The following is a 51,320-nucleotide window of genomic DNA, read 5'->3' as shown; positions in this document are numbered from 1 at the left end:
CCCGGCGGTACGGCTCCCGGCCCGTACCGCCGCATCATCGGCGCGGGACCAGCGGAACCCGGCCTCTTCCCCCTTGTCGGACGCCTCACCGTCGCGGGAACGCGGCGCCGGGTGGCGCACGCGGCCGCGACGCCGATAAGCTTCCGGGCATGAACACGCGCTCGAACATGTGGTGGCCCGCCTGACGGCGGCCACACATCGCGCGTAACCACTCCGCGGCCGCCTCGTCGAGGCGGCCGATTCGTTCCGGCCGGACCCGGCGGGCGGTCGCCCGGCCCGGAACGAGGAAACCGTGCCTGACAAGAACACCGCACCGTTCGCTCTGCTGCACCGCGACGGCGCCGATCACGTCGAGGTGCTCGACGGTGAGGTGATCACCGTCGAGAGACTCACCGACATCCCGCTGGAGCCCGGCCGGCCGGTGCTGGCCGTCGTGCCGTACCGGCAGATCGCGGAACGCGGCTTCGACTGCGTGGACGACGGAGCACCGCTGGAATGCCTGGTGATCTCGGACCGGCGGACCCTGCCGCTGAGCGACTTCCCCGCCGGTGAGCTGCGCGTCTCCGGCGGGCGGTTCGACCTGAGCGACGAGGAGTACGGCGCCGTCGTCGAGGACGTGCTGCGCGACGAGATCGGACACGGCGAGGGCGCCAACTTCGTCATCCACCGGGTGTTCGAGGCCTCCGTGGACGGGGACCCGGTGGCCGCCGCGCGGGCCGCGTTCGGCCGGCTGCTGGCCCAGGAACAGGGGACGTACTGGACGTTCCTGGTGCACACCGGCACCCGGACGCTGGTCGGCGCCACACCGGAGCGGCACGTCAGCGTCAACGACGGCATCGTGATGATGAACCCGATCAGCGGGACGTTCCGGCACGGATCCGGTGAGCTGCTCGACTTCCTCCGGGACCCGAAGGAGGTCGAGGAGCTGTACATGGTCCTCGACGAGGAACTGAAGATGATGGCCACCGTCGCGGAGCATGGCGGGCAGGTGGCCGGGCCGTACCTGAAGCAGATGGCGCACCTGACGCACACCGAGTACCTGCTCGCCGGGCGCGGCACGCTGGACGTGCGGGAGGTGCTGCGGGAGACGATGTTCGCGCCCACCGTGACCGGCAGCCCGATCGAGAACGCGTGCCGGGTGATCGCACGGCACGAGCGGCGCGGGCGGGGCTACTACGCGGGCGTGCTGGCACTGATGTCGGCCGGTCCGGACGGCTCGCAGACGCTGGACGCGCCGATTCTGATCAGGACCGCGGAGATCACGCCGCAGGGCACGCTGCGGGTCCCGGTGGGTGCGACGCTGGTCCGGCACTCGACGGCGGCGGGCGAGGTGGCGGAGACCCACACCAAGGCCGCCGGCGTCCTGGCCGCCTTGGGTGCCGCGACCATTGCGGTACGTACGGAGCCGGCGCCCCCGGCCGGTCCGGAGGAGTTGCGGGTGCTCGCCGCGCGCAACGTCGACCTCGCGCGGTTCTGGCTGGACTCGCGGGAGCCGGGCGCGCTGGCGGTGCCGGCCCTCGCCGGGCGCAGCGCGGTGATCGTGGACGGGGAGGACACGTTCACGGCGATGCTGGCGCACCAGCTGAAGGCGCTCGGACTCGCCGTCTCCGTCGTGCCGTGGTCGGCGCCGGTGCCCGAAACTGATCTGCTCGTGGTGGGGCCTGGGCCCGGGGATCCGTCGGACGCCGGCTCGCCGAAGATGACAGCCATGCGGGAACTCGTGGCGGCACGGCTCGCGGCCGGACGCCCGCTGTTCACGGTCTGCCTGGGGCAGCAGATCCTGGCCCTGCGCCTCGGGTTGTCGCTGTTGCGGCGGGACGCTCCGTATCAGGGGCTGGCCCGGGAGGTCGATCTGTTCGGGACGGTCCGGCGGGTCGGATTCTACTCCAGCTTCGCGGCGGTCTCCGAGATCTCCTCGATCGACTCCGGGTACGGCCGGGTGGAGATCGCCCGGGATCCGGTGGACGGGGCGGTGCACGCGTTGCGGGGGGCGTCGTTCGCCGGGGTGCAGTTCCATCCCGAGTCGGTGCTCAGCCGGGACGGCATCGATGTCCTTCGGGAACTTCTGCCGCCGTTGTTCGCCGATGTGGTTAGTCCGCTCGCGAACGGGTAGCGATTAGTGTCGTCGGTGGTCCAAGGGGATCGAGAGCCTCACCTTGGACCACCGACCCCTGTCTGCCCGCGGCGTGCCGCCGCCTTCGCGCACCGCCCTTCACCCGTCGCGCCGTGCCGTCCACGCGCGGCCCTCCCTGTCGCGCTGTCGCCGTCGTGTGCCGCCTTCCCCGTCGCGCCGTGCCGTCCTGCGCGGCCTTCGTCCGTCGCGCTGATGCCGGTCCGCATTGCCCTCGCCCGTCGTGTGCTGCTGTCGGTCCGCATTGCCCTGGCTCGTCGTGTGCTGCTGTCGGTCCGCATTGCCTGGCTCGTCGTGTGCTGCGGTCGGTCCGCATTGCCCTGGCTCGTCGTGTGCTGCTGTCGCCCCTCGCCGGGCGCTGCCTGCTGGTGGTCGCCGCGAGCCCTCGCCGGGTTGTCCACAGGGGCTGGAAACCGCAGGTCAGAGCGGGAACCATGGACGCATGACCGGCATCGACCCGCGCAGCGCCCACCTCCTCGACGCGATCCTGACCCGCCAGGCCGGCGTGATCACCTGGCACCAGGCCCGGCGGGTCCTCAGCGACAAGGCGGTCCGCCATCGCGTGCGGACCGGCCGGTGGAGACGGATGCACCGCGGGGTCTATCTGACGCGCCACGGCAGCGTCACCGACCGGCAGTTCCTCTGGATCGCCAGCCTGGCCGCGGGCAACGGCCGGCCGGCGCTGCTGGCCGGGGTCACCGCGCTGCGCTCGCTGGGCCTGAGCCGGGCCGGTCCGGGCTTCCCGGTCCACGTGCTGGTGCCCACCAGCCGCCCCGACCGCGACCCGCCGCTCGGCGTGCTGGTGCACCGCACCCGCCGGCTGAGCAGCACCGATGTCTGCCCGACAGTCGCTCCACCGTGCACCACGGCGGCCCGCGCCCTGGTCGACGCCGTGGAGTGGGCGCCGGACGATGCGGCCGCGACGATCGTGCTGGCCGAGGTCCGCCGGCAGCGCCTGGTGAGTTCGGCGCAGGTGCGGCCGGTGCTGGCCCGTCTCCCCCGCCTGTCCCGGCGCCAGTTGCTGACCGGCACGGTGCTCGCTCCGGGCTGGGATCCGCCCAGCGCGTCGGCGGCGCCGCGAAAAGCCGCGTGACGGGCGCGGGCCGCAACGCCGGCCGCTCGACCGGCACGAGCCACGACCCCCGCGTGACGGGCGCGGGCCGCAACCGCCGGCCGCTCGACCGGCACGGGCCACGACCCCCGCTCGAGCGGCGCGAGCCGCAACCACAGAGCGCCGGGGCATGGGCGCTCATAGGATCGGGGAATGGAGGCGATCTACTACTTCGATCCGGCATGCCCGTTCACCTGGAGCACCTCGCGGTGGCTGATCTCGGTCGCCGCGGAGCGCGGGGTGGAGTTGCGCTGGCGGGCGTTCAGCCTGTCGATCCTGAACGGGGGCAACGTCCCGGAGCAGTACCGGCCGATGATGGCCGCGTCGAGCCGGGCGCTGCGGCTGGTCGAGGCGCTGCGTGCGGACGGGCGGGACGAGCAGGTGGGGAAGTTCTACACGGAGCTGGGGAAACGGACGCACGAGGCGGGCACTCCGATCACCGACGCCATCGTGGCCGAGGCGGCGGAGGCGGCCGGGGTGGAGAAGGCCGCCGGGATCCTCGACGACCCGGCCTGGGACGAGGCCGTCCGCGAGTCGCACGAGACCGCGCTGGCCCTGGCCGGTCCGGGCATCGGCTCCCCGGTCCTGCACCTGGCCGGCGCGAAACGCGGCCTGCACGGCCCGATCATCGGCGAAGTGCCGCCCCACGACGAGGCCCTGGCCATCTGGGACGCCACCGCGGCGCTCATGAGGATCGACACCTTCTTCGAGGTCAAGCGCGGCCGCGGCTGACCTGCCCCGCTGGCGCCCGCGCCGTGCTCCCGGGGCTGTCCGGACGCAGGGTGCCCCGGCGGCCGGACGGCGCTTGGCGCGGCGCGGCGAAGCTGGCACGGTACGTGTTGTTGCTGGTGAGGGGTGTTGAGGTGGCGGTGACGAAGAAGATTCCATCGTGGAGGTGAAAGCTGGGCGCTGGCACGTGCCGGCGGGTTTACCGGGAGTTGGTCGACGGGTATCCGCACGGCGTCGTTGACCTTCGGAGGACACCTTGGCCGAACCGCACGTCACTCTCGATCCGCAGTCGCTCAACCCGGTGGAGGAGAAGCTCCGCGGTCCGCTGGAGGATCAGCTCAGCTCGGCTCTCCAGGCCGCGACGGGCAAGATCCGCCAACGGTATGCCGGGGAGAGCGTCGACCAGGTCACCGTGATGCTCCTGGACCAGGCGAGGGCCGGGCTGCACCCGGACATCGCCGCCGGGTTCGACCCCGACCCCGCGCAACTGCGCCACGTCGCCGAGGCGATCGTGACCGAGCCGCACTGAGAGGCCGCGTCCGCCGAGGCCTTTGTAAGCGCCGAGAAGAGGCGTCGCCGAGGCGGACGCGGGGAAGCCGCGTCGCCGAGGCGGACGCGGATGCCGGAGAGCCGCGCGTCGAGGGGACGCGAGCGCTGAGGGGAACGCAACGGGCGGCCCGGTCGGGCCGCCCCTCACCGTGGGTGCTTGTCGTGCAGGGTCAGGATCAGGTCGACGACCAGGGCGCTCCAGCCGGTCTGGTGCCAGGCGCCCAACCCGGCCCCGTTGTCCCCGTGAAAATACTCAGGGAAGACGACGAGGTCCTTCCAGTCCGGGTGGACCTGGAACAGCTCCGTCGCGCCGTAGATCGGGCGACGGCCGGAGCCGTCCGGGACGAACAGGGCGATCAGCCGCCGCGCCAGGTCGTCGGCCACCTCGGTCAGGGAGACCTTCGTCTGCGAGCCCGTCGGGTACTCCACCCGCAGATCCTCGCCGTAGAACTGGGCGAACTCGCGCAGAGCCTCCACCAGCAGATAGTTCACCGGCATCCAGACCGGGCCGCGCCAGTTCGAGTTTCCGCCGAACAGGCCGCTGGTGCTCTCCGCCGGCTCGTAACCGACAGTGAAGTCGGATCCGCCCAGCGACACCGTGAAGGGTTTCTCCAGGTGCGCCCGCGACAGCGTGCGCAGGCCGTACGGCGAAAGGAACTCCTCGGGGTCCAGCAGCCGCGCCAGAATCCGCAGCAGCTGGTCCTGGCCCACCATGCTGAGCAGGCGCTGGCGGCGCCGGTCGGCGCCGCCGAGACGCCGGGCGCTGATCACGTCACCGTAGTCGGTCTGGTTGTGCAGCATCCACCGGACGCGCGCGTTCACCTCGGGCAACCGGTTCAGTGTGTCCGAGGTGAGCCGGGTGGTCGCGGCGAGCGGCAGCAGGCCGACGATGGAGCGCGCCTTGAGGGGCACCTTGTGGCCGTCGGGCAGGCGCAGCACGTCGTAGAAGAAGCTGTCCTCCTCGTCCCAGAGCCCCTGCCGGTACGCCGCCTCCGCGATGTACGTGAAGTGCTCGAAGAACTTGGTCGCCATGTCCTCGTACGCCCGGTCGTGCAGCGCCAGGTTGATCGCCATGTCCAGCAGGTTGAGGGCGTACATCGCCATCCACCCGGTGCCGTCGGACTGCTCCAGCACGCCGGCGACCGGCAGCGCGGCGGACCTGTCGAACGGGCCGACGTTGTCCAGGCCGAGGAAACCACCCTCGAAGACGTTGTTGCCGCCGACGTCCTTGCGGTTCACCCACCAGGTGAAGTTGAGCAGCAGCTTGTGCATCACCCGGGAGAGGAAGTCGTAGTCACGGCCGCCGTCGATCTCGAAGACCCGCAGCGCCGCCCACGCGTGCACGGGCGGGTTCACGTCGCCGAACGACCACTCGTACGCCGGGATCTGGCCGTTGGGGTGCATGTACCACTCGCGGAGCAGCAGGAGCAGCTGGGACTTGGCGAAGCCCGGATCGACGCGGCTGATGCTCACGCAGTGGAAGGCCAGGTCCCACGCCGCGTACCAGGGGTATTCCCACGGGTCCGGCATGCTGATCACGTCGAAGCTGTTCATGTGCCACCAGCCGTTGTTGCGCCCGTAGCGCCGGCCCGGTGGCGGCGGCGAGTTGGCCGGGTCGCCGTGCAGCCACTGCTTGACGTCGAAGTGGTAGAACTGCTTGCCCCACATCAGCCCGGCGATGCCCTGCCGGGCCACCGCGGCCTCCTCCGGCGACGCGGCCGCCGGGATGATGCCGGCGAAGAACTCGTCCGCCTCGGCGAGCCGGTCCCGCATCACCGCGGTCCACTCGGCGCCGAGGTCGAGCGGCGGGGCCGGCGTGTCGGTCTGGGCCAGGCGCAGCCGGATCGTGCGGGTCTCCCCCGGTTTCAGGGTGAGCTCGTAGTGCAGCGCCCCCTTCGTACCCACCCCGTTCGGGTTCACCGTCGGCAGGTCGGAGATCAGGAAGTCGTTGATCCCGTCCTTCGGGTACGGGCTGCGGCCCGGCAGCCCCCACAGGCGCTGCGCGTTCGTCTCGTTGTCGCAGACCAGCGCCGGCGGCGCGCCCTCGGCGTCGAGGGTGATGTGGCCAAGCGACCGGTGCCGGCCGGCGATCCGGCCCGGCGTGCCGGTGAGCGAGGGCACCGGCCGGTTCGGCAGGCCCCACGACCAGGTGTTGCGGAACCAGAGCGTGGGCAGCACGTGCAGGGTGGCCTGGTCCGGGCCGCGGTTGGCGACGGTGATCGCGATGCACATGTCGCGCGGGCCGGCCTTGGCGTAGTCGACGGTGACGGCCCAGAACCGGTCGTGGTCGAAGATGCCGGTGTCGACGAGCTCGTACTCGCTCTCCGTCCGGGACCGCTGGCCGTTGACCCGCACCAGCTGGTCGTACGGGAACTCGGCTTGCGGGTAGTGATAGCGCCACCGCATCCACGAGTGCGTCGGCGTGGAGTCCTGGTACCACCAGTAGTCCTTGGCGTCCTCGCCGTGGTTGCCGCCGTCACCGCCGAGACCGAACATCCGCTCCTTGAGGATCGGGTCCTTGCCGTTCCAGAGCGCGAGCGCGAAGCAGAACGTCTGCCGGTCGTCGCAGACCCCGGCCATGCCGTCCTCGTTCCAGCGGTACGCCCGGGAGCGCGCGTGGTCGTGCGGAAAGTAATCCCACGCCGTACCGTGCTCGCTGTAGTCCTCCCGTACCGTGCCCCATGCCCGTTCGGAGAGGTAGGGACCCCAGGCGCGCCACGGCTGCTCGCCGGAGTCGGCCTGTTCCAGCCGATCCCGCTCCGACACGTCCGTTCTCACCATCCCCACGCTGTTACGACCAGGAGTCGATCACACTGAGACTGTCACGGTCTGGTGTCAAGTGTGTCGGCCTCGTCGATTCTTCCCCATGGCCGGAGGTTCCCTTCGATGTCCACCGTGCGACCGATCGCGTTCGGACCGTCGGTATGTACTGATCCGGCCGGCGGATCGACCCGGGAATGGGTCCTACCCGACGGTGTCGGCGGCTATGCCATGGGCACCGTCACAGGATTGCGTACCCGCAGGTATCACGGCCTGCTGGTGGTCTCCGGGGCGACGCCGGCGGCGCGGATGCTGGGCCTCGCGTCGCTGGACGCGGTGGTGACGCTGCCGTCCGGTGCGCGGGTGCGGCTGGCCTGCCACGAATGGGCCGGCGGCGCGATCGAGCCGCGCGGGCACGAACTGCTGACCTCGTTCGAGCTGATCGACGGGGTGCCGCGGTGGCGGTGGCGGATCGGCGACGTGGTGATCGAGCGGGAGATCGCGACGACGCACGGCCGGCCGGCGGTCACTGTCGTCCACCGGCTGATCGCCGGGGGACCGGTCCGGATCGCCCTGGAGGCGCTCTGCGCCTGGCGGGACGCGCACGGCGAGCAGGGCCCGTCGCTGGATGTGGCGCCGGTCGCGGACGGTTGCGTGGTGGCGAACGCCTATCGGATCGCCGGGCCGGGCTTCGCCTCGGCCGGCGAGTGGTTCCACGGGGTCCGTTACCGTGAGGAAGCGGCGCGCGGGCTCCGGGATCAAGAGAATTTGTGGTACGCGGGCAGCTTCCACGGTTCTCTGCGTGCCCCGGGGCAGACCGCCGAGGTCACCGCCTGGGCCGGTGCCCTCGACGACCCGCCACCGCCCGGCACCGTCGAGTCCGCCCGGGCACGCAACCGCGCGGTGGTCGCCGCCGCCGCGCCGGCCGACCCGGTCCAGGCCGCCCTCGTCCTCGCCGCGGACGCGTTCGTCGTCGGGGGACCCGACGTGGTCGCCGGCTACCCCTGGTTCGGCGCGTGGTCCCGGGACACGATGATCAGCTACGAGGGTCTGTTCCTCTCCACCCGGCGCTTCGACGAGGGCCGGGATCTGCTGCTCTCCTACGCCGCCACGCTCTCCGAGGGGATGCTGGCGAACACCGCTGACACCGGCGCCGTCGAGTACAACACCGCCGACGGCACGCTCTGGTTCCTGCACGCCGTCGACAGGCACGTGACAGTCACCGGCGACACCGATCTGGCCGCCTCGCTGCGCCCCGCCCTGTCCGGGGTGATCGAGCACCACCTGGCCGGCACCCGCTACGGCATCAAGGCCGACGCGGCCGACGGGCTGCTCTCCCAAGGCGCCCCCGGCGAGGCGCTGACCTGGATGGACGCCCGGGTGCACGGGGTTCCGGTGACCCCGCGGGCGGGCAAGGCGGTAGACGTCAACGCCCTGTGGATCAACGGGCTGGCCACGCTCGGCGACTTGTACGCCCCGGTGCTGGCCAAGGCCCGGGCCGGCTTCGCCCGCACCTTCCCCACCCTGTCCGGCCTGCTCCAGGACGTGGCCGGCGACCACACCCTGCGGCCCAACCAGCTGCTCGCCTGGTCGCTCCCGCACGCCCCGCTGCGCCCGGACCCGGCCGTGCTCACCCGGATCGGGGCGGCCCTGCTCACCCCGCTCGGGTTGCGCAGCCAGGCGCCGGGCACGCCGGGCTATCACGGGCGGCACCGCGGCGGGCCGGCGGACCGGGACACGGCCTACCACACCGGCACGGTCTGGCCCTGGCTCACCGGCCCGTACGCGGAAGCCTGGCACCGGCTCGGCGCCGGAGTGCCGGACGTGCTCGCCGACGCCGAACAGCACCTGAGCGAGTACGGGCTGGGCTCGATCTCGGAGACCGCCGACGGCGACCCGCCGCACGCCGCCACCGGATGCCCGTTCCAGGCCTGGTCGGTCGCCGAGCACCTGCGGGTGCGCAGGCTCCCGGCGCCCGGAGCTCCGCCCGGTCGTTGACGCGCGATGCGCCCTCCCGGAGCCGTCCGGCAGCCCGGCATCCCCGCGCGCGGAAGCCCTCCAGCCGCCGGCAGGCGCGCACGGAAACTCCCGGTCCCCAGCAGGCGCGCGACCGGCCGCCACGCAGGCGCGCGAAACGTCCACGCCGCCACCGGAGGAGCTGCTGAAGGCCGCCGACGAGGTGCTGGACGCCGCCAAGTTCGCCGGCCGCAACCGAGCGATGATCACCCGGCCGTCCACGCCGGCGGCCGACGCCGGGACGTTCACGGTGAGGCAACCGCTCACCGGTAGGGTCCGGTCATGCCTGCCTCCGAATACGTCCAGAAGCTGCGGGCCCGGGTCGGGCACGATCTGCTGATGTTTCCCACGGTGTCCGCGATCGTGCTGAACGACCGCGGGGAGCTGCTGCTGCACCAGCGCAGCGACACGGCCCGGTGGGCGCTGATCGCCGGCCTGATGGACCCGGGCGAGCAGCCGGCCGACGCGGTGGTCCGCGAGGTCGAGGAGGAGACGGCGGTCCAGATCAAGATCGATCGCCTGGCCGGGGTGGTCGCCCACAACGTGACCTATCAGAACGGCGACCGCTGCCAGATGGTCAACACCTTCTTCCGCTGCCGGGCGGTCGGCGGCGACGCCCGCGTCAACGACAGCGAGTCCCTGCGGGTCGGTTGGTTCGCTCTGGACGCCCTCCCCGCTCTCGACCCGTTCAACCTGCGCATCCTGTCGATCGCCCTCGACGACGACGCCCCGCCCTACTTCGCCGCCCCGGGCGAGGGCGTTTTCTGAACCACCCCGAGCCCACCGCCGAGCCACCAGTGACACGCCCGCAGGTCGGAGCGGGCCGGCCAAGACGACGAGAGTGCAAGCCGGACCGGCCGGATCGAACCGGCGAACCCGAGCGGGCAGACCAGACGGGCGACCTCGAACGGGCAGGCACGGCCGAGCAACCCGAACGGGCAGGCTCGGCCAAGCAACCCGAACGGGCAGGCTCGGCCAAGCAACCCGAACGGGCAGGCACGGGTCAGGCGACCCCGAACGGGCAGATCGAGCGAATCCTCACCGGCCCGTCGGCCCTCATGGCTGGCCGAGCCAGCCGGGCCGGATGAGGCCGGCCTCATAGGCGTAGACGACGAGCTGGGCACGATCCCGCGCACCCAGCTTGATCATCGTGCGGCTGACGTGGGTCTTGGCCGTGGCGGGGCTGATCACCAGGCGAGCGGCGATCTCGTCGTTGGAGAGGCCTTCCGCGACCAGGGCCATCACCTCCCGTTCGCGATCGGTGAGCTGGCCGAGCTCCCGGGGCGGCTCCGGACGTCGCCCCGCGGCCGCCCCGGCGAACTCGCCGATCACCCGGCGGGTGACGCTCGGCGACAGCAGCGCGTCGCCGTTGGCCACCGCGCGCACCCCGCGCAGCAACTCGACCGGCTCGGTGTCCTTGACGAGGAAGCCCGAGGCCCCGGTACGCAGCGCCTCGAACACGTATTCGTCGAGCTCGAACGTCGTCAGGATGACCACCCTGGTGTCGGCGCAGGCCGGGTCGGCGGCGATGCGCCTGGTCGCCTCGAGCCCGTCGACGCCGGGCATGCGGATGTCCATCAGCACCACGTCGGGCCGGGTGGCGCGGACCAGCGTCACCGCCTGCACCCCGTCCGCCGCCTCACCGACCACCCGGATGTCCGGCTCCGCGTCGAGCAACGCCCGGAACCCGGCCCGCACCAGGGCCTGATCGTCCGCCAGCACCACCGAGATCATCGTTCCCCCTCAGAAGTCACCTGATCGCCGTCGCCGGGCACCGCCCGCCCGCGCTCCCCCGGGTCGACGGCACCGCCGGCCCGAGCACGACCCGGCGGACCGGGATCGGCCACGACGCCGGCAGCGGACCCGGCGGCAGTCCGCCCGGCGGCGGGGCCGGCGGGCACGGATCCGGTCGGCAGGATGACGGTGACCAGAAAACCACCCGCCGGCGGACGTCCCGCCTCCAGGCGCCCGCCGAGACTTTCCGCGCGGGCGCGCATCCCGGCGATCCCGCTGCCCTCCTCACCGTCCGAGGACGAAGGCGCCGGCTCGGCCTCCGCCAGGCCCGCGTCGTCGGCCCCCGCCGGGCCGCCGTTGTCGGCTCTCGCCGGGCCCGCGTCGTCGGCCCCCGCCGGGCCGCCGTTGCGGATCGAGAGATACAGCGCGGCGGGCAGGTAGCCCACCGCGACGTCCGCCTCGGGCTGGGGGCCGGCGGCGTGGCGGCGGACGTTGGTGAGGGCCTCCTGGACGATCCGATACGCCGCGCGGTCGACCTCCGCCGGCAGCTCGCGCGGCTCGCCGGTGACCGTGGTGCGGACCGGGATGCCGGCCGAGGCGGTGAGCTCGCCCAGCCGGTTGAGCCCGAGGGCGGGCTGGCGCGGGGCGGCCTCCCCCTCGGTGCGCAGCACCCCGAGGACGGCCCGCACCTCGCGCAGCGCCTCCGCGCTCGCGCTCCTGATCGCGGTCAGCGCCTCGCGCGCCTGCTCCGGGCGCTGGTCCATCAGGTGCAGGCCGACGCCGGCCTGCACGTTGATCAGCGACAGGTGGTGGCCGAGCACGTCGTGCAACTCCCGGGCGATCCGCAGGCGCTCCTCGGAGGCCTGCCGGCGCCGCTGCTCCTCCCGCGCGCGGGCCTGCTCGGCACGCGTCCGGGCCTGCTCGGCGTCGTTCTGCGCGCGGATCCGGGCCGCGCCGCCCAGCAGGATCATCAGGCCCAGCCCGGCGGCGGCCAGGCACGCCTGCCCCACCGACGGGCGCACCCCGGGGTCGAGGGCGAGCGGCCCGGCCAGGCCCGCCACCACGCCCAGCCAGACCGCCCAGGCCGTCGAGGCGCAGATCAGCGCGGCCTGGCGGCGCCCCTGCCGGGCCACCGAGTAGAGCGCGATGGCCGGGGCCACCCCGTACCGCGCGTCGGGCGCGGCGGTGGTGGCGAACAGGACCGACGCGGCGGAGGCGATCACGAAGACCGGGATCGGGGCGCGGCGCCGCCAGAACAGCGCGACCGGCCCGATCAGCAGGAGCACGGTGGTGAGCGGGTCCCAGGGCCGGAACAGCCCGCCGCCCTCGGCCAGATGGTTGGCGCCGACCAGGTGCGCGACCGTGGCGATCACCGCGGACCCGGGCGGCCAGCCGGTGTGCGCGCCCCGCGCCCGGCGCCGCGAGGGCTGCTCCCCGGGGACCTTGGACGGGGGTGCGGGGGCGTCGGAGCACCAGGCGTTCCGGCGACCCTCCGGCCACCGCCGCCCGTCCCGGCCACGCTCCCTCATGCCGCTGAAACTACGTCACCGGAGCGCCCCCGGCATCGGCCCGAGGGCTGGCTCCCGGCGTACGCCCACGGGCGTACCTGCGCGCCACTGATGGGCCCACGGTCGTACCAAATCGGGGTCGGAAACCCCGGGCGAATGCTTCGCCGGGCCGACGCGCGGAGGTCTCCCCGAGCGGACCCTGGAGTCCGGACATCACCGAGGAGGAGAACCGTGCATCCCGAACAAGCGACCGGCCCCGCCCGCCTGCGCACCTCCGACACCGAGCGCGAGGAGACCGCCGAGATCCTGCGCGCCGCCATGACCGAGGGCCGGCTCGGCCTGGACGAGGGCGAGGAGCGGATGGCCGGCGCGTACGCCGCGAAGTACCGCGACGAGCTGGACGTGCTCACCCGGGACCTGCCGTCCGGCGGCCGGCAGACGCTGGCCCGCCTGCCGCACCGCCGCGCCGCGACACGCCGGTCCCTGCGCCGGCACGCCGGGTTCATCATGATCGTCGCCGGGGTGCTGACCGCCCTCTGGCTGCTCTCCGGAGCCCGGTTCTTCTGGCCGGTCTTCCCGTTGTCCTTCCTGGTGATGGGCTTGATCCGGCACGCCCGGCGGGGCCGTTACGAGTTCCGCCACAGCATCGGGACGTACGCCCGGCCCTGACCCCGATCTGTCGGGTGGCCGACTCCACTCCGGTGTGGACCCGGCGGTCGTTGATCTTCCCCGTTCGCTCTGCGAGAGTGCAGCAGTTTGTTCGGGGAGGGACGACGCACATGATGGGTCCGTCGCACGCGCTGTCGGGGGCGGCCGCCTGGCTGGCCGGCAGCTGGGCGCTCGACCAGTTCGCTGGTTACCACCAGACGCCGCTGATGATCGGCGTGGGCACCGCGATGGCCGCCGGCGGCGCGCTGCTGCCCGACTTCGACCTGTCCGGCAAGGTGACCACCAACCAGGGCGGCGCCACGGTCGCCCGCACGTTCGGCGTGCTCTCGCTGTTCGTGGCCGAGGTGATCGAGAAGATCTCGCTGGGGATCTACACGGCCACCCGGCAGAGCCGGGACCCCAGGCGGGACCACGGTCACCGGACGTTCACGCACACGCTGCCGTTCGCCGCGCTGGTCGGCTGGGGCACCACCGCGCTGGCCGCGCGCTACGGCAAGTGGGCGGTGGTCGGCATCATCTTCTTCATGGCCGGCCTGGCGCTGCGCGGCCTGTTCGAGAAGTGGGCGGAGAAGGCCGGCTGGGTGATCGTCACGCTGGCCTCGGCCGCGATCGCCTGGTTCACCGCGGCCAACCTGCCGGGGGACCGCGGTTATCCGCTGCTCGGTTTCGCGGTCGGCGCGGGATGCGTGGTGCACCTGCTCGGCGACATGATCACCAAGAACGGCGTGCCGATCTTCTGGCCGGTCCCGACCGGCCGCGGCCGGATGTGGCGGATGGTCGGCATCCCGAACCGGTTCGCGGTGAAGGTCGGCGGCAAGACCGAGACGGTCGTCCTGACCACCGCCTTCACCGTGATCTCGATCGTCTCGCTGCTCGGCCTGTTCGCCCCGGTCCTGCTGGAGCGCCTCAACCTCGATGTGTGGGCATCCTCGAAATAACCTTGGCGACGATCTCGTCGACACCGAGGGTGGCGTCGATCCCGACGCCGTTCTCCTCCGGTCGCAGCGGCTCCAGGATCGCGAACTGCGAGGCCACCAGCGTGCTCGGCATGAAGTGACCGGCCCGCCCGCTCACGCGGGCGGTCGCGGTCTCCGGGCTCAGCACCAGATGGACGAAGAACGCCTGCGGGTTCCCGCCGCGGAGCACGTCCCGGTACGCCCGTTTGAGCGCCGAGCAGGACACCACCAGCCCACCGTCCGTCATGGACGCCGCGATCGCCGCCAGCCACGGCGCCCGGTCCTCGTCGGTGAGCGGCACGCCGCTGTGCATCTTGGCCACATTGGCCGGCGGGTGGAAGTCGTCCGCCTCGGCGTAGGGCACGCCGAGGCGGTCCGCGAGCGCCCTGCCGACCGTGCTCTTGCCGCAGCCCGCGACACCCATCACCACGATCGGCACCATCCGCGCTCCCCCGTCAGTCGATCGAGTAGGCCAGGTTCGGCCGCAGCCAGCGTTCCACCTCGGCGACCGGGACGCCACGCCGGGCAGCGTAGTCCTCGATCTGATCCTTACCCAGCCGGCCGACGGTGAAGTACTTCGCCTCCGGGTGGGCGAAGATCAGTCCGCTGACCGCGGCGGCCGGCGTCATCGCGAACGACTCGGTCAGGCTGACCCCGATCCGGCCGGTGTCGAGAAGCTGGAACAGGTCCTTCTTCTCGCTGTGGTCGGGGCAGGCCGGGTAACCCAGGGCCGGGCGGATGCCGCGGTACCGCTCCGCGTGCAGATCCGAAAGCTCGGGTTGCGCGTCCGGCTCGAACCACTCGCGGCGGGCCTTGAGGTGCAGATATTCCGCGAAGGCCTCGGCCAGCCGGTCGGCCAGGGCCTTCACCATGATCGCCCGGTAGTCGTCGTGCTCGGCCTCGTACTTCTTGGCCAGCTTCTCCGCGCCGTGGATGGCCACCGCGAAGCCGCCGAGATGGTCGCCTGCGGGGGCGATGTAGTCGGCGAGGCAGCGGTTGGCGCGGCCGGCCGGCTTCTCGGTCTGCTGGCGCAGCATCGGGAAGCCGTGCCCGTCCGCCAGCCGGATGTCGTCGCCGTCGGCGTGCGCCGGCCAGAAGCCGTAGAGGCCGCGGGCCTGGAACGAGCCGTCCGCGATGATCTGGTCGAGCATCGCGTTGGCGTCGTCGAACAGCTCCCGGGCGACCGGCTGGTCGAGGATCGCCGGGAACTTGCCCTTGAGCTCCCAGGCCAGGAACAGGAACTGCCAGTCGATCATCTCGCGCAGCTCGGCGATGGTCGGCTGCACCTCACGGACGCCGGTGAAGGCCGGAGTGGGCAGATCGGCGAAGTCCACCAGCTCTCGGTTGGCGCGGGCCCGGGCGAGCGTGAGCAGCGGCTGGGCGTGCCGCTTCTCGTGCTGCTCGCGCAGGCGCTCCTGCTCGGCCCGGTTGGCCTCGTCGAGCTTCGCCGAGCGGTCGGTGTCGAGCAGGTGGGAGACCACGCCGACGACCCGGGACGCGTCCAGGACGTGCACGGTGGAGCCTTCGTACACCGGGGCGATGCGCACCGCGGTGTGTTGCTTGGACGTGGTCGCGCCGCCGATCAGCAGCGGCAGCCTCATCCCGCGGCGCTGCATCTCCGCGCCGACCGCGACCATCTCGTCCAGCGACGGGGTGATCAGGCCGGACAGTCCGATCACGTCGGCGCCCTCGGCGATCGCGGTGTCCAGGATCTTCGCGGTGGGAACCATCACGCCGAGGTCGATCACCTCGTAGTTGTTGCAGCCGAGCACCACGCCGACGATGTTCTTGCCGATGTCGTGGACGTCGCCCTTGACCGTGGCCAGCACCACCTTGCCCTGGCCGCGGGAACCCTTGGCCTTCTCCTTCTCCATGTACGGCAGGAGGTAGGCCACCGAGCGCTTCATCACCCGGGCGCTCTTGACCACCTGGGGCAGGAACATCTTGCCGGAGCCGAACAGGTCGCCGACGATGCCCATGCCGTCCATCAGCGGGCCCTCGATGACGTCGAGCGGCCGGGGCAGCTTGACCCGGGCCTCCTCGGTGTCCGCCTCGATGAAGTCGACGATGCCGTGCACCAGCGCGTGGCTGAGCCGCTCCTCGACGCTCGCCTCGCGCCAGGACAGGTCGACCTCGCGCCTGGCGGCGCTGCCGGTGACCGTGGAGGCGAACGTGACGAGCCGGTCGGTGGCGTCCGGCCGGCGGTCGAAGATCACGTCCTCGACCAGCTCCAGCAGGTCGGCCGGGATGTCCTGGTAGACGGCGAGCTGGCCGGCGTTGACGATGCCCATGTCCAGGCCGGCCTTGACCGCGTGGAACAGGAACGCCGAGTGCATCGCCTCGCGGACCACGTCGTTGCCGCGGAACGCGAACGACAGGTTGGAGATGCCGCCGCTGGTGCGGGCGCCCGGGCAGCGCTGCTTGATCAGCGGGAGGGCGTCGATGAAGTTCTTCGCGTACCCGTTGTGCTCGGCGATGCCGGTGGCCACGGCCAGCACGTTCGGGTCGAAGATGATGTCGGTCGGGTCGAAGCCGTCCCCGACCAGCAGGTCGTAGGCGCGGGCGCAGATCTCCACCTTGCGCTCCACCGTGTCGGCCTGGCCCTGCTCGTCGAAGGCCATCACGACGACGCCGGCGCCGAACTCCCGGATCCGGCGGGCGTGCTCCAGGAACGGCTCGGGGCCCTCCTTCAGGCTGATCGAGTTGACCACGCCCTTGCCCTGCACGCACTTGAGGCCGGCCTCCAGCACGTTCCACTTGGAACTGTCGATCATGATCGGGATCCGGGCCACCTCCGGCTCGGTCGCGATCAGGTTCAGGAAGGTGACCATCGCCTGCTCGCTGTCCAGCAGGTCGGCGTCCATGTTCACGTCGAGCAGGTTGGCGCCGCCGCGGACCTGGTCCAGGGCGACGTCGACGGCGGCCTGGTGGTCGTCGGCCTCGATCAGGCGGCGGAACCTGGCCGAGCCGGTCACGTTGGTGCGCTCGCCGATCATCACGAACCCGGTGTCCGGGCCGATCTCGAACGGCTCCAGGCCGCTGAACCGGGTGGTCGGCGCGGGCGGGTCGATCACCCGGGGCGCGGCGTCCCGGACGGCCCGGGCGACCGCCTCGATGTGCGGCGGCGTGGTGCCGCAGCAGCCGCCGACGATGTTGACCAGGCCGGAGTCGGCGAACTCGCGGATCAGCTCGGCGGTCTGATCGGGCGTCTGGTCATAGCCGCCGAACGCGTTGGGCAGGCCGGCGTTCGGATGTGAGGCGACGAAGGTCTGGGAGAGGCGGGCGAGCTCCGCCACGTGCGGGCGCATCTCGGCCGCGCCGAGCGAGCAGTTCACGCCGACCACCAGCGGCTCGGCGCGCTCGATGGAGCGCCAGAACGCCTCCACGGTCTGGCCGGAGAGGGTACGCCCGGAGAGGTCGACGATGGTGACCGAGATCCAGAGCGGGAGCTGCGGGGCGACCTCCTTGGCCGCCGCGATCGCCGCCTTGGCGTTCAGGGTGTCGAAGATCGTCTCGACCAGCAGCAGGTCGACGCCACCCTCCGCGAGCGCGCTGATCTGCTCCGCGTACGCCGCCTTCACCTGGTCGAAGGTGACCGCGCGGTACGCCGGGTCGTCGACCTTCGGCGAGAGCGAGAGCGTCACGTTCAACGGGCCGATCGAGCCGGCCACGAAGCGGGGCCGGCCGTCCCGGGCCTGCGCCTCGTCGGCGGCCTGCCGGGCCAGGCGGGCGCCCCGCACGTTCATCTCCCGGACCAGGTGCTCCAGACCGTAGTCGGCCTGGGCGATGCTGGTCGCGGTGAACGTGTTGGTGGTGGTGATGTCGGCGCCGGCCGCCAGGTACTGCCGGTGGACGTCGAGGATGACGTCCGGCCGGGTCAGGATCAGCAGGTCCGGGTCACCGGTGACGTCCTGCGGGTGGCCGGCCGGGATCAGGTCGGCACGGTAGTCGGCCGGCGTCAGTTTCGCGCCCTGCAGCATGGTGCCCCAGGCGCCGTCGAGGACCAGGATCCGCTCGGCGAGCAACTGGCGCAGGGTGGTGACGGACTGAGTCACGGGAAACACCTCCGAGAGAGTCGGAGGCGCCCTTGCTCGGGTGGGTCACCGGTCGAGCGTGACGGGTGATCCCGCTGCAGCGCCTCTCGGCCGGACCCATAACGATACCCACTTCTTCACTTCGCGTCGGCGTAGGAACCAACCACTGAGACATCCAGGGGGAACCGCACCTCGGTGTCGCCGAACAGCATCCGGCCGGCCCGCGCCGCGCACTCCCGGACCGTCGCGGCGACCTGTTCGGCCTGCTCGGCGGGACAGTGTACGACCACCTCGTCGTGCACGAACAGGACCAGCTCGGCCCGCGTGCCGGCCAGCGCGGTCCGCAGCGTGGCGAGCAGGATCAGCGCCCACTCGGCGGCCGTGGCCTGGATCACGAAGTTCCGGGTGAACCGGCCCCTCGCCCGTCCGGGTGGCGGGGCCACCTCGTCGGGCGGGTCGAGGCCGGCGTCGCGCGGCGCGGAGGCCGGCGGGCAGGTACGCCCCAGCCAAGACCGGACCAGGCCACCGTTCTCGCCGATCCGGGCCGCCTGCTCGACGTAGTCGAAGGCGGTCGGGTAGTCGCGCCGGAGCACGGCCAGGGCCGGCAGCGCGTCGCCGCCGGTCTGCCCGTACATGGCGCCGATCAGGGCGAGCTTCGCCTTGGCCCGGTCGCCGCCGAACGAGTTCGCGGCGAGCGCGGCGTAGAGGTCGCCCGCGGCGGCGGCGCGGGCCAGCCGCTGGTCGCCGGAGACCGCGGCGAGCACCCGGGGTTCCAGCTGGCCGGCGTCGGCCACCACGAACCGCCAGCCCGGGTCGGCGATCACCGCGCGGCGGACCACCTTGGGAACCTGCAGGGCGCCACCACCCCGGGCGCCCCAGCGGCCGGAGACGACGCCGCCGGGCACGTACTCCGGGTGGAAGCGGCCGTCGCGTACCCAGGAGTCCAGCCAGGCCCAGCCGTTCGCGGTCCAGATCCGGTAGAGCTCCTTGAACTCCAGCAGCGGGGCGACCGCCGGGTGGTCGACCCGGCGCAGCACCCAGCGGCGGGTGTTCGGGATCTGGATGCCGGCCCGGGCGAACGCGCGGAGCACCTCGGCGGGCAGATCCGGGTGCAGGCCGTGGGTGCCGAACGCCTCGTTGATCCGGGCGGTGAGCTCGGCGAGGCGGCGCGGCGGGCCCATCGGCTGGGGCGGTCCGAGCAGCTCGCGCAGCAGCTCGTCGTGCACGTCGGCGCGCCAGGGCAGGCCGGTGTGGCCCATCTCGGCCGCCACCAGCGCGCCGGCCGACTCGGCGGCGACCAGCATCCGGAACCGGCCGGGGTGCTCGGTGGCGGCGAGGCGGCGCTGCTGGTCCGCGTACACCTCGATCAGGTCCTCGAGCGCGACCGGCAGCGGCGCGGAAGCCTCGAAGAGCGCGCCCTGGCTGAAGCCGGGCGGCTCGGCCTCCGGCCGGGCCCGGTCCGGCGGGACCGGCAGCCCGCGCAGCCGCGCGGTGGCCGCGGCGAGCCCCCGTGGCTCACCCCAGCGACCGGCGTGCCCCAGCAGCAGCGCCTCGGTCAGTTCCAGGTCGTGGCAGCGGGCCACCCGGACCCCGGCGCGCAGCAGCACCGGGTAGATGCCGGCGGTGGCCGGCCACACCCAGCGCGGCTGCTCGGCGGCCTCGCGCACGGCGATCGCCGCCGGCAGGTCGGGCGCCTGGTGAGGCGCTCCGGCCGGCCGCCCGTCGGCATGCAGATCCTGGAGCCGACCGTCAGGGAGAACCGCTACCAGCACATGGTCATTTCTACTTGACGGCGCCAGCGGTGAGGCCGGCCTGGATCTGCCGCTGGAAGATCGCGTAGACGACGATCATCGGGATGATCGAGAGGGTCAGCGCCGCGAACAGCGTGGACCACTCGGCGTGGTAGCCGGCCTGGACGCTGATGTTCGCGATGCCCTGGGTGAGCACCCAGTTCGTGTCCGAGCCGGAGCCCTGCATGATCACCACGGGGAGCAGGTACTGGTTCCACTGGCCGACGATGTTGAAGATGGTGATGCTGATCAGGCCGGACTTCGCCATCGGCATCATGATCTGGAAGAACCGCCGCAGGTGGCCGGCGCCGTCCACGAGCGCCGCCTCGTCGATCTCGTGCGGCAGCGTGCGGAAGAAGGCGGTCAGGAAGAACACCGTGAACGACAGGGAGTACGCGATGTACACCAGGATCAGGCCGGTGAACGTGTTCAGCAGGCCCAGGCTCTTGACGATGCCGAAGATCGGGGCGAGCGCCATGAACGTGGGGAACGCCAGTCCGGAGACGAACAGGTAGTAGATCGCCCGGTTGCCCGGGAAGCGGTAGCGGGCCAGCACGTACGCGGCCATCGAGCCGAGCAGCATGGTGCCGGCGGTGCTGATCGCGACCACGATGATGCTGTTGACGAAGTACTGCCCGATGTGCGCCTCGGACCAGGCGTCGGTGTACGTCTTGAGCGAGAAGTGCTCGGGCAGCGAGAACGGCTTGCCCAGGAAGATCTCGGTGTTGCTCTTGAACGAGGCGAGCAGCACCCAGATCAGCGGGCCGGCGGTGACCAGCGCCCAGAGGAAGAGGGCGAGGTGCGCGACCCCGTTGAGCGGGTTGACCCGGCCTTTCCCGGCTTCGGCGGGGGCGGGCCGGGCGGCGACCGCGGGCGGCGTGGTAACCAGGTTCGTCATCGATGTCTCCGCGGATCAGGCGACGGCGTCGCGCCGGGTGACCCGCAGGGTCAGGGCGGCGAACGTCAGGGTCAGGAAGAACAGCACCACGCCGATCGCGGAGGCGTAACCGGCCTGCGAGTTCTGGAAGGCGTTCAGGTAGATCTGGTAGCTCAGCACCTGAGTCGCGTTGTTCGGCCCGCCCTTGTTCACCGACATGATGTTGACCAGGGCGAACAGGTCGAACGCGGCGATGCCCAGGTAGACCCAGGCGACCTGCAGGGTGTCCCAGAGCAGCGGCAGCGTGATCCGGAAGAACAGCGTCACCTTGGTGGCCCCGTCCAGGGCCGCCGCCTCGTAGATCTCCTGCCCGATCGAGCCCATGCCGGCCGAGAAGAGCACCACGTAGAAGCCGATCTGCTGCCAGATCAGCACGACCGCGATGCAGAGCAGCGCCCAGCGCTCGTCGGCCAGGAACAGCCAGGGCGACCAGGAATCCGGGAACAGTCCGTTGAGCATGCCGCTGCGGTCCGGGCCGAACACCCGGCCGAAGATCACCGCGACGATGGCCAGGGCCAGCAGTTGCGGGAAGAAGAAGATGATCCGGTAGGCCTTGGACCCCCGGACACCCTGGGTCGTGCCGCCCCGGCTCTTGCCGCCGACGTTCAGCAGGAACGCGAAGAACAGGGCGATCGCGATGGTCACGATCGGCATCGCGATCAGGATGTAGAGGTTGTGCCGCAGGGCGATCCAGAAGACCGGATCCTCCATGAGCTTCACGAAATTGTCGAAGCCGACGTAGTGGAACCCGCCGAAGCCCGACCAGTCCGTGAAGGACAGCTGGAACATCTGTAGATAGGCGCCGACCACGAAGACCAGGTAGAGCGCCAGCGGCACGACAAGGAAACCGATGATGAAGGGGTACTTGCCGTGCCGCATGACACCTGCCTAGGGGGTTGAGACGAGCCGGATCAGGAACGGGGGAACTTGGCGATCGAGGAGTCCTTCGCGACCGCCTGGGAGGCGGCCTCCATCGTGTCGCAGAACTTCTGCGCGTCGCCGCCCTTGAACATCAGCTGGTTGGCGGCCTCGCGGGAGGCGTCGTCCAGCTTCTTGTACCAGGTGTCGAACAGGTAACCCACGAAGACGTCCGGACCGGCCTTGCTGAGGGCGTCGTTGGCGCTGGTCAGGCCGGGGCTGATGGTGACGCCGTCAGCCGCGCCCGCCACCACCGTCAGCGACTTGGTGAGCTTGGTGAACTCCAGCGCCGCCTCCTTGGAGAGCATCGTGCGCAGGTACTCCTTGCCACCCTGCGGGTTCTTGCCCTTGGCCGCGGCGAAGTAGATCTCGCCGGCCGCGGCGTTGATCGCGGTCGCCGGGAGCTTGTCCGCGGCGGTGACGCTCGGGACCGGCATCATCGCGTACTCGAAGCCGGCCGGGGTGCTGGCCGCCTGCTCGTTCTCCAGCCAGGAGCCGCACGGGTAGAACGCGACCTTGTCCTGGTTATGCTGCAGCTGGACCTCGGTGTGCTTGAGGCCGAGGAACGACTTGTCGACGTACTTGGTGCCGACCTCGCCCCAGGCCTTCGCCGCCTGCAGCACGGCGTCGTTGGTCCAGGCGCCCGGCTTCAGGTTGTCGATGTCCTTGAGCACCTGCTCGGTGCCGATCTTCGCGGCGCTGGTCATGATCGCGCGGACCATGTAGTACGGCGCGTTGGCACCCGCGTAGCCGAACGGCGTGATGCCGGCCGCCTTGATCTTGTCGAGCAGCGCGGTGAAGTCGGCCCAGGTGGTCGGGACGGTCCAGTTGTTCTTCTCGAACAGCTTCTTGTTGTACCAGAGGCCGAAGACGGTGAAGTTGTAGTTCACCGCGTACGGCTTGCCGCCGTAGGTTCCCTGCTGCACGGCCCCCGGGACCAGCGTCTCGGCGACCGTCTTGCCGGCGACGTCCAGCGACGGGGCGGCGAACAGGTCGGTCAGGTCGGCCGCCTGGCCGGCCTTGACGATCGCGCCGAAGTCCATGATGTCCGAGCCGGAGTTGTTGATCATGTCGGGCGGGGACCCGGCGTTGAGCCGCGGCTTGATCGTGGTGGACACCTGCTGGGTGGCCGAGTAGGTGATCTTCGCGTCCGGCCACTTCTTGTTGAACAGCGGGGTGTCGACGTCCGTGGCGTACTTGGTGCCCAGACCACCGTCGAAGATCACGATCTCCACGCCGGCCTTCGGGTCGATGCCCAGCGGGTTGTCGGCCGACTTGGTGCCGGTCGCCTGCTTGGTGTCGCCACTGTCGTCGGAGCCGGCACAGGCGCTCAGGAGGCTCACACCGGGCGCCGCGACCAGGCCCACCGCGGCGGCGCGGCGGAGCAGGGTACGACGATCCAGCGAAGAGTTGGTCATCTCAGACATCGATGTCCTTTCGGATGTGACAGAGTTCGGTTCAGCCCTTGACGGCGCCGGCGGTCAGCCCGGTGGCGATGTTCCGCTGGATCAACAGGAAGAAGATCACCACGGGCAGGGACGTGATGATCGCACCGGCCATGAGGGGGCCCCAGGCGGTACCGCGTTCGGTCTGGTTCTGCAGCAGCCACGCCATCAGGTTCTGCTTGGCCGGGCTGTTGAGCGTGTTGACGATGATGAACTCGTTCCAGGCCTGGATGAAGCCGTAGACAGCGGTGGCGACCAGACCGGGCCCGGTGAGCGGCAGGATGATCTTCCAGAACACCTGGGCTCGCGTGCACCCGTCGATCATCGCGGCCTCGTCGAGCTCCTTCGGGATGCCGGCGATGAAACCACGCAGCGTCCAGACCGTGTACGGCAGCAGCAGCATCAGATAGACCAACGAGACGCCGATCAGGCTGTTGGTCAGGTTCGCCTTCTGCAGCATCAGGAAGAGCGGGATGATCAGGGCGAGCAGCGGCACCAACTGGACGCAGAGGATGACCAGGATGATCGCCTTGCGGCCGTAGAAGGCGAACCGGGCGATCGCGAGCGCCGCGAGGAAGCCCACAACCAGCGCCGCGGCCACCGCCAACAGCGTGATCACCAGGCCGTTGATCAAGCCCTCGACGAAGTTCTCGGCCTTGATGGCGGAGCTGAAGTTGTCCAGGGTCGGGTGTGCCGGGACGAAGTACGGCCGGAAGCTCATCACCTCGTCGCGGGGCTTCAGCGCGGTGTTCAGCACCCAGTACACCGGGAAGATCATGACGAGGGCGAACAGCACTCCGCCGGTGTTCGCGAAGATCGTGCCGAGCCGGCTGCGGCCGACGGTCAGCACCTGGTCGTCCTGGCGCGCGGCGGCCATCAGTCCACCTCCCCGATCTTGAACATCTGGCGGATGTAGAAGACCATCACGCCGAGCATCAGCAGCACGGTGATCACCGCGATCGCCGAACCGTAGCTGTACTTGGACTGCCCGAACGCCTGGGTGTACGAGTACGTCGCGAGGGTCTGGTAATACGGCTCCGGGTGCCCGTCGCGCAGCACCCAGGTCTGGGTGAACAACCCGAAGTTCCAGATCACCGAGAGCGTGGTGACGATCGTCAGCAGCGGCTTCAGGATCGGCAGGGTGATGTTGCGCAGCGCCTGCCGGGACGTCGCGCCGTCCACGGTGGCCGCCTCCAGGAGCTCCTTGGGCACCTGGGTGAGGCCGGCGCTCAGCGAGATCGCCAGGAACGGGATGCCGGCCCAGACCACCAGGACGGTGACCAGCGACCAGCCCTGCCACGGGTTCACGAACCAGCTGTGGTTCGCGTAGTCCACCCCTGGCAACTTGTCGATCAGGTAGTTCAGGACACCGAAGTCGGAGTCGGTCAGCCAGCGGAAGGTCTGCGCCGCGACCAGCTGCGGCAGCGCCCAGACGAACATCATCGCGATCATCATGGCCAGCCGGACCTTGGGGTGCACGCGGCGCATCAGCAGGGCGACGCCCAGCCCGGCCAGCACCGAGAGGATCACCGAGACCACGGTGAATCCGGCGGTACGGCCCACCACGCCCCAGAACGTCGAGTCGGTGAGCGCCTTCTCGTACTGGTCGAACCCGACCCACGACGGCGTGAGCCCGGTCAGCAGCTCCCGCAGCCGCATGTTCTGGAAGGACAGCACGATCATCCGGTACAGCGGGTAGGCCAGCAGCGCCACCAGCACCACCAGGGTGGGCAGCGCGAGCAGCCAGGGCACCCGGGCGTCGGCGCGACGGCGCCGCGACGGCCGCGGGACGGCCGCTCGCTGCTCGGTGCCCCCGCCGGGCGGCGCCGGCCGGGTCGTCGGGGAGTCGACGGCTTGCATCAGCTAGTCCTCTTCCACGAGGGGTGTGCCGCCCGCCCCGCGCGGCGCGGGCGGCACCTGGTCGTCAGGACTCGTTGAGAGTGGTGTTGATCTGGTCGTCGGCCCACTTGGTGGCGTCGGCGACGGTCTTCTTGCCGGTCAGCACGTCGGTCAGCATGGTCTGCAGGACGTTGCCCTTCTCGACGTCCGCCCACTTCTCGGCGTTCGGCGGGAACCAGCTCTGCTTGGCGGCCAGAGCGGCCGGCGCGATCGTCGGGTTGTCCGCGGCGGCCTTGTCCAGCAGGGCCGTCGCGTTCGGCAGCGCGTTGGCCTTGACCAGGCCGGACATCGAGGTGCTGTCAGTGAAGTACTTGATCCACTGAGCGGCCAGCTCCTTGTTGCCGCTCTTCTGGGTCACGCCCAGGTTCGAGCCGCCGAGGAAGGACGGGATCTCCGGCATCGGCGCGGCGGCCAGCTTGCCCTTCACCTTGGTCGGGACCATCGGCGAGGTCGGGTCGTTCGGGTCCTTGTGGACCTCCTCGGCCACGCCCTGTTCCCAGGCGTTGCCGTAGAACATGCCGGCCTGGCCCTGCGAGAAGATGTTGGCCTGGTCGTTCTCGTTCTTGGTGACGTCGGCCTTGGAGTACTTCTTGACCGCGTCCACCCAGCGCTGCAGGCCCTGCTGCGAGGCCGGCTGGGAGAGCTGGCCGGTCCACTTGTCGCCGTCCTTCTTGGCGATGTCGCCGCCTGTCGACTTCACGAAGGACATCGCGGCGTACCAGTACTGGCCCGGCATGTAGAACGCGCCGAACTTGCTGTCCTTGTTGCCGGACTGCAGCTTGTCCGCGTCGGCCAGGAACTCGTCGTAGGTCTTCGGGGCGTCGGCGATGCCCGCCGCCTTGAACAGGTCGGTGCGGTAGACCAGCACCCGGGCGCCCGCGTAGTAGGGCACGCAGTAGGTCTTGCCGTCCAGCTCACAGGCGCCGGACAGGCCGGAGAGCCAGGTGCCGGAGTTCTCGAAGTCGGCCTTGTTCACCTCGGCGAAGCCGCCGTTGAAGACGTACTTGGAGAACTCGGTGTTCCCGAGCTCGACCACGTCCGGCACGTCCGTGCCGGCCAGCGTCGCGTCCAGCTTGGTGAGGTGGTTGGCCCACTGCTGGTATTCCACGTTCACCTGGGCGCCGGTGGCCGCGGTGAACCGCTTGCTCGCGTCCTCGACGACGTTCTTCCAGGAGGTCTGTGCGTCCACCATCAGCCAGACCTTGATCGTCTTGCCCGTGCCGTCGACCTTGGTGTTGGCCGAGGCTGTGCCGTTGTCGTCGCCGCCGGAGCCGCACGCGGCCGTGCCCAGCAGCGTCGCAGCGAGCGCTGCGGCAACCGCGATCTTGCGCTTCACTTTTCCTCCCGAAGGGATGCGAATTCAAAAAATCGGTGATGGTACGGGATCAGGTGTCTTTCGCCGCTTTGTGACCGTGGACGGCCTGGGCGGTGCGCTGGAAGGCCGCGTGCGAGCGCTCGTGGGTGCGCTGCGCGACGGCGACGTACAGCAGATCGAGGACCACCAGCTGCGGGTGCCGCGCGGAGAGCGCGTCCGGCCGGAACGTGGTCGCCTGGGTGGCGGTGAGCAGGACGATGTCGGCGAGCTCGGCCAGCGGGGATCGGGGGAAACTGGTGAGCGCGATGGTGGTGGCGCCCCGGCTGCTCGCCTCGGCGAGCAGCTCGATCGTCTCGCCGGTCTCGCCACTGTGCGAGATGCCGAGCGCGACGTCGCCGGGCCGGGACAGCGCGGCGCTGGCCAGACCGTTGTGCACGTCGGTCCAGGCCCACACCGGGATGCCGATGCGGTGCAGACTGAACTGCATCTCCTCGCCGACCAGCGCGCTTCCGCTGGCGCCGAAGATGTTGACCCGGGCCGCGCCGGCGATCGCCACCGCGGCCCGCTCCACCTCGCCCAGATCCAGCAGCGAGGCGGTGTCGTGCATGGCCCTGGTGTCGGCGGCCATGATCTGGCCGAGCACGCGCTCCAGGGGGTCGCCGGGCTGGATCTCCCGGCCGATGTCCACCGTCCAGCCGGCCAGCCGGGCGCGCCCGGTCTCGGCGGCGATGCCCAGCCGCAGATCCGCGTAACCGTCGAAGCCGAGCGCCCGGCAGAACCGGGTCACGGTCGCCGGCGAGGTGCCGGACCGCTCGGCGAGCTCCACGATGGTCGCCCGGGAAGCGGCGGCCGGGTCCGCGAGGACCTGCTCGGCGACGCGCTGCAGGGCGCCGGTGAACTCCGGCAGCAGGGTCCGGACGCGGACCAGGACGCCGTGGTCGCTTTTTTCATTCGCAGTACGACCGTGGTCCGGCATCACGGTGCGCGTGGCGTCCTTCCCGGTCTCCCGCTCGGTGGCCCGGTCGGCTTTGTTGCCGTCGTTGCGGGCGCGGGACTCGCCCTTGCCGCCGTCGGTCCGGGCGCGGGACTCACTCCGGCCCCAGAGGCCCTGCTCAAGCCGGTCCCGCATCGTCTGGTCGCTCCCGTGCGGGGCAGCCTGGTCGCGGGCCGGCGAGTCGGCGACCGCGGTCGACGCGGTGCCGTCCATCTCCGGCTCAGCCATCGGTCACCCTTTCAGGAAGGACTGTTTACTGTCGCGGTAAAAGTTCTTACTAACCGCCCCCCTGTGTCAAGACTGTGGGTGAAGTTTTCAAACCGTTACCTGAGCTGGGGTGATGAACGCGTGTTTCGGCGAGGTGGGATGACGGCCATCGATCCGGAAATGACCCATACGGCGTGACCGCCATCACATGTCCGACTTGCGCCCGTTTTGCCGTCCCCCGATCGGCGCTGCCGGGCTCCCCGATCGGCCACCGGCCGATCAGCCGAACGGCGCTTCCCGGTCACTCCCCGAAACACAGCCGTTACTCCCGAAACAAGATCAAAATTATTTCCGGTACGCCCGAGCCCTCGGCCCCGGCCCTTCACCCCGGTCAACCCCGGCACCCAGAAGCCCTCGACAGCCTGAGACACCCCTGACCGCCAGCCGGGGCCGAGCGGCTGGCGCCCAGAGGTGGCTCCGCACGCCCGAGGCGCCCCTCATGGCCGGCCGGGACCGGGCGGCTGGCGCCTGCGGGCGCCTCGGGCGTGCGGGAGGCGGCGGCCGGACAGGCGATGGAAGGGGGCCGCGCGGGACGGTGCTCCGGGCGTACCGGGGCATGAAGTGATGTGGAGAGTTATGCGGTGGCCCTGATGGCCTCGGCGAAGGCCTCCGAACGGTGCTCGAAGTTGCGGAAGCGGCCGTAGCTCGGCGCGGCAGGCGACAACAAGACCACGCCGCCGGCCGGAGTGACCTCACGAGCGATGCGGACGGCGTCGGCGAGATCCTCGGAGAGGTGCGTGGTGATCTTCGGCAGAGCGGACAACTCGGACAGAATGCGCGCGCCGCTGTCCGGCAGCCCGATCACGGTGAGTTCCCGGGAGGCCAGAAAGTCCCGCAACGGACCGTAGTCCAGCCCTCGATCGGTGCCGCCGACCAGCACGGTGAGTGGCCGCCCCTCGTACGCCTCCACGGCGTGCATCGTGGCATAGGGCGACGTCGAGAGGGTGTCGTCGACGAACGTCACGCCGGACGCGTCGGGGATCTCGGTCAGGCGGTGCGGCAGCCCCGGGAACGACCGGACCGCGGCCTCCAGCGTGGCCCGCTCACCGAGCACGTCGACGCCCATGCCGTCCAGCACGGCCAGGGCCACGCACAGGTTGCGCTCGTTGTGCCGGCCCTTGAGCGGCAGCGCCTCCCGGGCGAAGAGCGGATCGTCGCTGCAGAAGACGGTGCCGTCCTCGACCCGGAACCGGGAGTCGCCGGCCCCGGCCGGCACGGGCGGGAAGCCGTTCCGGTCGGTGACGCCGCGGATCTCGTCGCGCAGGCGCTCGTCGGCGCCGTTGACCACGATCAGATCCGGTCCGTGGCGCAGCAGGTTCAGCTTGTCCCGGTAGTACTCCCGCTCGCCGCCGTGGGCGTCCAGGTGCTCCGGGAAGAGCGAGGTGACCACCGCCACCCGGGGCGAGTCGGTCAGGTCGGCGCACTGGTAGCTGGAGAGCTCGAGCACGTACAGCTGCGCCGGCGGGAGATCGAGCAGCGGGACGCCGATGTTCCCGCCGTAGGCGTTCGGCCGGCCGGCCGCCGCGAGCAGATGGCTGATCAGGCTGGAGGTGGTGCTCTTGCCCTTGCTGCCGGTGACGCCGACGGTCCGGGCGGCGTGCTCGGCCATCCACAGCGCGCTGCCGCCGGTGATCGTGATGCCGCGGGCGCGCAGGTCGGCCAGGAACGGGTGGGTGGAGAACACGCCGGGCGAGCGGACGATGACGTCCGCGCTGGCCAGGGCCGCGAAGGCGTGCTCCCCGCCGGCGAGCGGGGCGCGCGGGTCGTCCCAGGGGTCGTCGAGGTACCCGGCGCCGTCGTTGACCGCGATGAGCCGGGCCGGCTCGTGCCGGGCGATCGCGTCGACCGCGGCACGCCCCTCCCGGCCGGTCCCCCAGACCGCCACCGATCGGCCACGCAGATCTGCCAGGCGCACGTCGTCTCCCCCAGTCGGTTTTTCGCGGGACCGCACTAATATTGCCCGTCGGCCGTCAGACAGGAGTTCTCGGGTGCAGTTCGACGTCATGCGCTTCCCCTCGTACGCGTTCGACCCGGTGACCGGGGTCGCCACGTTCGACTACGTGCTCGACGGCCCGGAGCCCCTGCGCTTCACCGAGACGATCACGCTGCCGGCGCCGGCGGGTCCCACGGACGTCCCGGAGACCCTGCACCGGGTGCTCGAGCTGCTGCACGTGGTCGCCGGGGTGAGCTACTACAAGGTGGGCGCCCCGGCCCGGGTGCTCGCGCCGCGGCCGGTCGCGCCCGAGGTGGCCACCTGGTTCACCCGGATCTACACCGACGGCCTCGCCGAGTACGCGTACCGCAACCAGCTCCCGCACGTCCTGGAGCTGACCGTCGAGACGCCGGGCACGCTGCCCGCCGCGGCCCCGGTCGAGGTCACCGGGCGGCCGCTGTCCGCGGTCGGCGGCGGCAAGGACTCGATCGTCACGCTGGAGATCCTGCGCGCGGCCGGGCTCGACCCGGTGCCGTTCTCGGTGAACCCGAACCCGGTGATCGAGAACGTGAACGCCGCCTCCGGCCTGTCCGCGCTGGCCGCCCGCCGCAAGCTGGACCCGCGCCTGTTCGAGCTGAACAAGGCCGGCGCGCTGAACGGGCACATCCCGGTCACCGCGATCAACTCGCTGATCGCGATCGCCACCGCGGTCTGGCACGGGCTCGGCCCGGTGGTGATGTCGAACGAGCGCTCCGCCTCCGACCCCAACCTGATCTGGAACGGTCGCGAGGTGAACCACCAGTGGTCCAAGGGGGTGCTCGCCGAGGGGCTGCTGCGGGACGCGGTGACGGCGCACACCGGGCTCGTCGACCCGTACTTCTCACTGCTGCGCACGCTCTCCGAGCTGCACATCGCCCAGCTGTTCGCCGGCCACACAGCGTACGACGATGTTGTTACAAGCTGTAACAAGGCGTTCAAGTTGCACGACCCGACGGCGCGCTGGTGCGGTGACTGTCCGAAGTGCCGGTTCGTGTTCCTGGCGATGGCGCCGCACATGCCGCGGGAGCGGCTCGCACACATCTTCGGGCACGACCTGTTCGCCGACGAGGCTCAGGTGCCGGGCTTCCTGGAGCTGCTCGGGGTCGACGCGCACAAGCCGTTCGAGTGCGTCGGCGAGGCCGAGGAGTGCCTGGTGGCGCTCTCCATGCTGACCGACGGCGCGCCGGTGCTGGTGGCCCTGCGGGCGGCCGTGCCGGCCTCGGCGTGGGACGACGCGTCGCACAGCAACGTGTTCACGCCGGGCGGTGAGCACCACATCCCGCCGGCCTACCTCAAGCTGCTGGACGACGCCCTCTGACCGGCGCCCGCAGCGGCCGCGACTCGGTGGTACGGACGAAGGCGCGCCCCCGCGCCGGCGAAAGCGCGCCGGGGCACGGCCGGGGGCGCGCGCCCGGCACGAGTCGGGCCTTCGGGGCGCCACCCGGGCGCGGCCGGCGCGGTCGGGCGCTGAAAGGCGTCGTCCAGGCGCTGAAAGGCGTCGTCCAGGCGCTGAAAGGCGTCGTCCAGGCGCTGAAAGGCGTCGTCCAGGCGTGCCGGCAGAGCCGGGCGCCGCGAGGCGCCGCCCAGGCGTGCCCGGCGCCGGTCGGACCCGTTGAGGCTCAACCGGGCGGCCCCGCGGGTCAGGCGCACTGGAGCACCAGCCAGACCCGCCCGAAATCCCCGGCGGCCAGATCCTGACGGCGGATCCAGTAGTAGAGACGGCCGGAGTCACCCCACACCCAGTCCATCGTGTCGTCCGTGTCGATCTGCCACAGCAGCAGCCAGTCCGCCGCTCCCGGACCGAGCTCGGCGACCCGCGCGCCCTCGACGCCTGCCGGGTTGCCGTGGCGCACGCCGTTCGCGGCCAGCTGGCACTGCAGCTGCATCGGGCCCTGCAGCAGATCGGGCCAGCCGAGGACCCGGTGCAGCGGCACCCGCTCGTCGTTCTCCAGCGCCGCGTAGAAGTCCTCGAGCGCATCCCGCCGCCGCCAGCGCCGGTCCGCCCGGGCGACGCCGGCCGCCGGCTCGTCGATCGCCGGGATCGTGCACACCGCCACGCTGGCCACGGTGTGCGCGGTGAACGACTCCCCGCCGGTGGGAACGGCCTCGTCCAGCGGGGCCGTCACCACCCGCCAGTGGCCGGCGTCGGCGGGGTCGAAGCCCCAGCGCTGCTCCTCCCAGTCGTAGAAGAACCCGAGCACGGTCCCGGCCGGCAGGATCGTCGCGCCGAGCCGGGCGTTCACGTCGTCGGCGTCGAGCTGGCCGAGGAAGGACTGCGCGTTGCCGGAGGGCGACCGCGGCCAGGCGGTTCCCGGGGCCAGCAGGGGTACGCCGCCGAGGCGCGTGCCCGGGGCATCCGGCGCGCACCGGGCGCCGGCGTTCAGCCGCAGCGCGGGCAGCGCGGCCGACCGCAGGGCCGGAGCGGCCACCCCGAGAAGGTGCTCGTCGATCTCCACCCGAGTCCCCCACCCCGCCGATCAGCGCGACCCGCGACCGACCCCCGTACCACCAAGCCTCCGCGCCGCCGGCTGGCCGGGCCGGCGCCCAGGGTCTCTCCGGGCGCCCGGCACACTCCTTTTCCGGACCAGCCGGGCGGCGCTACCCGCGGGTGGGGGCCATCCCGAGTCTGCCTCGGCGTGGGTCCCTCGGCGAGAGGAACGACCACGGAGAGCGGGGGCCGGACGAAGGCGCGCGGAAGTCACCGGGGAAAGGCGGGCGAAGTCAGCGCAACCGGACGATGCCGGCGCGAACGGGTGGATCCGACGCGGCCCTGGTGGGTCCGCCGGCGCGACCGGACGGAGTTGGTCGGGGGCGGGCGACTCCCTCGGGGGCGGGCGGAGAGTTACTCGGGCGCGTCGTGGTGGATACGCTCGGGCGACACCCCGAGCTCGCGCAACGCGACGCTGGTAGCCGCCAGCATCAACGGCGGCCCGGCCAGGTAGATCTCGTGCGAGGACCACTCCCCGTACGCCGCCACCGCGTCGGTGACCAGACCGCACGGATACGGCCCGGGATCGCCCTCGGACACCACCGGCACCACCGTCGCCCGCGGCGCCTGCCGGGCGATCGCCGTCAGCTCGTCCACGTCGTAGAGCTCGTCCAGGGTCCGCACGCCCCAGAACAGCACCGCCGGACGCGGATCCTGTGCCGCGGCCAGATGCGACAGCATGGCCTTCATCGGCGCCACCCCGGTGTCCCCGGCGATCATCAGGACTCCGCGGCCCGGCTCGGCCGGCAGCCTCATCTCGCCCTCGGCGCGGGTGACCCGGACGCGGTCGCCCACCCGGGTGTCGTGCACCAGCGTCCCACTGACCCCGGTCTCCGTCTTGGCGCGCACGTGCAGCTCGATCACGTCGTCCACGTGCGGGGCACCGGCCAGCGAATACGGCCGCCAGATGCCGGGCACGGCGCTCACCTCGACCCGGGCGTACTGACCGGGCCGGTACGGCATCGGCAGGAACGGCCGCAGGCGCACCACCGCCAGGTCGGGACGGCGCAGCTCGTGACCGATCACCTCGGTGTCCCAGATCGTCGGCTGGTAGGCGACCAGCGTGCCGCCGTGCACCAGCCACTCGTGGACGTGCTGCCACGTCCAGCGCCACGCCTGGTCGAAGTCCTGCCGCCAGACGCCCGGCGCCATCCCGGCGCGCATCGCCTCGGCCAGCGCCGCGCCGACCAGCTGCAGCTGGTTCCACTGCACGCCGCACTCGGCCAGCACCGCGCCGAGCTGCGCGCAACCGGCCACCACGCCCGGCGGGTCGTCGAGCCGGTGCACCAGCCAGGCGAGCGCGCGGGCCAGCTGGTCGCGCTGGGTCTCCGCGGAGCCGGGCAGCAGCGTCAGCAGGTCGGGCTGGGCCTGCAGCAGCGCGTGCCACAGCCGGCCGGCCACCTCCTCGGTGCCGCCGGCGAAGGTCAGACTGGTGCTGAGCAGGCGTTGCGTGTCGCGCAGCGCCATGGTGTCGGCCGGGTCCATGCCGTCGGCCGGCAGGTTGCGCCGCGTCGTGGTGCGGGCGACGTACGCGGCGTACTCCGCGGGGGTGACCGAGGGGAACTCGGTCCCGGTGGGCCCGATCGGGCGTGCCTTCGGCACGCCGGGGACGCTGGGCACCGGCGTCGTCGGACCGGCCGGGTTGATCCCGGTGATGGGATCGACCCGGTTGAGGGGTACGCCGTAAGCGGCGCTCGCCCCGGCCCGGTCCGGGGTGCCGGGCCCGCGTCCGCCCAAGCCGGAGCGGCCCAGCACGGCGCCCTGGCCACCGCGCCACAGCAGCTCGGAGCCGGCGCCCCGGTGCGGCGGCGCCTCCCGGGGCGGGCCGGGCGGAGTCTCCGCGCCGCGGCTGCTCCGGCCGGACGCGCCGACCCCGCCCACGCGCCCCTGGCCGGTCGGCTCGGCCGGTGGGCTCCCGGCCGGGAAGCCGACGCCCGCGGAGTGGCCCGGCGTGGCCCGCGACTCCGCCGTCGCCTCGTCCTCGTCCTGCTCGGCTTTCTCCGCGGCGGCCATCTCGGAGAGGGCGGCGGCCGTGTCCGCGGCGCCGGCGGTCGCCGCGTCGGGCGCGCTCTGCCGGAGCCGGATCGCTCGCAGCAGGCCGAGCAGATGCGGATCCGCTCCCGGACCAGACGACATCCGACACCCCCTCCAGTAGCGGAACGAGCCAACCGTACAACCGTACTGCCGCCGGCGCCCGCGGCCGTCACGCCAATCCTCCCGCACCGGCCGCCCGTCGACACCCGGTCGGCGACCATCGGCACGGCCCGCGGACCTTTCCGGCCGTACGGCTCAGTCGCTCCCGTCGTCGCGGCCGAGCTCCCAGAACGCGACGGCGGCCGCCGCGGCGACGTTGAGCGAGTCCACGTCGCGCCGCATCGGGATCTTCACCGGCACGTCGCTGGCCGCCAGCGCGTGCCGGGAGAGTCCCGGCCCCTCCGCCCCGAGCAGCAGCGCCGTGCGAGCCCGCTGCCCCGGCGTGAGCCGCTGCAACGGCACCGCCTCCGGCGCCGGGGTCAGCGCCAGCACGGTGAACCCCGCCTCCCGGACCCGTGTCAGCCCGTCCGGCCACGGCTCCAGCCGCGCGTACGGCACCGCGAAGACCTCGCCCATGCTGACCCGCACCGCCCGCCGGTAGAGCGGGTCGGCACAGGTGGGCGACAGCAGCACCGCGTCGATGCCGAGCGCCGCCGCGCCGCGGAACACCGCGCCGATGTTGGTGTGGTTGTTGACGTCCTCCAGGATCGCCACCCGGCGCGCTCCGGCGATCACCTCGGCCGCGTCGCGCAGCGGCGTCCGGTGGAACGAGGCCAGCACCCCGCGGTGCACGTGGAAGCCGGTGGCCCGCTCCAGCACCTCGGGTGTGGCCGCGTAGACCGGCGCGTCGTCGCCCAGGTCGTCGAGCTGGGCGACGCGTTTCGCGTCGATCAGGTACGACCGGGGGCGGTAGCCGGCCCGCAGCGCCCGCCGCAGCACCAGCTCCCCCTCCGCGATGAACAGGCCGTTCGGTGGTTCCCACTTGGTACGCAGCTCGAGGTCGGTCAGCGCGCGGTAGTCGCCGAGCCGCTCGTCGTCCGGGTCGGTGATCAGGTGAACGTCGGGCACGCGCCCAAGTCGACCAGATCAGCCCACGAGGTATGTCAGGTGGGTGGCCTGACCGGACGCGCGCACGTGCACCTGGCGCAGCCGCCGGGAGTGTGCCGCGGTGAACAGCGGGGTGCCCGCGCCGAGCAGCACCGGCGCCAGGTGCAGCCGCAGCTCGTGGACCAGGCGGGCGTCCAGCGCGCCCCGGATCACCTGGGCCCCACCCATGATCACCACATCCCGGTCGCCGGCGATCGCGGCGCCCTTGGCGATCGCGCTGGCCAGGCCGTCGATCACGAACGTCATCCGGCCGGCGAGGCGGACGTGACCGGGCGGGGTGCGGGTCACCACGAGCACCGGCGGCTCGGCGGCGCGGCCCGCCCCGTACCCCATCTCGTCGTTCCATCCGTGCGGGCCGTCGACGATGTCGAACAGCCGCCGGCCCATGATCACCGCGCCGGTGGCGGCGACCGTCTCGTCGAGCACGTCGGAGTCGACCGGGTCGGGGCGCAGCGCCCAGGTGTGCAGTGCCTCGCCGCCGTCACCCAGGCCGTTCTCCGGGCCCGGGCCGGGGCCGGTGACGAAGCCGTCCAGCGACATCGAGATGTCCGCGATCACACGTGCCATGCGGTCAGTCTCGGCCACGCCGCACCGGCCGGCCACCCGTCCCGGCCGGTCCCGGCCGCCCGGCGCGACCGGTCACCCGTCCGGGGCGGTCTCAACCGCGCGGTACCAGCCGCCCGCCGGTCCAGGCCAGGCCCATCCCGGCGGCGAGCAGCAGCAGCGCCCCGACGGTCGGGACCGGCTTCACCGCGTAGGATCCGGCGCCCAGCACCACCGCGGCCAGCATCAGCAGCACCCCGTCGGCCGGGTTGACCAGCCTGGAGCGGAACACCGCCCAGCCGAGCAGCAGCACCCCGGATCCGGAGAGCGCCCAGGCCGCCTCGACCAGCAGGTGCACCTGTCCCGGGGGCAGGGCGACCGCGTCCGCGGCGAACTCCTCGGGCAGCGCGGCCAGCGGCAGCAGCAGGGTCGCGCCGGCCAGCGCGACGAGCAGGCCGGTCAGCGCGATCCGCCGGGTGCGCGACCCGGCGAGCAGGCCGGCCAGCGCGATCAGCGCGATGATGGCCAGCCAGCCGGCGAGCAGGCCGACCGGGAGCGGCCCGGGCGGGACGTGCACGCCCAGGGTGAACCAGCCGTAGAGCACCGCGGCGGCCGGCAGCGCCCACAGGGCCAGCCGGGCGAACCTGCGTACCGACCAGATCCAGACGGCGTCACGCACCGGTAGGCGGTAGTGGTCCGCGGCGGACCCGGCCGGCGCGGCGCCGACCCAGGCCGGGGCCACCCGCAGGGGTCGGCCGCTCGCGGTTTGACGATGGGTGACGCTCATGGCTCCGCCTCGCTCGCAGGGGCAACACGCCGAGCGGCCGGGGGCACCGGTCGGAAATCCGAGTCGAAGCATGCCAAATTCGCGGCAGACTGTGAGCCGTATCTCACGAAATTCTAGAAAAGCCGGGTGGTCCGCCCATAATCGGGCAGACCACCCGGTGTCCGGGCAGCCCGGGTCAGGCGCGGTCGGGCTGCCGCTCGCCGTCGTAGTCGGCCCCGCCGATCGCCGACGACGGCGGCACCGGCGGGCTCGCCGGCAGCGCCGCGGTCTCCTGCGTGTCACCGGAGACCTGCGCCTCGGCGGCGCGCACCTCCGCGTTGACCCGCTGCGCCTCGGCGGCCGCGGCCTCCGCCGCCTCCACCGCCTCGCGCTCCACCGCGTTCGCGTCGACCCGATCGGTCGGGACGTCGCCGGCCATGTTCGCCAGACCGCCGAGCGCGCCGCCCAGGCCCTCCAGCGCCTTGGTCAGCTCGGTCGGCACGATCCACACCTTGTTCGCCGAGCCGTTCGCGATCTGCGGCAGGGCCTGCAGGTACTGGTAGGCCAGCACCTTCTGGGAGGGGTTCGCCGTGTGGATCGCGTCGAACACCGTACGGATGGCTTTGGCCTGGCCCTCGGCCTGCAGGATCCGGGACTGCCGGTCACCGTCGGCACGCAGCACCGCGGCCTGCTTCTCACCCTCGGCGGTGAGGATCTGCGCCTGCTTGTGCCCCTCGGCGTTCAGGATGGTGGCGCGGCGCTCCCGCTCGGCGCGCATCTGCTTCTCCATCGAGTCGCGGATGCTCGGCGGCGGCTCGATCGCCTTGATCTCCACCCGGGTGACCTTGATGCCCCACCGGCCGGTGGTCTCGTCGAGCACCGTCGAGAGGTGCCGGTTGATCTCCTCACGGCTGGTCAGCGCCCGCTCCAGGTCCAGCGAGCCGATCACGTTGCGCAGCGTGGTGACGGTCAGCTGCTCGATCGCCTGCAGGAAGTTGGCGATCTCGTAGGTGGCCCGCACCGGGTCGACCACCTTGAAGTAGAGCACCGTGTCGATCGACACGACCAGGTTGTCCGAAGTGATGACCGGCTGCGGCGGGAAGGAGACCACCTGCTCCCGCATGTCCACCTTGCTGCGGACCGCGTCGACGAACGGGACCAGCAGGTTCAGACCCGGGCTGAGGGTCCGCTTGTACCTGCCGAGCCGCTCCACCACGTCCATCCGCTGCTGCGGGATGATCCGGATGGACCGGACAATCGTGATGATCGCCAGAAGTGCGATGGCCAAGACCAGGACGATGACGGCATCCATGGCGCCTCTCTAATACCTATGTGGTGGGTGTTCTCAGATGTCGGGCAGATCGTCGTGCCAGACCAGGACGGTGGTCCCGCGGACCTTGACCACCCGGACCCGAAGCCCCGCGGCGAAGGTCTCCCGGCCGTCGAAGGAGCGGGCCTGCCAGATCTCCCCCTCGATCCGGATCTGGCCGTGGTCGGCGTCCACGTCCTCCAGCACCGTGCCGTGATGGCCCTCCATGGCCTCGATGCCGAACGGGGTGTCCCCGCTCTCCAGCGCGGACCGCGCGTGCCGCATGATCACCGGCCGGATCGCCGCCACCGACAGCCCCGAGACCAGTGCGAACACGATGACTTGAAGAAGCAGCGGGGCGCCCAGGGCGGCCGCCAGCGCGGCCGCGGCGGCGCCGGCCGCGAAGAAGATGATCAGAATGGTCGCGGTGAAGGCCTCACCGATCGCCAGTGCGATGGCGAGGACGATCCAGAGAACGGCTTCCACATCAACGATCGTGTCACGTCCGCGCATCTCCGGCGATGCCCACACGTCGCGTACCCGCCCGCCGCCCGGACAGTTGTACCCGTCAGTCGCTCGCTCGCACCACAGGAGGACACCCCATCGTGACGCTGCTTCCGGAGACCACCCGGCGGGTCGACGAGATCGCCGCGCGGGCACAGGCCCGCGGCCGGGTGCCGTCGCTCGCCCTGGCCGTGCTCCGCGACCGGGCGGTGCTGCACTTCGCCGGGGCCGGCGACAGCCCCCGGCCGGACCCGGAGACGCAGTACCGGCTCGGCTCGATCACCAAGACGATCACCGCGACGCTGGTCCTGCAACTGCGCGACGAGGGCCTCCTCGCCCTCGACGACCGCCTCGACCGGCACCTGCCGGGCACCCCGGCCGGCGGGGTGACGCTGCGCCAGCTGCTCGGCCACGTCTCCGGCCTGCAGCGCGAGCCGGACGGCCCGTGGTGGGAGCGCAACCCCGGCGGCGACGTCGGGCAACTGCTGGCCGGCCTGACCGGCGAGAAGCTCGCCGGCCCCCCGTTCCGCCGCTACCGCTACTCCAACCTGGGTTACGGCCTGCTCGGCGCCGTGCTGGCCCGGATCACCGGCCGGAGCTGGGCGGAACTGGTCACCCGGCGGGTGCTCGGCCCGCTCGGCATGACGCGCACCAGCTACCTGCCGGCCGAGCCGTACGCCCGCGGCTACGTCGTGCACCCGCTCGGCGGGACGCTGCACGAGGAGCCGCGCCCGGACTCCGGCGCGATGGCCCCGGCCGGCCAGCTCTGGTCCACGGCGACCGACATGGCCACGTGGGCCGGTTTCCTGGCCGACCCGGCGCCGGCGGTGCTGGCCCGCGAGACGGTCGACGAGATGTGCGCCCCGGTCGCCATCGCCGACCTGGAGTCCTGGACCTCCGGTCACGGCCTGGGCCCGCAGTTGTTCCGGGTCGGCGAGCGCGTCTACGTCGGCCACGGCGGCTCGATGCCCGGCTACGTCGCCCACCTCGCGGTGCACCGCCGCTCCCGGACCGGCGTGGTCGTCTTCGCCAACGCGTACGGCCTGAGCGGCGCCGAGGGCATCAAGGACCTCAGCCTGCGCACGCTCACGACGGTCCTGGACAGCGAGCCGCCCGCCGCGGCGCCGGCCTGGCGGCCACCCGCGCCGCCGACCGGCGAGGCCGCGGAGATCTGCGGCCGCTGGTGGTGGATGGGCCGGGAATACGACATCGCCCCGGACGGCGCGGACCTGGTGATGACCGGGCCGGGTCATCGCACGGTCTTCCGCCGCGAGGGACCGGGCCGCTGGCGCGGCGTCGACGGCAACAACGAGGGCGAGATCCTGGCCGTCCTGCGCACCGCCGACGGCCGGGTGGACAACATCGACATCGCCACGTTCGTCCACAGCCGGAACCCCCACCACCTGGCCTGACTGTGAGGCTGGTGGTGTCGGCCCGTCAGAGGTCGCTCAGGCGGCCGGGCGCGCCCCTGGCCGCCGGCTGGGCGCTTGCGGCTGGCGGCCAGGGGTGTCCCGCCATGGGGGTGGGGCAGCGGGCGGGCGGGGGACCAGGCCGAGGGCGAGGCCTGCGGCGACAGTGCCGACGCCCAGCCAGACCAGCGGGCTCGGCACAGGACCGCCGAGCAGCACCCCGGTCACCGCCGCCGAGACCGGCGCCACCCCGGTGAGCAGGCCGGCCCGCCCCGGGCCGAGCCGGGCCACGCAGGTGTACCAGAGCAGGAACGCCACAGCCGTGACCGCCACCGCCAGGTAGACCCCGGCCAGCACGTCGTCGAGGCGCAGCCGGGAGACCGCCGACGGGCCCTCGGCGAACACCCCGAGCACGCCGAACAGCAGGGCCGCCAGCCAGGTCGCGTGCACGGACACCCCGAGCGGCCCGTGTCGGCCCAGCACCGGCACCGCGAGCAGGGTGAACAGCGCCTCGCAGAGGAACGTCACCACCGCCCACAGCAGCCCGGCGCGGTCCGCCCGCCCCAGTCCCTCGACCAGGATCGCGCCGAGCGTGACCACGGCGGCGGCCAGCAGCACCCGGGCCGCCGGCGGGTGGCCGTCCAGCACCGGGCCGCCGGCCGCCAGCAGCATCGGGACGCAGGCCACGGCCACGCCGAGGACCGCCGGCTCGGCGTGCGCGGCGCCGTGCACCAGCGCGATGTTGAAGACCAGCAGGCCGGCGACGGTCACGCCGAGCAGCCAGAGCCACTCCGTGCCGCGGGGCAGGTGCGGCCGGACGCCGGTCCGGGCCGCCCAGGCGAGCAGGAGCAGGCAGGCCACGGCGTACCGGAGGGCCTGGACGGTGAGGTTCGGCGCGTCCGCGAGGTGGCCGGAGACCGCGACGCTGCCGCCCACGAAGACCATGCCGGCCGCGCCAGCGAGGATGGGTGACGCCTTCATGCGTCTCATCCTGGCGACGGGTATGGTCCGGTTCGAGGACCAATTCCGGCGTGATGAAGTGGACCAATGGTGAACGACCGCGGAAGCGACTTCCTCCAGCTGCGCCCGGGGGACGCGCCGGCCAAGGGCCTGACCGGCTGGCTCACCGAGGGGCTGCGGACCGCGATCGCGGCGGGACGGCTGGCGCCCGGCACCCGGCTGCCGGCCACCCGGCTGCTCGCCACGGAGCTCGGCGTCTCCCGGGGCGTCGTGGTCCAGGCCTATCAGCGCCTGGTCGACGAGGGTCTGGCCGACGCCCGGACCGGCTCCGGCACGGTGATCGAGCGGCACGCCGCGGCGGTCCCGAGACCCGCCGCCGACCGGCGCCGGACGCTGCGCGAGCTGCGGCTGCCGCTCTCCACCCCGGACGGCGTCGACCTCAACCTCGCCCCCGGCGTGCCGGATCTCGCCGCGTTCCCGCGGGCCGCCTGGCTCCGGGCGGAACGCGCGGTGCTGAGCCGGGTGAGCTCGGCCGACCTCGGGTACGGCGACCCGGGTGGCGCTCCGCGGCTGCGAGTCGAGCTGGTGGGCTGGCTCCGCCGTACCCGCGCGATCTCGGCCGAGGCGGACGACATCCTGGTGTGCGGCGGCGTCGCGCAAGGCCAGGCCCTGCTCGCGCAGGTTCTGCGGGCCCGCGGCGAAGCCGCGGTGGCGGTCGAGGATCCGGGTTCGCGCGGGGCCCGCGATCAGATCGAACATTGGGGGGTACGGACGGAGCCGGTCCCGGTCGACGACGACGGCCTGCTCGTCGGGCCGCTGCGGGCGACCGGGCTGGACACCGTGCTGCTCACCCCGGCCCACCAGTTCCCGACCGGCGCCGTGCTCGCCCCGGAGCGCCGCCGTGAGCTGCTGAGCTGGGTGAACGAGGGTCCCCGGCTGATCGTCGAGGACGATTACGACGCCGAGCACCGGTACGACCGGGCGCCCGTCGCCGCGTTGCAGGGTTCCGCGCCCGAACGGGTCGCCCACCTGGGCAGCGTCTCCAAGTCGCTGGCGCCCGGGATGCGGCTGGGCTGGCTGATCGCGCCGCGCGGGCTGCAGGCCGACCTGCTGGCCGCCAAGCACGCCAGCGACCTGGGCAGTTCCGCGCTCCCCCAGCTGGTGCTCGCCGAGCTACTGGCGACCGGCGACTACGAGCGGCACCTGCGGTCGGTCCGGGTCCGGCAGCGGGCCCGCCGGGACGCGCTGATCGCCGGGCTGCGCACGCACCTGCCCCGGGCCCGGGTCCGCGGCGTGGCGGCCGGCCTGCACCTGCTCATCGAGCTACCGGGCGGCGACGACGTGGAGCTCGCGGAGCGGGTGCGGGCCGCGGGCGTGCTGGTGCATCCGCTGAGCTGGCACCGCCGCCTGCCGGGACCTCCCGGTCTGGTCCTCGGTTACGCCGCGCACCCGCCGGACCGCCTCAGCGAAGCGGCGGCCCGGATCGGCCACGCCCTGAGCCGGAGGTGAGCAGCTCACCCGGTCACGTGGTCGATCAGGCGCTCCATGGAGTTGATCAATGGCGTCTCGACGTCCTTGTAGCTGCGCACCGAGGCGAGGATGCGGCGCCACATGTCGGCGGGCTCACGGACGCCGACGGCGGCGCAGACGCCCTCCTTCCACGGGCGGCCGGGCGGGATGACCGGCCACTCGCGCAGCCCCACCCGTTCGGGCTTGACCGCCTGCCAGACGTCGACGTAGGGATGGCCGGTGATCAGCACGTCCGGATGTGTGACGGAGGCCACGATCCGGCTCTCCTTGGAGCCCGGCACCAGGTGGTCGACGAGCACGCCGAGGCGGCGGCGGGGTCCCGGGCGGAACTCGGCGACGGCAGCGGCCAGGTCGTCGATGCCGTCCAGCGGCTCCACCACCACGCCCTCGATCCGCAGGTCGTCGCCCCAGATCCGCTCGACCAGGGCGGCGTCGTGGAGGCCCTCCACCCAGATCCGGCTGGCCTTGGCCACCTGTGCGGTGACGCCGGCCACCGCGATCGACCCGGAAGCGGTGGTCCTGCGCCGCTCGGGCACCGCCGTGGGCACGGGTTTCCGCAGCGTGACCGGCTGCCCGTCGAGCAGGAACGCGGCCGGCGCGAGCGGGAAGTTGCGCCGCTTGCCGAACCGGTCCTCCAGCACCACGGCGCCCAGCTCGAAGCCGACCACCGCGCCGCAGAACCCGGAGTCCGCATCCTCGACGACCAGGTCCGGCTCGGCGTCCACCTCCGGGATCACTTTTCGCCGGCGCCAGTTGCCGGACAGCACGTCCTCCCCACACATGATCCGCACGGTAACGCGTGCTTCCGGACACACCGGGGTGACGCTCCGAGTCGAGACAAGGTTCCGCGATGGCACGTACCCTTGCTCGCATGTCACCCGCAGCAGATGCGGCCACCCGCACGGCCCGCCGGTCCACCCGATTCGTGGCCTGGGTGCGGGCCTGGCGCGCCGGGCTCGTCCCGCTCGACGACGTGGCCGAGGAGATCACCGCGGACGAGGAGCACCTCGTCGCGGACGCCCCCGGCACCTGGACCGACGTGCCGCTCGGCCAGGGCCTGCCGGCCTTCGCGAAACTGCACCCGGACGACATCCGCCTGGTGCTCCCGGTCCCCGGCGACCCACGCGGCCTGCCCGGCCCCGGCCCGCTGACCGGCGCGGCGCTGCTCGCCGGTGAGGCGGTGATCACGCCGGAGTTCGGGGTGGTGCCCGAGGTGCGCCGGCACACGTCCGGCTCCGGTGTGGAGTTCGAGACGGTCGTCTGGCGGATCCTGCCGGCGCCGGAGCACCGGCCGGTGTTCCAGATGGGCGCGGCCGAGGCCGAGGCGCAGCTGACCGCGGCGCTCGCCGAGGCCACCACCCGGCTCACCAAACTGGACGTCGCGCAGTGGAAGCCGGAGCTGGCGGGCGCGCTGCAGGCGCTGCGCCGGCCGGAGAGCACGGCCACCCTGCCACCCGGCTTCGACCCGCGATCGCGGCGGCTGTTCGCCCGGGCCGGCGTGCTGGACCAGGTCCTCGCGCTGGCCGAGACGAACGCTCCGGGCGGCGCGGTGAACGGTTACGAGGCGCAGCAGCGCGACGAGGCGTTGCGCCCGCTCACCGCGGCGTGCCGGCAGGCGCTGGTCGCCGCCTGCAACTCCCCGCTGCACGCATGACGCCGGACCGGCACGCGCACTGCACGTTCTGCGGGGCCCGGTTCGTCCCGGACCAGCCGTGGCCGCGGCGGTGCGCGGCGTGCGGCGAGACGACGTACCGCAATCCGACCCCTGTCGCGGTCGCGCTGCAGCCGATCGGTTCCGGTCTGCTGGTGGTACGCCGCGGCATCGCGCCGGCGCTCGGCCGGCTCGCGCTGCCCGGCGGCTTCATCGAGTCCGGCGAGACCTGGCAGGCCGCAGCGGTGCGCGAGTTGGACGAGGAGACCGGGATCGAGGGCGACCCGGCGGACGTGACGCTCTTCGACACGCTCAGCGCCCCGGACGGCACGCTGCTGGTCTTCGGACTGCTGCCTCACCTGGCCGGGCCCGGCGAACTGCCCGGGGCGCCGCCCACTGTGGAGTCGCTCGGGCTGGAGGTCCTGCAGCGGCCGGCCGAGCTCGGGTTCGGCCTGCACACCCAGGTGGTGAACCGCTGGTTCCAGCTCAATCGATCAGATCGGCGCTGACCAGCTCGTCCAGGAGCAGGCGGATCGCCGGGGCGCAGCGCGGGGCGTCCGGCGAGGTGAACCAGGCCAGCTCGGCGATCTCGTTGGCCGGGGCCGGGGTGGCGTCCGACTTCCCGGTGAAGCAGACCAGGCGGACCCGTGTGCCGGGTGGGCGATTGTGTGCCGGCGCCTCAATCGTACGGAATAATCGCAGGTCAGAAGCGTGCAGCGCGATGCCCACCTCTTCTTCGGCCTCCCGCGCGGCGGCCTCGGCGTGGGTCTCCCCGGCCTCCGGCTTACCGCCGGGGAGGTAGAAGGCGTCCGAACGGTGCGCGCGGACCACCAGCACGCGCCGGTCCCGGACGCACACCCAGGCGGCGGCGACGACCTCGGTCATGCGAGCACGAACGAGGCGCCGCTCTCGAAGCGCGCCAGGTCGTCCAGGGTCTGCCGGGTGTTCGGGCCGGTCGACTCGGGCAGGCCGTCCACCGGGTGGAACGCCGCGTCGATCGTCTCGTCGGTCTCCCGCAGCAGCTCGCCGGACCAGGAGTCGGCCCGGCAGGCGAGCGTGACGTGCTGGTACGGCTGACCGTACGCGCTGGTGGTCAGCCGCTCACCGGAGTAGATCGCGAACGGGGTGACCTCGTGCACGGTCAGCCCGGTCTCCTCGAACACCTCGCGGACAGCGCACTCGCGCAGCGTCTGCCGCAGCTCCATGGTGCCGGCGGGCAGCGCCCACCGGCCGTTGTCGCTGCGCCGGATCAGCAGCACGCGGCCGTCCGGGTCGCGCAACACCGCCCGCGCCCCGATGGTCATCAGCACCCGGCCGGGTCCGACCGACTCCCGCAGCTGCCCCAAGTACGACGTTTCCCATGCTGGCACGACAGAGAAGCTACCCGATCCGGCGGACGTGGCTCCGAGTGGATTCCTCAGGGCTCTTTATCACCATTCGAGGCCCGTGACAATTGGGCGGATCACCGTTGGCACAATGTAGAACGCTAACACTCCGGACAGTAGCCAATCAAACTCACTGAGTGCTGCCATTCTCACCCATTCGTGAACCTCCTTACCGGAAAAGGCGCACCACAATCACGGCCAAAACTCACATTGAGATCAATGCGCATTGCGCTTAGTCAGTTGACTGTGATTCCGATCACATAATCCCAGATCCCCGAAAAGAGCAAAGCCGGCAATCCTCCGCGAGTCGCCGATGGATATGTTGCCGTTTCGTAGCCGACGCGGGACGTTTTATAGGCAAATGTCCAATTGTGACATCACGATGAGTGAACGATCAGTCTTTCTCACGTTGATGCCACGGTTCACGTTACTTGCGCACAACGGATCAACCCGGCACCGTTGGACACACGACCTGCCCCCACCCAACGGGCCGGCCGGGTTCGAACCAACACCATTGCACCAACCTCCTCCGGACGAAAGACCGATCGCACCTGATGGGCGAACCGGTCCTGCCTAGGAGGGATGGGGAATGGACGAAGGTTCACCAGCGGCGGAATCCGATCCGGATAAACCGGGAGGACTCCGCCGAGTATGGACTGGCGTGCGACGAGCGGCCGGGCGGTTACGCCGCCGGCTCTCCGACGGGCGAGCCAGGCTGCGCGCGCGGCATGGCGGATCCTGGCGATTCGTACGTCCAGGACTTCACGCAGGTGAGTTTTGCCTGATGCTGCGGGGCCACCAAGAAGCGGCCCTGGGTGTCAGGAGTCTCGTGTGGTTGGGTGACGCGCTGTTCGGGCCTTCCAGGTAACCCTTTCGGCAGCACGGCATCTCGGGAACGGCCCGGTGTGCGGAAGCGATCCTTGCGCCCCGGGCCCTTTCCCTGTTCCAGGGCATCCGCCGGACGCAAGATGCCCTCACCACGAAGGTGAGGGCATCTCGTGTGGTCGGGTGACGCGCCTTCGGGCCTTCCAGAGCGACGAGGACAGCGACACCTCGGGCACCGAGCCGCCGCCCCCGGAAAGGGGGCCGCCACCAGGTGACGTTGCTATTTAGCGGCGAATCGGCGGCTCAACCATAGCTGGCTTACGGATGTTTACACCAGGCTGACGTACGGCTTCCACCTGAGGCCGAAAGCGTGGAGGAGAGCACGCGATGCCACTGCGGCGCTATGCCGGCCCGGCGGGACCGGTCCAGGAGCTGTTCCACCGCCTACACCGTTTACACCGATATGCCGGCGAGCCCAGCATGCGCGCCATCGCCGACTCCACCCATCGCACGCTCAGCCACACCGCCGTTCACATGGCGCTCACCGGCACCCGCGGCGTGCCGACCTGGCCCATTCTCCACGCGATCGTGCAGGCTCTCGGCGGGGACGCCGAGGAGTTCCGCACCTTGTGGGTCCGGGCTCGCGACCACGAGGACGGGGACGCCCCCTCCGCGCCCGAGCCCAGCATCCAACCGACCCATCCCCTGGTCGCCACCCCGCGGCGCAGGTCCCCGCCGCAGATCGCCGAATACATCGACGAGACCGGGCACGACCCGGCGAAGATGAACTCCACGACGCTGCACGCCAGCCGGCAGGAGATCGTCGGCTACATCCTGAACTCCCACCCCCGCCGGGTGCCGGAGATCCTCAAGTCCCTGCCCGGGACGCTGGCCGGCCTGGTGCTCAACTCGCTGCCCGCGGATCTCGTCCGGCGCCTGGCGCTCAGCGGCGACCGCGAGCTGGCCGACCTGCTGATCTCGACGCTCAACACCCGCAAGTCGGCGCACATCCTGGGTTCGCTGCCCCCGCTGCTGGCCACCGACGTGGTCGCCCGGGTGCCGTCGCACGACGCGGCCCAGATGCTCGCCGCCGTCGACCCGGAGCTGGCCGCGCAGATCCTGGCCGACCTGCGGCCCGACGCGGCCAAGGCGGAGGTGCTCAGACACGTTCCGCCGGAGTCGCTGCTGATCATCTTCAGCCGGGCGCACCTGCGCCAGAAACTGCAGATCATGCCGGCCCTGGTGCAGAACCCGGACCGGCTCTCCTTCGTGGTGATCAAATGCCGCCCGCCGACCTTGCGGGTCCTGCTGGACGCGATGCCTATGGCCGACTTCACCGAGTTGCTGTCGGTCGAGATGGAGGCGGACTCGCGTCGCCGGCTGGCCCAGATCGTGTCCCCCAGCCGGATGGCCATGACGCTCGCCGACATGCCGGTCACCTCGGCGGCGCTGCTGCTCTCCGTGGTGCCGATGCACGACCGCCAGCTCATCCTCAAACAGCTGCCGGACCGCGCGCGGATCCGGCTGGCCAGCCTGGTGCGGGTCACCCAGCGCGCCCGGATCCGGCACGACTACGAGGACGGTCCCGGAAGTCACCTCCCGGAACCGTCCGGCTGATCAGATCTCGTCGATCAGGTCGGCGACCGAGTTGACGATGCGGGACGGGCGGTACGGGTAGGTCTCCGACTCCATCCGGCTGCTGATGCCGGTGAGCACCAGGATCGTCTCCAGCCCGGCCTCGAGACCGCAGAGCACGTCGGTGTCCATCCGGTCGCCGATCATCGCGGTGGTCTCGCTGTGCGCGCCGATCGCGTTCAGCGCCGAGCGCATCATCATCGGGTTCGGCTTGCCGACGAAGTACGGCTTCACGCCTGTCGCCTTGGACACCATCGCGGCGACCGAGCCGGCCGCGGGCAGCAGGCCCTCGGTGGACGGGCCGGTCGCGTCCGGGTTGGTGCAGATGAACCGGGCGCCGCCGTTGATCAGCCGGATCGCCTTGGTGATCGCCTCGAAGCTGTACGTCCGGGTCTCGCCGAGCACCACGTAGTCCGGGTCGAACTCGGTCAGCACGTAGCCCGCGGCGTGCATCGCGGTGGTCAGGCCGGCCTCGCCGATCACGTACGCCGTGCCGCCGGGCCGCTGGTCGGCCAGGAACTGCGCGGTGGCCAGCGCGGCCGTCCAGATCGACTGCTCGTCCACGTCGAAGCCCATCCGGGTGAGCCGGGCCTGCAGGTCACGCGGGGTGTAGATGGAGTTGTTGGTGAGGATCAGGAACGGCTTGCCGGACGCCTTCATCCGGTTGACGAACTCGGGCGCGCCGGGCACCGGCTGGCCCTCGTGGACCAGCACCCCGTCCATGTCGGTGAGCCAGCTCTCGATGGCTTTGCGTTCCTTCATTGCACGGCTCCAGGTCGCTTCGCAGGTGGGCAGCAGTTCGCCGGGCAGACGTCCCAGGTCGGCAGCGTACCGAGTGTCGTGTGGCGATGATCATGCAGCCGTTCCTCGACCAGCTCGCGGACCATCGAGACGAACTTCGGGTGGACGCCGGGGGTGGCCGCGCGGGCGTAGCCGAGACCGAGCCGGGACGCGGTGTCCTTCGCCTCGTTGTCCAGGTCCCAGATCACCTCCAGGTGGTCGGAGACGAACCCGATCGGGCTGACCACCACGTCGGTGATGCCCTTCTCGGCGAGCGCCGCCAGGTGGTCGTTGACGTCCGGCTCCAGCCAGGGCACCTGCGGCGGGCCGGAACGGCTCTGCCAGACCAGGTCGTAGCCCAGGTCACCGGCGGCCCGCTCGTGCACCAGCCGGGCGGTCTCCTCCAGCTGCGCGGTGTAGCGCCCGCCGGTGGGACCCGCGTTGCGGGCCATGCCGATCGGCACGGAGTGCGCGGTGAAGACGATCCGGGTGGTGCCGCGGCGGGCCGGGTCGAGGGTCGCCAGCGCGGCGCGGACCGCCTCGGCGTGCGGCTCGACGAAGCCCGGGTGGTCGTGGAACTGCCGCAGCTTGCTGATCACCGGCGCCTTCGGCCCGACGTGCTTGCGCGCCGCGGCGATGTCCTCCCAGTACTGCCGGCAGGAGGAATAGCCGCCGTACGCGCTGGTGGCGAAGCCGAGCGCGTGCTCGACCCCGTCGTCGCGCATCCGCGCCACGATGTCGGCGAGCATCGGGTGCCAGTTGCGATTGCCCCAGTACGTCGGCAGGCCGATGCCGTGCGCGGCGAACTCGGTGTCCACCGCGGCCAGCAGGTCGCGGCACTGCTGGTTGATCGGGGAGACCCCGCCGAAGTGCATGTAGTGCTCACGCACCTCGGCGAGGCGCTCGTCCGGAACGCCGCGCCCACGCACCACGTTGCGCAGGAACGGCATCACGTCATCGGGTTTCTCGGGCCCACCGAAGGAGAGCAGGACGAACGCGTCGTAAACCACCCGACCATCCTGCCACCGGGCCGGCCGGCGGCGCCGCCGCAACCCGTCGGCTGTCAGCGGTGTCACTCACGCGGCGATCGCGTGGTAACCCCCGTCGACGTGCACCATCTCCCCCGTGGTGGCCGGGAACCAGTCGGAGAGCAGGGCGCAGACCGCCTTGGCGGTCGGCTCCGGGTTCTCCAGCTCCCAGCCCAGCGGTGCCCGCCGGGTCCAGGCGTCCTCGAAGTCGCTGAAACCGGGGATCGACTTGGCGGCCATCGTGCGCAGCGGCCCGGCCGACACGATGTTGCTGCGGATCCCGTGCTTGCCCAGGTACATGGCGAGGTAGCGGGACGCCGACTCGAGCCCGGCCTTGGCCACGCCCATCCAGTCGTAGAGCGGGTACGCCTTGGTCGCGTCGAAGGTCATGCCGACGATCGAGCCGCCCTGGTCCATCAGCGGCAGGCACGCGGTGGCCAGCGACTTGTAGGAGTACGTGGAGACGTGCAGCGCCTGCGCGACGTCCTCCCACGGCGTCTCCAGGAAGGTGCCGCCGAGCGCGCTCTGCGGGGCGAAGCCGATCGAGTGGACCACGCCGTCCAGCCCGTCGACGTGCTCGCGGACCCGCGAACCCAGCGAGTCCAGGTGCTCCTGGTTGGTCACGTCCAATTCGATGACCGGCGCCGGCTCCGGGAGCCGCTTGGCGATCCGCTCCACCAGCGAGAGCCGGCCGAAGCCGGTCAGCACGACGGTGGCGCCGTTCTCCTGCGCGAGCTTCGCCACCGAGAAGGCGATCGAGGCGTCGGTGATGACGCCGGTGACGAGCAGCCGTTTGCCGGCCAGCAGTCCAGACAACATTCTCTCCTGAAAAAGTTCTCGGATTTCAGTGCCCCATCCCGAGTCCCCCGTCGACCGGCAGCACGGCGCCCGAGATGTACGCCGCACTGTCGCTCGCCAGGAAGGTCACCGCCGCGGCGACCTCGTCGGCAGTCGCGAGGCGACCGGCCGGGACGGCCTTGATGATCTCGGCCTTGCGCGACTCCGGCAAGACGTCTGTCATCTCGGTCTGGATGAACCCCGGGGCCACCACGTTCGCCGTGATGTTCCGGGTGCCCAACTCCCGCGTGATGCTACGGGCCATGCCGACCAGGCCCGCCTTCGACGCGGCGTAGTTCACCTGGCCGGGACCGCCGTACAGGCCGATCACCGACGAGATGAAGATCAACCGGCCCCACTTGGCCCGCAACATCTTGCCGCTGGCCCGCTTGGCGACCCGGAACGCGCCGGTCAGGTTCGTGTCCAGGACCCGCTCGAACTGCTCCTCGGACATCCGCAGCAGCAGCGTGTCGTCGGTGATGCCGGCGTTGGCGACCACGACCTCGACCGGGCCGATCTCGGACTCCACGAAGCTGAACGCGGCGTCGACCGACGCCGCGTCGGTGATGTCGCACTGCACGCCGAGCAGGCCGTCGGGCGCGCCCGATCCGCGGTGGGTGACGACGACCCGGTCGCCCTGGTCGGCGAACGCCCGGGCGATGGCCAGGCCGATGCCGCGGTTTCCGCCGGTCACCAACACGGTGCGAGGCACAGCGCACTCCTTCAACGAGGTACGGGTCATACCCGGGTAGGGGGTACCGCAGGGCGACGACAGTACGGTCACCGCGCCCTACC

The 51,320-nt window shown here is 71.8% G+C and carries 43 protein-coding genes; 14 read left to right on the top strand and 29 right to left on the bottom strand.

Annotation, left to right across the window (positions count from 1 at the left end; all coding sequences use genetic code 11):
• Positions 1 to 292 precede the first annotated feature (292 nt).
• The 4 genes from Asi03nite_RS24100 to Asi03nite_RS24085 all read left to right on the top strand — a co-directional run bounded on the left by Asi03nite_RS24100 (position 293) and on the right by Asi03nite_RS24085 (position 4,500).
• The gene (locus Asi03nite_RS24100) at positions 293 to 2,113 is read left to right on the top strand and encodes an anthranilate synthase family protein (RefSeq protein ID WP_203682715.1); all 1,821 of its coding nucleotides are present in this window, start codon (positions 293 to 295) and stop codon (positions 2,111 to 2,113) included.
• Positions 2,114 to 2,573: 460 nt separating this feature from the next.
• Complete coding sequence (locus Asi03nite_RS24095) at positions 2,574 to 3,224, top strand: type IV toxin-antitoxin system AbiEi family antitoxin domain-containing protein (protein WP_203682714.1); 651 nt, start codon at positions 2,574 to 2,576, stop codon at positions 3,222 to 3,224.
• A gap of 171 nt (positions 3,225 to 3,395) precedes the next feature.
• Positions 3,396 to 3,974: a DsbA family protein gene (locus tag Asi03nite_RS24090; RefSeq protein WP_203682713.1), complete on the top strand. Its 579-nt coding sequence runs from the start codon at positions 3,396 to 3,398 to the stop codon at positions 3,972 to 3,974.
• A gap of 253 nt (positions 3,975 to 4,227) precedes the next feature.
• Positions 4,228 to 4,500, top strand: coding sequence for a hypothetical protein (locus Asi03nite_RS24085; protein ID WP_203682712.1), 273 nt, complete (start codon positions 4,228 to 4,230; stop codon positions 4,498 to 4,500).
• 164 nt (positions 4,501 to 4,664) lie between these two features.
• Here Asi03nite_RS24085 and Asi03nite_RS24080 read toward each other — a convergent pair whose 3' ends face one another.
• Positions 4,665 to 7,301 carry an MGH1-like glycoside hydrolase domain-containing protein gene (locus Asi03nite_RS24080; RefSeq protein ID WP_203682711.1) on the bottom strand — a complete coding sequence of 879 codons (2,637 nt, stop codon included), beginning with the start codon at positions 7,299 to 7,301 and terminating at the stop codon, positions 4,665 to 4,667.
• Between the two features lie 105 nt (positions 7,302 to 7,406).
• Between Asi03nite_RS24080 and Asi03nite_RS24075 the strand changes: the two genes are divergently transcribed.
• Positions 7,407 to 9,278, top strand: coding sequence for an amylo-alpha-1,6-glucosidase (locus Asi03nite_RS24075; RefSeq protein WP_373872155.1), 1,872 nt, complete (start codon positions 7,407 to 7,409; stop codon positions 9,276 to 9,278).
• A gap of 300 nt (positions 9,279 to 9,578) precedes the next feature.
• On the top strand, positions 9,579 to 10,064 hold the full coding sequence (locus Asi03nite_RS24070; protein ID WP_203682710.1) for an NUDIX hydrolase: 486 nt from the start codon (positions 9,579 to 9,581) through the stop codon (positions 10,062 to 10,064).
• A 288-nt stretch (positions 10,065 to 10,352) separates the two neighbouring features.
• On the opposite strand, the gene Asi03nite_RS24065 is transcribed toward Asi03nite_RS24070, so the two are convergent.
• Complete coding sequence (locus Asi03nite_RS24065; RefSeq protein ID WP_203682709.1) at positions 10,353 to 11,030, bottom strand: response regulator; 678 nt, start codon at positions 11,028 to 11,030, stop codon at positions 10,353 to 10,355.
• Positions 11,027 to 12,559 (bottom strand): sensor histidine kinase, encoded by a 1,533-nt coding sequence (locus Asi03nite_RS24060; protein ID WP_203682708.1) that lies wholly within the window; start codon positions 12,557 to 12,559, stop codon positions 11,027 to 11,029. Before Asi03nite_RS24060 ends, Asi03nite_RS24065 begins: the two co-directional genes overlap by 4 nt.
• Positions 12,560 to 12,769: 210 nt before the next feature.
• On the opposite strand from Asi03nite_RS24060, the gene Asi03nite_RS24055 reads away from it, so the two are divergent.
• Together Asi03nite_RS24055 and Asi03nite_RS24050 are read left to right on the top strand one after the other, a co-directional pair.
• Positions 12,770 to 13,207: a DUF1707 SHOCT-like domain-containing protein gene (locus tag Asi03nite_RS24055; protein WP_239102880.1), complete on the top strand. Its 438-nt coding sequence runs from the start codon at positions 12,770 to 12,772 to the stop codon at positions 13,205 to 13,207.
• A 110-nt stretch (positions 13,208 to 13,317) separates the two neighbouring features.
• Positions 13,318 to 14,145 carry a metal-dependent hydrolase gene (locus tag Asi03nite_RS24050; protein WP_203682706.1) on the top strand — a complete coding sequence of 276 codons (828 nt, stop codon included), beginning with the start codon at positions 13,318 to 13,320 and terminating at the stop codon, positions 14,143 to 14,145.
• Here Asi03nite_RS24050 and Asi03nite_RS24045 read toward each other — a convergent pair.
• The 11 genes from Asi03nite_RS24045 to murD all read right to left on the bottom strand — a co-directional run bounded on the left by Asi03nite_RS24045 (position 14,114) and on the right by murD (position 29,677).
• On the bottom strand, positions 14,114 to 14,605 hold the full coding sequence (locus tag Asi03nite_RS24045) for a gluconokinase (RefSeq protein WP_203682705.1): 492 nt from the start codon (positions 14,603 to 14,605) through the stop codon (positions 14,114 to 14,116). The genes Asi03nite_RS24050 and Asi03nite_RS24045 overlap by 32 nt on opposite strands.
• Before the next feature lie 13 nt (positions 14,606 to 14,618).
• On the bottom strand, positions 14,619 to 18,218 hold the full coding sequence (gene metH, locus Asi03nite_RS24040; protein ID WP_203682704.1) for a methionine synthase: 3,600 nt from the start codon (positions 18,216 to 18,218) through the stop codon (positions 14,619 to 14,621).
• Between the two features lie 116 nt (positions 18,219 to 18,334).
• Positions 18,335 to 19,969 (bottom strand): bifunctional 3'-5' exonuclease/DNA polymerase, encoded by a 1,635-nt coding sequence (locus Asi03nite_RS24035; protein WP_203682703.1) that lies wholly within the window; start codon positions 19,967 to 19,969, stop codon positions 18,335 to 18,337.
• A gap of 10 nt (positions 19,970 to 19,979) precedes the next feature.
• Positions 19,980 to 20,885, bottom strand: coding sequence for a carbohydrate ABC transporter permease (locus Asi03nite_RS24030; RefSeq protein ID WP_203682702.1), 906 nt, complete (start codon positions 20,883 to 20,885; stop codon positions 19,980 to 19,982).
• 15 nt (positions 20,886 to 20,900) lie between these two features.
• Positions 20,901 to 21,803, bottom strand: a complete 903-nt coding sequence (locus Asi03nite_RS24025; RefSeq protein WP_203682701.1) for a carbohydrate ABC transporter permease — start codon at positions 21,801 to 21,803, stop codon at positions 20,901 to 20,903.
• Between the two features lie 32 nt (positions 21,804 to 21,835).
• Complete coding sequence (gene ngcE / locus Asi03nite_RS24020; RefSeq protein WP_203682700.1) at positions 21,836 to 23,269, bottom strand: N-acetylglucosamine/diacetylchitobiose ABC transporter substrate-binding protein; 1,434 nt, start codon at positions 23,267 to 23,269, stop codon at positions 21,836 to 21,838.
• Positions 23,270 to 23,300: 31 nt separating this feature from the next.
• Complete coding sequence (locus Asi03nite_RS24015) at positions 23,301 to 24,164, bottom strand: carbohydrate ABC transporter permease (protein WP_203682699.1); 864 nt, start codon at positions 24,162 to 24,164, stop codon at positions 23,301 to 23,303.
• A complete protein-coding gene (locus Asi03nite_RS24010) occupies positions 24,164 to 25,147 on the bottom strand; it encodes a carbohydrate ABC transporter permease (protein WP_203682698.1) in 984 nt (327 codons plus the stop codon). Before Asi03nite_RS24010 ends, Asi03nite_RS24015 begins: the two co-directional genes overlap by 1 nt.
• A gap of 64 nt (positions 25,148 to 25,211) precedes the next feature.
• Positions 25,212 to 26,522, bottom strand: coding sequence for an extracellular solute-binding protein (locus tag Asi03nite_RS24005; RefSeq protein ID WP_203682697.1), 1,311 nt, complete (start codon positions 26,520 to 26,522; stop codon positions 25,212 to 25,214).
• Between the two features lie 49 nt (positions 26,523 to 26,571).
• The gene (locus Asi03nite_RS24000; protein WP_239102882.1) at positions 26,572 to 27,477 is read right to left on the bottom strand and encodes a MurR/RpiR family transcriptional regulator; all 906 of its coding nucleotides are present in this window, start codon (positions 27,475 to 27,477) and stop codon (positions 26,572 to 26,574) included.
• Between the two features lie 859 nt (positions 27,478 to 28,336).
• The gene (murD, locus tag Asi03nite_RS23995) at positions 28,337 to 29,677 is read right to left on the bottom strand and encodes a UDP-N-acetylmuramoyl-L-alanine--D-glutamate ligase (protein ID WP_203682696.1); all 1,341 of its coding nucleotides are present in this window, start codon (positions 29,675 to 29,677) and stop codon (positions 28,337 to 28,339) included.
• Between the two features lie 73 nt (positions 29,678 to 29,750).
• On the opposite strand from murD, the gene Asi03nite_RS23990 reads away from it, so the two are divergent.
• On the top strand, positions 29,751 to 31,052 hold the full coding sequence (locus tag Asi03nite_RS23990; RefSeq protein ID WP_507762560.1) for a MurL-like N-terminal domain-containing: 1,302 nt from the start codon (positions 29,751 to 29,753) through the stop codon (positions 31,050 to 31,052).
• 322 nt (positions 31,053 to 31,374) lie between these two features.
• Here the strand turns inward: Asi03nite_RS23990 and Asi03nite_RS23985 are convergent, their stop codons facing one another.
• The 7 genes from Asi03nite_RS23985 to Asi03nite_RS23955 all read right to left on the bottom strand — a co-directional run bounded on the left by Asi03nite_RS23985 (position 31,375) and on the right by Asi03nite_RS23955 (position 38,467).
• Positions 31,375 to 32,190 (bottom strand): YwqG family protein, encoded by an 816-nt coding sequence (locus Asi03nite_RS23985; RefSeq protein WP_203682695.1) that lies wholly within the window; start codon positions 32,188 to 32,190, stop codon positions 31,375 to 31,377.
• A gap of 386 nt (positions 32,191 to 32,576) precedes the next feature.
• Entirely contained in the window at positions 32,577 to 34,358 is a 1,782-nt protein-coding gene (locus Asi03nite_RS23980; protein WP_203682694.1) for a flavohemoprotein, read from the bottom strand.
• A gap of 153 nt (positions 34,359 to 34,511) precedes the next feature.
• A complete protein-coding gene (locus tag Asi03nite_RS23975; RefSeq protein ID WP_203682693.1) occupies positions 34,512 to 35,324 on the bottom strand; it encodes a TrmH family RNA methyltransferase in 813 nt (270 codons plus the stop codon).
• Positions 35,325 to 35,342: 18 nt separating this feature from the next.
• Positions 35,343 to 35,930 (bottom strand): dihydrofolate reductase family protein, encoded by a 588-nt coding sequence (locus tag Asi03nite_RS23970; protein WP_203682692.1) that lies wholly within the window; start codon positions 35,928 to 35,930, stop codon positions 35,343 to 35,345.
• Between the two features lie 91 nt (positions 35,931 to 36,021).
• Positions 36,022 to 36,693 (bottom strand): hypothetical protein, encoded by a 672-nt coding sequence (locus tag Asi03nite_RS23965; RefSeq protein ID WP_203682691.1) that lies wholly within the window; start codon positions 36,691 to 36,693, stop codon positions 36,022 to 36,024.
• 175 nt (positions 36,694 to 36,868) lie between these two features.
• The gene (locus tag Asi03nite_RS23960; RefSeq protein ID WP_203682690.1) at positions 36,869 to 37,984 is read right to left on the bottom strand and encodes an SPFH domain-containing protein; all 1,116 of its coding nucleotides are present in this window, start codon (positions 37,982 to 37,984) and stop codon (positions 36,869 to 36,871) included.
• Between the two features lie 33 nt (positions 37,985 to 38,017).
• On the bottom strand, positions 38,018 to 38,467 hold the full coding sequence (locus tag Asi03nite_RS23955; RefSeq protein ID WP_203682689.1) for an NfeD family protein: 450 nt from the start codon (positions 38,465 to 38,467) through the stop codon (positions 38,018 to 38,020).
• Between the two features lie 119 nt (positions 38,468 to 38,586).
• On the opposite strand from Asi03nite_RS23955, the gene Asi03nite_RS23950 reads away from it, so the two are divergent.
• The gene (locus Asi03nite_RS23950) at positions 38,587 to 39,897 is read left to right on the top strand and encodes a serine hydrolase domain-containing protein (RefSeq protein ID WP_203682688.1); all 1,311 of its coding nucleotides are present in this window, start codon (positions 38,587 to 38,589) and stop codon (positions 39,895 to 39,897) included.
• Positions 39,898 to 39,933: 36 nt separating this feature from the next.
• Here the strand turns inward: Asi03nite_RS23950 and Asi03nite_RS23945 are convergent, their stop codons facing one another.
• Entirely contained in the window at positions 39,934 to 40,875 is a 942-nt protein-coding gene (locus Asi03nite_RS23945) for a DMT family transporter (protein WP_203682687.1), read from the bottom strand.
• A 66-nt stretch (positions 40,876 to 40,941) separates the two neighbouring features.
• Between Asi03nite_RS23945 and pdxR the strand changes: the two genes are divergently transcribed.
• Positions 40,942 to 42,363 carry a MocR-like pyridoxine biosynthesis transcription factor PdxR gene (pdxR, locus tag Asi03nite_RS23940; protein WP_203682686.1) on the top strand — a complete coding sequence of 474 codons (1,422 nt, stop codon included), beginning with the start codon at positions 40,942 to 40,944 and terminating at the stop codon, positions 42,361 to 42,363.
• 5 nt (positions 42,364 to 42,368) lie between these two features.
• Here the strand turns inward: pdxR and Asi03nite_RS23935 are convergent, their stop codons facing one another.
• On the bottom strand, positions 42,369 to 43,166 hold the full coding sequence (locus Asi03nite_RS23935) for a DUF3097 domain-containing protein (RefSeq protein ID WP_203682685.1): 798 nt from the start codon (positions 43,164 to 43,166) through the stop codon (positions 42,369 to 42,371).
• A gap of 89 nt (positions 43,167 to 43,255) precedes the next feature.
• On the opposite strand from Asi03nite_RS23935, the gene Asi03nite_RS23930 reads away from it, so the two are divergent.
• Together Asi03nite_RS23930 and Asi03nite_RS23925 are read left to right on the top strand one after the other, a co-directional pair.
• Entirely contained in the window at positions 43,256 to 44,038 is a 783-nt protein-coding gene (locus Asi03nite_RS23930; protein ID WP_203682684.1) for an Rv1486c family protein, read from the top strand.
• Positions 44,035 to 44,544 carry an NUDIX domain-containing protein gene (locus Asi03nite_RS23925; protein WP_203682683.1) on the top strand — a complete coding sequence of 170 codons (510 nt, stop codon included), beginning with the start codon at positions 44,035 to 44,037 and terminating at the stop codon, positions 44,542 to 44,544. Before Asi03nite_RS23930 ends, Asi03nite_RS23925 begins: the two co-directional genes overlap by 4 nt.
• Here Asi03nite_RS23925 and Asi03nite_RS23920 read toward each other — a convergent pair.
• The gene (locus tag Asi03nite_RS23920; protein WP_203682682.1) at positions 44,522 to 44,920 is read right to left on the bottom strand and encodes an NUDIX hydrolase; all 399 of its coding nucleotides are present in this window, start codon (positions 44,918 to 44,920) and stop codon (positions 44,522 to 44,524) included. The two genes, Asi03nite_RS23925 and Asi03nite_RS23920, sit on opposite strands and share 23 nt — an antisense overlap.
• Positions 44,917 to 45,405: an NUDIX domain-containing protein gene (locus tag Asi03nite_RS23915; RefSeq protein ID WP_203682681.1), complete on the bottom strand. Its 489-nt coding sequence runs from the start codon at positions 45,403 to 45,405 to the stop codon at positions 44,917 to 44,919. Before Asi03nite_RS23915 ends, Asi03nite_RS23920 begins: the two co-directional genes overlap by 4 nt.
• A gap of 1,320 nt (positions 45,406 to 46,725) precedes the next feature.
• Here Asi03nite_RS23915 and Asi03nite_RS23910 point away from each other — a divergent pair.
• Complete coding sequence (locus Asi03nite_RS23910) at positions 46,726 to 47,862, top strand: magnesium transporter MgtE N-terminal domain-containing protein (protein ID WP_203682680.1); 1,137 nt, start codon at positions 46,726 to 46,728, stop codon at positions 47,860 to 47,862.
• Here the strand turns inward: Asi03nite_RS23910 and Asi03nite_RS23905 are convergent, their stop codons facing one another.
• The 4 genes from Asi03nite_RS23905 to fabG all read right to left on the bottom strand — a co-directional run bounded on the left by Asi03nite_RS23905 (position 47,863) and on the right by fabG (position 51,237).
• On the bottom strand, positions 47,863 to 48,699 hold the full coding sequence (locus Asi03nite_RS23905; RefSeq protein ID WP_373872157.1) for an HAD-IIA family hydrolase: 837 nt from the start codon (positions 48,697 to 48,699) through the stop codon (positions 47,863 to 47,865). It lies immediately after the preceding gene.
• Positions 48,639 to 49,670, bottom strand: a complete 1,032-nt coding sequence (locus Asi03nite_RS23900) for a ferrochelatase (protein WP_203682678.1) — start codon at positions 49,668 to 49,670, stop codon at positions 48,639 to 48,641. The genes Asi03nite_RS23905 and Asi03nite_RS23900 overlap by 61 nt, the downstream gene beginning before the upstream one ends.
• A 66-nt stretch (positions 49,671 to 49,736) precedes the next feature.
• Positions 49,737 to 50,504, bottom strand: a complete 768-nt coding sequence (gene fabI / locus Asi03nite_RS23895) for an enoyl-ACP reductase FabI (protein ID WP_203682722.1) — start codon at positions 50,502 to 50,504, stop codon at positions 49,737 to 49,739.
• 28 nt (positions 50,505 to 50,532) lie between these two features.
• Positions 50,533 to 51,237: a 3-oxoacyl-ACP reductase FabG gene (gene fabG, locus Asi03nite_RS23890; RefSeq protein ID WP_203682677.1), complete on the bottom strand. Its 705-nt coding sequence runs from the start codon at positions 51,235 to 51,237 to the stop codon at positions 50,533 to 50,535.
• Between the last annotated feature and the right edge of the window lie 83 nt (positions 51,238 to 51,320).

Source organism: Actinoplanes siamensis (assembly GCF_016862395.1).
Lineage (GTDB): Bacteria > Actinomycetota > Actinomycetes > Mycobacteriales > Micromonosporaceae > Actinoplanes > Actinoplanes siamensis.
The sequence above is the reverse complement of the archived record's forward strand: the minus strand, read 5'-3'. Positions and strand labels throughout refer to the sequence as shown.

Bases quoted from the DNA above. Each gene is read 5' to 3' on its own strand.
- Asi03nite_RS24060 (WP_203682708.1), bottom strand. From the start codon at position 12,559: ATGAGGGAGCGTGGCCGGGACGGGCGGCGGTGGCCGGAGGGTCGCCGG.
- Asi03nite_RS23925 (WP_203682683.1), top strand. From the start codon at position 44,035: ATGACGCCGGACCGGCACGCGCACTGCACGTTCTGCGGGGCCCGGTTC.
- Asi03nite_RS24050 (WP_203682706.1), top strand. From the start codon at position 13,318: ATGATGGGTCCGTCGCACGCGCTGTCGGGGGCGGCCGCCTGGCTGGCC.
- pdxR (WP_203682686.1), top strand. From the start codon at position 40,942: ATGGTGAACGACCGCGGAAGCGACTTCCTCCAGCTGCGCCCGGGGGAC.
- Asi03nite_RS24010 (WP_203682698.1), bottom strand. From the start codon at position 25,147: ATGCAAGCCGTCGACTCCCCGACGACCCGGCCGGCGCCGCCCGGCGGG.
- Asi03nite_RS24090 (WP_203682713.1), top strand. From the start codon at position 3,396: ATGGAGGCGATCTACTACTTCGATCCGGCATGCCCGTTCACCTGGAGC.
- Asi03nite_RS24025 (WP_203682701.1), bottom strand. From the start codon at position 21,803: ATGCGGCACGGCAAGTACCCCTTCATCATCGGTTTCCTTGTCGTGCCG.
- Asi03nite_RS23980 (WP_203682694.1), bottom strand. From the start codon at position 34,358: ATGTCGTCTGGTCCGGGAGCGGATCCGCATCTGCTCGGCCTGCTGCGA.
- Asi03nite_RS23920 (WP_203682682.1), bottom strand. From the start codon at position 44,920: ATGACCGAGGTCGTCGCCGCCGCCTGGGTGTGCGTCCGGGACCGGCGC.
- Asi03nite_RS24030 (WP_203682702.1), bottom strand. From the start codon at position 20,885: ATGACGAACCTGGTTACCACGCCGCCCGCGGTCGCCGCCCGGCCCGCC.
- Asi03nite_RS24000 (WP_239102882.1), bottom strand. From the start codon at position 27,477: ATGCCGGACCACGGTCGTACTGCGAATGAAAAAAGCGACCACGGCGTC.
- Asi03nite_RS24045 (WP_203682705.1), bottom strand. From the start codon at position 14,605: ATGGTGCCGATCGTGGTGATGGGTGTCGCGGGCTGCGGCAAGAGCACG.
- Asi03nite_RS24095 (WP_203682714.1), top strand. From the start codon at position 2,574: ATGACCGGCATCGACCCGCGCAGCGCCCACCTCCTCGACGCGATCCTG.
- Asi03nite_RS24075 (WP_373872155.1), top strand. From the start codon at position 7,407: ATGTCCACCGTGCGACCGATCGCGTTCGGACCGTCGGTATGTACTGAT.
- Asi03nite_RS23930 (WP_203682684.1), top strand. From the start codon at position 43,256: ATGTCACCCGCAGCAGATGCGGCCACCCGCACGGCCCGCCGGTCCACC.
- Asi03nite_RS23965 (WP_203682691.1), bottom strand. From the start codon at position 36,693: ATGAGCGTCACCCATCGTCAAACCGCGAGCGGCCGACCCCTGCGGGTG.
- Asi03nite_RS24015 (WP_203682699.1), bottom strand. From the start codon at position 24,164: ATGGCCGCCGCGCGCCAGGACGACCAGGTGCTGACCGTCGGCCGCAGC.
- Asi03nite_RS23970 (WP_203682692.1), bottom strand. From the start codon at position 35,930: ATGGCACGTGTGATCGCGGACATCTCGATGTCGCTGGACGGCTTCGTC.
- Asi03nite_RS23935 (WP_203682685.1), bottom strand. From the start codon at position 43,166: ATGTGTGGGGAGGACGTGCTGTCCGGCAACTGGCGCCGGCGAAAAGTG.
- Asi03nite_RS24065 (WP_203682709.1), bottom strand. From the start codon at position 11,030: ATGATCTCGGTGGTGCTGGCGGACGATCAGGCCCTGGTGCGGGCCGGG.
- ngcE (WP_203682700.1), bottom strand. From the start codon at position 23,269: ATGTCTGAGATGACCAACTCTTCGCTGGATCGTCGTACCCTGCTCCGC.
- Asi03nite_RS24080 (WP_203682711.1), bottom strand. From the start codon at position 7,301: ATGGTGAGAACGGACGTGTCGGAGCGGGATCGGCTGGAACAGGCCGAC.
- Asi03nite_RS23945 (WP_203682687.1), bottom strand. From the start codon at position 40,875: ATGAAGGCGTCACCCATCCTCGCTGGCGCGGCCGGCATGGTCTTCGTG.
- Asi03nite_RS23910 (WP_203682680.1), top strand. From the start codon at position 46,726: ATGCGCGCCATCGCCGACTCCACCCATCGCACGCTCAGCCACACCGCC.
- Asi03nite_RS24070 (WP_203682710.1), top strand. From the start codon at position 9,579: ATGCCTGCCTCCGAATACGTCCAGAAGCTGCGGGCCCGGGTCGGGCAC.
- Asi03nite_RS23960 (WP_203682690.1), bottom strand. From the start codon at position 37,984: ATGGATGCCGTCATCGTCCTGGTCTTGGCCATCGCACTTCTGGCGATC.